This window comes from Novosphingobium sp., from assembly GCF_024642085.1.
Taxonomy (GTDB): domain Bacteria; phylum Pseudomonadota; class Alphaproteobacteria; order Sphingomonadales; family Sphingomonadaceae; genus Novosphingobium.
In genome coordinates this window covers 1-56,458 of sequence record NZ_JAHEBV010000004.1, presented here as the reverse complement: position 1 = coordinate 56,458, position 56,458 = coordinate 1, and the positions used below count along the sequence as shown (strand labels likewise).

Genomic DNA, 56,458 nt, shown 5'->3' with positions numbered 1-56,458 from the left:
ACGCACCGATTGCGATCGTTTTACCTGTTTCATCACTGCCGCCTACCGGTTGAATCATATTTTTGGGTGGCGCCCAATCCGGAATGTCGGCCGTGAAATCAGCGACTAACAATGAGCCGCCTTGACCGATTACGAAGCGCGATGAGGCGCTTCCAGCGGTCCGGCTCGAGCGATCACAATCCACGAAATTGCCGCCTGCGGGAAGCGTCTGGCGCTGTGCCTGAACAACGTGAGTGCCGGGAACGACGCCTTCGAAGTGATACCGTCCCTCAAGGTCAGTGATTGCGAAAGTCCCGTCCTCTAGCATAACTCTCACCCCGGGGATGCCAACCCGGTCCCGGGTAACCGCGCAGATGCCGAGCGTGACGCGGCCGATGATCGTCAGCCTTGAGGCAATCGTATCACGCTGGATTTTAATCGAGTTTTCGGCAACCGCGTTTCCACCGAAAGGGTCAGTCGCGATCGCGCGATTGAGGGCTTGGCCTGCTGGCGCATCGGGCCGTACGGTCATCGCATACGTGACCTTGAGCGTAGCACCCGCAGCGATCGATCCCACGTCGATTGCCAGGCGGCGGCCGTCTGGCGCAATACTGACTCCATTATTCACTGCGCGGCCATCAACGCGGATCGAATCCGCGCGCAGGCGAAGCCATGGCGAGGGGAGGTCGACCAGTGAAACGCCGCGTTTGGCACGCGCGAGATCAGGATTGCGCAGCGTAATAGTATAGAAAATTGCGTCGCCAGGCTGCGCTAGGGCCTTCGACGCCGACTTGGTGATCGTGACTGATGTCGTTGGCCGGTCGACAGGGATGTCGATGCGCACGGGTTCCGGCGATACCAACGTCAACTGGCCGCCAAACGACGCGGCAGCAATGATCAGCGCGCCGCCATCCGGTCGCGTCAGACCGGATAGCCCAGATGGCTGAACCGCGGAAGGCGCAGTGTACGGTGCTGGCGGAACGACGACCAAGCGATACGATCCCAGCGGCGCCAATGGAAAGCGATACTCGCCGGGCTGCATGGGATAGACGTTGCCGGCAGCATCGCGGATCGCCTCGCCGGTAATCACTGTAGATGGCCAGGGAGTGATGCCATCGTCGGCGAAGACTGTCGCCGGGTTGCCGGTCGCCGCATCGACCAGGGTAACCGAAGCCCCGGATACAGGAGAGCCATCGGCGCTGTCGAACACGATGCCATAGGGATCGGCAAGGACCGCAACTACTGTTGCCACGAGTGGCGCAGAGCCGTTCTCGCCGCCAAGCGATACGGTGATGCTCTCTCCCGACGCGACGCTTAACTGGCAATCGAAAGACGTCGGGGCAGGGGGAATTGCACGGGTGCGGATTGCGCCGGTAAAAATGCCCGAGTTTGGCGCGGTCTCAAAGATTTCCAGGCTTTCGCGGTCTCCGCTGGGTGTCGAGATCGAGGCTGCCAGCTTGTCGATCGCTGCAGGATCGAGGTTGGCCAGCGGCGCAATCGCGCGGATGACCAGGACTTCACCGACCCTCAGCTGCGCCGTTGGAGTGGCTGGCACACCGATCCCGCCATCGGCAGAGCCGGGAAAGATTACGAGCGGCGCATTGCCGCAGAGCGATGCCCTGATCGGCAGATCCGCCGATGAACCCGGCACCGGGTGATACGTCTCAAGTGCGATCGGATTAATGATCGTCTCTACCGTAACAGTGTTCGAGGCAATCGTCCGGGCAACACCGGCGTCGACCCAATCGGCACGTGCGGTATTTGTGATTGTTTGCGCGGCAGCAGGCATGACGAACAGCAGCAGCGCCCAAAAGAGCGCTGCTGCCATTGCGTAGCAAGGATATAAATGCCGCATTGTGAGATTCAGGCGAAAGCCCGTTTTCCGTTTTGACCGCTTACTTGATCGTCGCTTGGAAGCGCAGCGTTCTCGTCTCGGTCGACGCAATACTCGTGAACGTGTTGCTGACAGTCGTTGTGCCGGCAGTGTAGTTCGCTGCATCGGTTCCCGCCGTACCGCCGGTTCCCGCGCACGTGTCGGGAGCGGTGAACGCACCGTTCAAATAGACGCTATTCGGCAGGTAAGTCATGGTCGCCGGGACCTGGTCGGTTACTGCGACAGTCGTTGCCGTCGAACCGCCCGATGCGTTGGTCACCACGATGCAATATTCGACCACTGCACCAGGGATTGCCCGCGGGCTTGCACTGCCCACAGGATCGCTGATCACGCGGCTGTACTTGTTTACGGACAAGCGGGCCGCAGTCACCTTGTAGTCACTGCGAGCGGCATGCTTGCCGTTATACTGCGCGTCATAGGTAAGGTAGGCAGCATCGGCAAATACGGTTTCCATCGTGTTCTTGCCGTTTGCGGCCGAATCTTGCGCGATGGCAGACCCACCCGATCCGGCAGTCGCCCCGGGGGCTCCTGTGATCGGCGCGCCGACAAGTGCGCCGCTTGCGGCGGTCGCGGTCAGAAGCACGGTGGCAATCGCGTTGTCAGCGGGCAGGCCGGTGCTGGGATCGGTCATGTTGGAAACGACATAGACCGTCGCCACATCACCCGAAGCCAGGCTTGCGATCGTCGAAACCGAAGCATCGCTACCCAGCTGGAAGCCCGGCGTGCCGTTGGTTTCGACATAAATACGGATGTTCGACGTATCGAACGAATCGTTCACCGCGCCATTGAAATTCGAAGCGCCACCGGTCTGGTTGGTCGCTGCGAGCAAGAAGTCGAGCGTCGCGTTGGAATTGTTGGTAACCGTGAAAGTGGTTACGGCATTCGTCTGGCCCGGCGTGACGGCAACAGGTGCAGCATCCGTCGTGGCCACGGTCACGTTTACCTTGCGGTCGACCTTGAAGGTGTCGGTAGCCTGGACCTGCGTCTGGGCGACACCGCCAACCTGATAGTTCACGCTTACGGTGTTGGTTATGTCGGTGTTTGCGGCGGTCCCAACGGGGGCAGCAATTGCGATCATCGGTGCGGTCATCAACGCCAGTGCGCTGGTTCCCGCCACCAGTCTTTTGATGCGAGTCATTGGATTTATCCTTGCGATTTAGACCCTTGGGTGCGCCTGGATCCTAAAGGCGTTCTTGTACCTCGAAAGACTATCGAACAGAGGCGAAGTAGGTGACGGAGCCGGATGCACCAGGCGCAATGGAAGCAACTGTCCAGCGAACCTGTTCGACATCCGCAACGGTCGCGGCGCGCGTTCCACCTTCCGGTATCGCGACGGTACGCGATGCCAGTTTTCCGAACGACTTGCCGCCATCAACGGACACTTCGAAATTTCCGACTTCGGTAAGCACCACGGCTTTAGGAAGCGGATTAGTAATCACGAAGTTCTGGACCGCTTGTCCGGACCCGTTGCGATAGCTGGTCGTGAACTTGAGACGGTCGCCCGGGACGACCTGGGTGGGTTCCGCGTAGGTTTCCACGCGCTTTCCACCCTGTTCGGCGATACGCACGACCTTCACGTCACCCTTCAGTTCGATTGGCTCCTGAGCAAACGCGGGCGCACTTGCGAGAGCCAGACTGCAGGCTAAAGAAAAGATATGAAATCGAACCAATAACATCATCAAAATCCTAGATTAATTTACCTTGACATCAAAAGTTACTGTGCGGGTTGCACCAGCTGATGTGGTGCCCAGCGTAACGACAACACCCGCCGCAGAGGCAACGCCCGCATCGCTATCAGCGAGGTCGGTAAGCGGAGTACTGTCGAGCGTGAGGGAGTTAGCGACATAGGTCGTCGACGCCGGGATCGCGTCGCTGATCTTCAAATTGTTGATTGAACCGCTGCCGGTGGCATTGGCCACGATCTGGAACCTGATCCGGGCGCCGGGGACTGGCTGTGATCCACCGAATGGGTCGCTGACCGTCGCTGTCTTGACCAGACTTACCGAGACGGCACTTGAAATCAGCGATCCTCTCGCCGCGTCGTCCGCTCCGCTATTGCCGACAACGGCTGCACCGCCGCCTTCGCCCGCTCCTGGGAACACTGTGCCTGGTGCGCCAGTGCCGGTCACCGCTTGTGCCAGGAGGTTGACCTGGCTGGTCGACCCGTCGGCCGCGCCCGGCGAACTCACAAGCACGAAGACAGTAAGGGGAGTATCGGGATTAATCAGCGGCGAATTACCGCCGTTGGCTACCAAGGTATCTATACCGGCGTCATAGACGCCGTTGTTGTTGGTATCGATCGCAAGCGAATCGACCGTCGAATTGAATCCGTTGCCAGCAACGGCCGGATCGGCAGTGAGGACAAATGCTTCTGGCCCGTTTCCGGTGTTTGTCACCGTGAACGACAGCACTGCGGAACCCGAGATTGTGATCGCGCTTGCATCCTTCGAGGCGACCGCAACGTCCAGCAGTTCGTCGACGCGGATGGTGACGGTGTTCGAATTGATCGACTGCGTGGGACCGCCCGTATCGAAGCTGGCTGTCGCGGTGTTCTCTATGAGCGTCCCTGCCGGAACACTCGCAGCATATGCCGCAGACGAAGCAAAAATAAGAGAGGCGACGGTTCCGTTAAGCGCGACGCGGATGGCTGACGAGTTTTTCATGCTGCCGCGATTAAACGAAATTGGTTAATCATAATGTAAAGCGGCAATGAATGCGCGCATCAGGGGATTTACTGGTCTGTGCTTGGCAAAGGGCTGCTCGCGGCAAAGCAATGTGTAGCTTGGGACGTAAACGCCTGCGGCGATTCCGCTGGCCTGCCAACGCGGCTTCAACCCGTTGTCGCACTCTATTTCGGCCTTCTGCTCCTGCCCGGCGCATATGGGGCAAGCGCGGGGCTCAGAAACATCGAAAATGGTTCTTTCTGCTCCAAACGAGCTTCTTGATTTATCGTTATTTCAAGTTCTTAGTTCAGAACCCTGAGAGTGTAGGTGCGAAGCGCAACGACTTTTCGTAAACCACGATGCTTATCCCAAGACCGTGAGGATATTTCAAGAAGCATGGAACGCAGCCAGAGCTCGTAATGCAGTTGCGAGACTGAAAAGTTCGGATTCTTAGCCCGACTGCTTAACTTCCCGGGAGATCCAGGGCCGATATAGCTGGCGGACAGGGTGGGATTCGAACCCACGGTGAGCTTGCACCCACGGCGGTTTTCAAGACCGCTGCCTTAAACCACTCGGCCACCTGTCCGCTGATCGCGCCCGCTAGCGCGTGATATTGCAATTGTCACGCCTTAAGCGGTTTTCAAGCCGCTCTGGCTGTGCGAAACCTGTTCGTGATGAAGCCGTTACGAATATTCCGTTTGTCGATCCCGGCACTTGCTGTTCTTGCTGCATTTTCTGCGCCCAGCGTTCCAGCCATCGCGCAGGCGCAGATCTCCCAGGATCAGAGCTTCGAAGGCTATCTGCAGCTGCTAGGCGCCAAGGCGCGTAGCGAGGGCGTTAGCGAAGCAACGATTGTGCGGATGACCGCCGGCCTGACCGTCAACCCGCGGGTTGTCGCGCTTGATCAGTCACAGCCAGGATCGACGCCCGGAAGTCCACCGGCATTTTGGCCCTATTACCGCGACCATGTCGATGCCGCGCGGATATCAGGTGGCCGTCGCACCCTGGCTGCCAATTATGACCGGTTACCGCAAATAGAAGCGCAATACGGCGTACCCGGCAAGATCGTGGTGGCGATCTGGGGGCATGAGACCAACTACGGCAGCTACAAAGGAGATTTCGACCTTGCTCGCTCGCTTGCTACGCTTGCCTATGAGGGACGAAGGCGCGATCTTTTTGCCAGCGAGTTCATTGCTCTCCTGAAAATGGTCGACCGCGGGGTGCCCCGCGAACGGCTTTACGGCAGCTGGGCCGGCGCGTTCGGCAATCCGCAGTTTCTGCCGTCTGTGTACCTTCGCTTGGCGCGCGATGGGGACGGCGATGGCGACGCCGATATCTGGAATGACCGCGCCGATACTCTAGCCTCGATTGCAAACTATTTTCGCGATGCCGGCTGGCGGCGTGGCGAGCCGTGGGGGGTGAAGGCCTATGTCCCGGCATCCTTCGATCGCAGCTCGGTGGTGGCGAAACTTGATTCGCCGACCTGCCCCCGCGTCCATATCCGGCATTCGGCCTGGAAAACGGTCAGCGAATGGCGTGTTTTGGGGGTGACGGCGCAGGCGCCGCTTGCTGATTCCACGATGGCTACGCTGTTCGAACCCGATGGTCCGGGCAACGGAGCGTTTTTGTTAACCGGGAATTACAGGGTTATCCTCCAATATAACTGCTCGAACTACTACGCGCTTTCCGTGGGGTTGCTTGCAGATGAAATTGCCCGTTAACCGAACCTGGCCGCTTGCGGCTGTTGCCTTGCTGACTGCCTGCGGTGGCAGCGCGTCTGTAAAGGACGTGCCTGCGCCAGCGGCAAATGGCCCGGCCGCAGACTATCCGATGGTGCTGGGCGCGCCGTTCACTGTCGATGGAACCACCTATACCCCGGTCGATACGATGAACTTCGATACGGTCGGCTTCGCCAGCAGCGGCAGCGATGGCGGCTCTTCGGTGTCAGCCGCCCACCGCACCTTACCGTTGCCCAGCTATGTCGAGGTCACCTCGCTCAGCACCGGCAAGACAATCCTGGTCCGGGTGGAACGCCGCGGGCCAATGTTCGGTTCGTCGATCATCGAGCTGTCACCTGGGGCGATCGCCCAAATTGGCTTTGCCGGAGCTAGCAACATGCCGGTGCGCGTGCGCCGTGTAAATCCGCCCGAAATCGAACGTGCTTTGCTGCGAACCGGGCAAATTGCTCCGCCCCGCATGGACACGCCAAAATCGTTGCTGGCCGTCCTGCAGCGCAAGCTGGATTTGCAGATGGGCATCCCTGCCAAACCAGTGCTGGCCGATACTGTCCCGGACGGCGCAGCAAGCCCAGCTCCGGTCAACAACTCACAGGTTCAAACCCAGCCTGTGTCACAGCCAGTGGCTATGAAGCCAGTGTCGAAGCCCGCTGGCATCAAAGCGGAACCGCCGACAAAGCCTCCGGTTTCGTCGCCGGTTAAACCGGCGACAAGCAGACTTGTAACGGGAAGCTGGTTTGTTCAGATTGGCACCTTCGCTAGTAAGGCCAATGCGGATGCTGCGGCGAAAAAGGCTGGCGCATTGGTATCCGCATCCGGAAAATTGTGGCGCGTAAGAATGGGGCCGTTCGGCGATGCGGACAAGGCCCGCCCAGCGCTGGCGAAGGCCAAGTCTGCCGGTTATAGCGACGCCCGTATTCAGCGCGCCGACTGACGCCCAGGCGTCCCGGCGCTTCATTTGCCGGGGAATGCCTTGTTGTTGAATCGTTCGCTGCTGCTGCTGGCTGCCGTCCTGCCAATTGCGGTCCTGAAAGCTGATGCGCCTGGCGGGTACCCCGGACCGCTGCCGCGCTCGGTGGCTCAAGCACCGATTGCGCTACTGTACGATCTATCCAGCGGCCGCACGCTCTATGCCCACAACGGTGACGCGCGGTTCCTTCCCGCATCCATTACCAAGGCAATGACCTTGCTCGTCGCCTTTGACAGGATCAAGGCAGGAACCTTAAAAGAAGACACTGTTTTTACCGTAACTCCGCAGACTGCGCGGCAATGGTCGGGCAAAGGAACCACGCTGTTCCTGCAGCAGAACGAACAGATCACCGTTGCGCAGCTCCTGGCCGGGATCGCGACCGCATCGGCAAATGACGCAGCCGTGGTGCTGGCCGAAAGTGCCTCGGGCAGCGTACCTGCCTGGACTGATGCAATGAACGATCGCGCGCGGCAACTTGGCATGAATGACAGCCATTTCGCCACGCCAAACGGCTTTCCCGATGGCCGGGCCACGTATGTGACGGCCAACGACCTTGTGAAGCTGGCTCGCGCACTGATCAATGATCATCCAGCCATGTATAAACGGTACATCAACCGGGCGGAAATTGATTGGAAAGGACAACGCCTGACCAGTCACAATCCATTTGTCGGCCAGGTTGCCGGAGGCGACGGGATCAAGACCGGCCATACCTTCGAGGCAGGCTTCAATTTTTTGGGTTCCGTCCAGCGCGACGGCAGAAGGCTTGTGGTGGTGGTGGGCGGGGTCTGGACCGCGCCTGAAAGAGCCCAAGCTTCACGCGATCTGGCGGAATGGGGATTTGCCGAATGGGAAGGCCGGCTCTGGTTGCGGCCAGAACGGACAGTCGGCCATGTCCGCGTCCAGCAGGGCACCATTCGCGCTTTGCCGGTAGCGGTGCCAACATCCTACTTGATGACCGTTCCGCGCGGTGCGACCGGGCGCGCAAGCGGGGAAATTGTCTATGCGGGACCGCTGGTCGCTCCTATTCCCAAGGGCGCAAAGGTGGGCGAACTTCGCGTATCAGTTGACGGATCGCTCCCTTATTCCCTGCCGCTTGTCGCCACCGAACAGGTCAAACGCGCCGGGCCGTTAGACAGGGTGGTCAACGGACTGCTAGGCCTTGGGCGATGACGTGCGGACGATTCATTGCACTGGAAGGCGGGGAGGGGGCGGGCAAATCGACCCAGGCCCGGCTTCTTGCACAAGCACTGACCCGCCGCGGCGTTGCAAGCCGCATCACTCGCGAACCAGGCGGTACTGCCGGCGCCGAAGCCATCCGGGCGTTGCTGCTGGGCAGCGAAGGTGAGGGATGGCACGCGCGCGCCGAAGCGCTGCTGTTTGCCGCTGCCCGCAGCGATCATGTCGAGCGCCTGATCCGTCCTGCGCTTGCTGCGGGAGAGTGGGTGATTTGTGACCGCTTTGTCGACTCAAGCCGAGCTTACCAGGGTGGTGCGGGAGGGCTGTCGGACGATGACGTAATGCAACTGCACCGTATCGGCAGCGAAGGGTTGTTGCCCGATCTGACCTTGTTGTTTGAAATCGATCCCGCAAAAGCAAGCCAGCGTCTGATTGCACGCGATGGCGGATCGTCAGACCGGATTGGCGGCCGCGGTGCCGCGTACCATGCAGGGGTTGCAGCCGCATTTGCGCGCTTTGCCGCTGCCGAACCGCAGCGTTTCGCGCGCATCGACGCAAACGGCGATCAAGATACAGTCGCCGCGGATGTCCTTGCTGCGCTCGTGCCACTGTTAAGCGCTGGATGACCAAGCTGACAGGCCATGACGACGCCTGGCGGGCGTGGGACGAGGCCATGGGCTCTAACCGGATGCACCATGCCTGGATTCTCGCCGGCCTGAAAGGGATCGGCAAGGGGACGTTCGCGCGTGCCGCTGCGGAGCGGCTGGTAACCGAAGCGGAACTTCCCCAGCCAGGCTGGGAGAATCATCCCGATATCATCGTGCTCGATCATCTTCCCGCAAACGACACTGAGGAAGAAAAGCGGGCCGAGGGGAAACCCTGGCAAAGAAAACGCAACATAACAATCGATCAGGTGCGGCGAATGCAGTCGCGTCTGATCACGCGGCCAACCCTGGGCGCTCGCCGGGTAGTGATCATCGATCCGGCTGACGATATGGAAAAAGGCGCGGTCAATGCGCTGCTAAAAAGCCTGGAGGAGCCTCCGGTCGGCACATATTTTCTGCTCGTCACACACCGTCCGGGGCGTCTTTTGCCAACCATTAGATCCCGTTGCCGCATGATGCGTTTCGCCGCCTTGGCGGCCCGTGACATCGATGCCGTTCTGCGCAGTGAAATTCCATCCGCAGATCTGCCGACCCGCAATGCTGCAATCGCTGCGGCAGAGGGATCGCCCGGCGCGGCGCTCGCTTATGTCGAGCACGACCTTGGCGCAATGCACGGCATTATGCAGCGGCTGGTCGCGGAGGGTGACGAGCAGCTGGCCTTGCGCGGAGCCTTGGCGGAAGCAATCGGATCCCGTCCAGACCGCGAGCGCCTACAGGCGGCAATCGATCTTGCCCGGGCGGTGATTGGCGCTGAATTAGGCGGCAGCGACATTGCCAGGCAGCAACATGTGATCGATGCGCATACCGAGCTTGTCCGGCTGGGCAGCCAGGCGACAACTTACAACTTCGACCCCGGTCTGCTGGTGTTGGAGATTGGCGCCTTGCTGGCTTCGCTTGCCATGCCTAGAGAGACGATCTGACCATTACATAGAAAGATCCGACGCCAGCCATGGGCGATCCGTACTATATCACCACTGCGATTTCCTATCCCAACGGCAAGCCGCATATCGGCCACGCCTATGAAGCGGTTGCGGGCGATGCCATTGCCCGCTTTCAGCGCCAGATGGGCCGCGATGTGCGTTTCGTCACCGGCACGGACGAGCACGGCCTTAAAATGGTCCAGACAGCGCGAACGCAAGGACGCGACGTTCAGGGTCTGTGCGATGAAATGTCATCGTATTTCAAAAAGATGTGCGATCAATTGAACATTTCATATGATCGCTTTGTCCGTACAACCGAACCGACCCATCATTTGGCCAGCGTGGCAATCTGGGAAGCCATGAAAGCTAGCGGCGATCTCTATCTTGATCGATACGAGGGCTGGTATTCCATACGGGACGAAGCGTTCTACGAAGACAAGGAAATCACTGCCGGTGAAGACGGGCAAAAGCTTTCCCCGCAAGGCACGCCGGTCGAATGGACCGTAGAGGAAAGCTGGTTCTTCAAGCTGTCAAAATATGCTGAACCTTTGCTCCAACACTATCAAAACGCACCAGATTTCATCCGGCCAGACACTCGCCGAAACGAAGTGATCCGCTTTGTCGAAAGCGGTCTGCGTGATCTGAGTGTTTCGCGCACAAGTTTTGACTGGGGGGTAAAGGTCCCTGGTTCGCCCGATCATGTCATGTATGTCTGGGTCGATGCATTGACGGCCTATATGAGCGCACTTGGTTATCCGGACCAGCAAGGCGACTTTGGCCGTTATTGGCCCGCCGATTTGCATCTCATCGGCAAGGACATAGTGCGCTTCCATACCGTCTACTGGCCCGCTTTTCTTATGTCTGCAGGGTTGCCTTTGCCGGGTCAGGTGTTTGGTCACGGCTTTCTGTTGGCCCGTGGCGGCGAGAAGATGTCCAAATCGGCCGGAAATGTGGTGGATCCGCTTGCGTTAGCTGACCGGTACGGCGTCGACCCGCTGCGCTATTTCTTTCTGCGCGAAATCAGCTTTGGGCAGGACGGTACCTGGAGCGAAGAGGCAATTGTGACGCGGTGCAACGCCGAACTCGCAAACAGTTTCGGCAACTTGGCTCAGCGATCTTTATCGATGATATTCAAGAATCTGGATGGTGAACTTACACCGTTCAGCATGTCTGAACCCGACGATCAGCTGCTCGCAATCGTTCGCGAAGCAACCGTGAGCGAACTGCCCAAAGCCTTTGCTGCGCTCGATTTCTCGAATGGAATAGAGGCATGGTTGCGGGCCGTATTTGCTTGTAATCAATATGTCGATGAACAAGCACCATGGGCCCTGCGCAAGTCTGATCCCGACAGGATGCGTGTTGTGTTGTTGACTTTGTTCATGGCGGTCCGAGACCTTGCCATAGCGATCCGCCCGGTCGTGCCAGCGTCGGCTGACGCGTTGCTTGATCAGTTAGGTGTACCCGCTGCAGAGCGTGACTATGCAGCACTTGCCGATCCGGACTGGTATCAAAGGCTTGTTGCTGGCGGGTTTCGCGTTAGCCAGCCCGTTGGTGTGTTCCCGCGACTTGAACTGGCTGAAGAGCCTGCCTGATGCTGATAGATTCGCACTGTCACCTGGAATACAAGGGCCTGGTCGAAGATCAGCAAGGCGTGCTCAGCCGTGCCCGTGGAGCGGGAGTAGGTGGATTTCTGTCGATTTCGACGCGCAAGCGTGAATGGGAACAGGTGATTTCCACGGCCAGTCGCGAGACCGACGTATGGGCAAGCGTCGGAATCCATCCACACGAAGCGGATGAACACGCCGACCTGGGCGAAAGCGCGCTGCTTGCAGCAGCTGCTCATCCCAGGGTAATAGCCATTGGCGAAACCGGGCTGGATTACTATTACGATCACTCTGACCGACAGACGCAGCAGGCGTTATTCCGACGGCACATTGCGGCGGCACGCGCGGCGCAATTACCATTGATCGTTCACACACGCGATGCCGAAGACGATACGGCGGCAATCATGGCTGAAGAGATGGAGAAGGGCGCCTATCCAGCCTTGATCCACTGTTTCACTGCGTCGGCAGATTTTGCCCGCAAAATGCTTGAATTGGGTGTAACTATTTCGCTCTCCGGCATTGTAACATTCAAGAACGCCAGGGACTTGCAAGCAATTGCTGCACAAGTACCAGAGGACCGGCTTTTGGTTGAAACCGATGCACCGTTTCTCGCTCCCGTTCCCCATCGCGGCCGCGTGTGCGAGCCATCCTTTGTTGCTGATACCGCTCGGTTTGTTGCATCTTTGCGCGGCGTCGAGCCTGAAATACTTGCCGAACGTACGACCCACAATTTTGCGCGGTTGTTTACCAAGGCAAATCTGTGAAGTTGATCATGCTGGGCAGCGGGACATCCACGGGGGTCCCGCGTATTGGCAACGATTGGGGCCTGTGTGATCCTGATGAGCCAAGGAACCGTCGGACCCGCGTTTCTATCGCGCTTGAAAGCGATGCCGGCCAGCGCATCCTGGTAGACACTTCAACCGATCTCCGGCAGCAATTGCTTGCCACCGGTATTGACCGGTTTGACGCAGTATTCTGGACACACGACCATGCCGACCATTGTCACGGTATCGATGACCTTCGGCCGCTTCGCTATGGTCGGGGCGGGCCGATACCCGGCTTTGCGGCAAGCGAAACGGTAAGGCGTCTGCGCCAGCGTTTTGGCTATGTTTTTGCCGGGCAATTTGGATACCACACCATCGTAGAACTCGACACCCTGGACCGGCTGCGGATGTGTTCCGGATTTGGGGTTTCGACTTGCCAGATGCCCCACGGGCCAGCTCAAAGCACGGGTTACCTATTTGATTGTGACAATAAAACAATCGGTTATGCTACAGACTTTAGCGAAATTGTTCCGCAGATGGTTGACCTTTTCCGGAACGTGGATCTGCTTGTTGTCGATTGTCTGAGGCGCGAACCGCATCCTACTCATGCGCATCTGGGCATGGCGCTGGAACTGATCGAAGCCACCGGGGCTAAAGCCGCGGTTTTGACGCATCTCGACAAATCGATGGATTATGCGACCTTGGCCAGCGAAATCCCGCCGCACGTTTTGGTCGGTTATGATGGTATGGTGTTGTCGGCATGAATAGCGCTTTGGTCTTTGGACTTGTCGCTTGCCTTATGGTCCTTGCACTTAACTGGCGAGCGATGGCTTCTCATGGACTGGCTCGCGACCAGTTGGTCAAGGTGGCTCTTGTCTGGCTTGGTATCATCATCATCGTAACGGCCGGAGTTCGGCTGTTTGCCTCGTAATCTTGCTCTGAACCCTATTTCAATTTAACATAATATATATTATCATTCTGACATGTCCATTACAGACTTTTCCCCCCTTCGGCGCCTTTTGGCGATTATGGTGCGCCTGCGCGATCCGCAACTTGGCTGTGAATGGGACCGTGCGCAAAGCTTCGCCACGATCGCTCCTTACACGATCGAGGAAGCGTACGAAGTTGCCGACGCCATCGCGCGCGATGACATGGCGGCGCTAAAAGACGAGCTTGGCGATCTGCTGCTGCAAGTCGTGTTTCACGCCCGAATTGCTGAAGAAGCTGGCTTGTTCGATTTTGAAGACGTCGCCGCAGCCATCACTTCCAAGATGGAAGCCCGACACCCGCACATCTTCAGCCAAGACCACCATGAAAATCCTGATCGAAATCAGCGCTGGGAACAGATAAAGGCTGCGGAGCGCCATGCAAACGGTGCGACCGGCACGCTGGACGGCGTCGCCATTGCGTTGCCCGCCTTGATGCGCGCTGAAAAATTGCAGAAACGCGCCGCGCGTGTCGGTTTCGATTGGCCCGATACCGCTGGGCCAGTTGCCAAGCTGTTAGAAGAAATTACAGAATTGGCGGCGGCCGGAAACGATGCTGATCGCGCCGAGGAAGCGGGAGATTTGCTATTCGCTGCGGTCAATGTGTCCCGCGCTTACGGCATTGCACCAGAAGACGCTCTGCGCGCTGCAAACGCGAAGTTCGAAAGGCGTTTTCGCGCAATGGAGTTGCTGGCTAAATCACAAGGGAACGAGTTTGGCTCGCTCAATCTCGACCACCAAGAGACCTTGTGGAATGACGTCAAGGCGTCAGAGCCTGGCAAATCGTCCTAATTCGCGCGGATCAAGCCGGACAGACAGACGGCGTAGCGGCCCGCGTTCATCGTCGCCAGCGTCGTCTTCTGCAACGACCTCCCCATGGGAATGCAGCCAGGCCAGGCGTTGCCCGTCGCTTGCAGGAAGCACAAAACTGTGCAGCCGGGCTCCTTGGGTCAGCAGCTTGCTGACCGTGTTCAAAAGTGTGTCGCAGCCCGCGCCGGTCAAGGCCGAAAGCGGCACAATCACGTCATCGGGATGAGCCTCGATTTGCTCACGCAGTTCGACTGCGCGCTCGTCGTTAAGCAAATCCCACTTGTTCCACGCCTCGACTATGGGAATGCGCGGAGTTTCCGCCTCGTCATCCAGCAAGCCAAGATCGGACAGAATGGCCAGAACTTCGGCTTTCTGTGCCTGGCTATCAGCATTGGCAATATCACGAACGTGGACGATGACGTCGGCTGCGGTGACTTCTTCCAGCGTCGCCCGGAACGCTGCGACCAGCTGGGTCGGCAAGTCCGAGATAAACCCGACGGTGTCGGACAGAATTGCCTTGTCTACGCCAGGCAAACGGATTCGGCGCATAGTCGGATCGAGAGTGGCGAAGAGCAGGTCTTCGGCCATGACCCCTGCCCCGGTCAGGTAATTGAACAGTGTTGATTTGCCGGCATTGGTGTAACCGACCAAAGCAATTACGGGCCACGGCGCCTTCTCGCGCCGGCTGCGATGCAGGCCGCGCGTCCGGCGCACTTGCTCAAGCTCACGGCGCAGACGAGCCATACGGTCGCGTATCATGCGGCGGTCGGCCTCGATCTGCGTTTCGCCAGGTCCGCCGAGAAAGCCGAAGCCGCCCCGCTGGCGTTCGAGGTGGGTCCACGAGCGCACCAGCCGTCCGGCCTGGTAATCCAGGTGCGCAAGCTCAACCTGCAATCGCCCTTCGGCGGTAGCGGCCCGTTCCCCAAAGATTTCAAGAATGAGGCCGGTTCGGTCTATCACCTTTCGCTTCAGTTTGTCTTCAAGGTTGCGCTGCTGGATTGCGCTCAGCGAACCATCGACAATCACCAGTTCTGCATCGCCCTGGTTGCAGGCGACATCAATGTTCTGGATCTGCCCATCCCCGAACAGCGTCGCAGCGCGAGCTTCGCGGATCGGGATCGCCAGTGCGTCCACCACCACCAAGCCGATGGCAAGCGCCAGCCCCCTGGCCTCATCAAGCCGCGCGGCGGTATCTATCAAAGCCGAACCGCGCGTCCTGAACTCGGGATAGACTACAAGAGCACGCGCCCCGCGGGCAACGTCTTCGCGGTTATCGTCAAGAAAGCTCAGGCGTCCTCGCTTTCCTCGCCCTCCCAGCCGTCGCCGGTCAGATCGACCGGACCGAGGGGCTGGATGGTCGAAACAGCGTGCTTGTAGGCAAGCTGCACATAGCCTTCGCGTTCCAGTAGCATGCAGAACAGGTCATAGGCAGCGACCCTGCCCTGCAACATGACGCCGTTGACCAGGAACATGGTCACCTGGACACCGGAGGACCGGACACTTGACAGGAAGACGTCCTGCAGGAGCCGCACCTTGCGCGATCCTTCCGCGCCGCCGCCGAACTGGCGCACATCAATGGGCTGGCCCGGCATGATCGTCGATACTGCATGCTTGTAGACCAGCTGGGACTGACCATCACGGCGCAGCAAGATGGAAAAATTGTCGAACCACGTGACGATGCCTTGCAGCTTGACGCCTTTCACCAGAAACATGGTCACTGGTGTTTTGTTCTTGCGCAGCAAGTTGAGGAACTGGTCCTGAAGGTTCTGGCCCTTTGCCGGTACCGGCGGTGCATCGTCCAAGGGCGTTTCAAGCTCGGCTTGAGGTTCTTCTTTTTCAGCGCGCGGACGCGCGGTGAGCGTACGGGATGTCATCAATCGGACTCCTTGTTTTTGACGGCCGCTGATGCGGTCCGCATTCTGGCTCCACCACGGTGAGTGGAAACCGGTTCAACTTGGGACGATCTTACTGCCTTTCGGCGGTCAGGTAAATCGCCTCATTTTGGAAAAGCGATCACGCCTCTTCCAGGTCTGCTTCTTCACCCTCCTTGCCGCCCACCATGCCCAGCAGTTTGAGTTTGCGATGCAAAGCCGATCGCTCCATCCCGATAAACGAAGCGGTGCGCGATATGTTGCCCGAAAACCGACGGATCTGGACACGCAGGTACTCACGTTCAAAGTTTTCGCGGGCTTCACGCAGTGGCACGCCCATCAGCGATGGCATTCCGGTATCGGTGCCGATACGCCCATTGATGACTTCTGCCGGAAGCATATCGGTCACGATTCGTCCCAGTTTATCGCGCGGGGTCAGAATTATGGTGCGTTCCACCACATTGCGCAGCTGGCGCACGTTGCCCGGCCATTCATAGCTCTGCAGGGCCGCCATGGCCTCCATAGCAACCTCAGGCGGTGCGACTCCCTGATCCGCAGCGAACCTGGCGAAAAAATGATCGGCTAAAGACGGGATATCATCGCGTCGTTCAGCAAGCGACGGGATCGTCACCGGAACCACGTTGAGCCGATAAAACAGATCTTCCCGAAACTTTCCCTCGATAATTTCCTTTTCAAGGTTGCGTGCGGTTGATGACACCACTCGCACGTCCACCCGGATCTGGCGATGACCGCCGACACGGACAAAAGCCTGTTCGGTCAGGACCCGGAGGATCCGCGCCTGGGTCGACAGAGGCATATCGGCGACTTCGTCAAGATAAAGCGTCCCGCCGTCAGCCATTTCGAGCAATCCGGCCCTCACCAGCTTGCCCCCCTGCTCTTCCCCGAACAGTTCCTGCTCAAACCGTTCGGGCGTGATCCGGGCAGAGTTTACCGTGACAAAGGCGCTTTCGGCCCGCGGGCTCCAACTGTGGAGCAACCGGGCGGCCACTTCCTTGCCGGCGCCGGCAGGGCCAGTGATAAGCAACCGGCTGCCTGTGTTGGCGACCCGCTTCAACGTTGCGCGCACGGCATTGATGGCCGAGCTATTGCCGGTAAACTCGTCCGATGTGACAAACCCTTCGCGGAGCCGGGCATTTTCGCGGCGAAGCCGCTCGGTCTCGGTGGCGCGGGCCACCAAAAGGAGCAGCCGCTCCGCCTCGAACGGTTTCTCGATAAAATCCATTGCCCCACGCGCGATGGCCGATACGGCCGTGTCGATGTTGCCGTGGCCGGAAAAAATGATCACTGGCAGCTCGGGCTCGCGCTGCTTTATTGCGTCAAGCACTTCGAGACCGTCCATCGGGCTGCCGTGAAGCCACACATCAAGAAGGACCAGGCTGGGGCGCCGTTCATCGATCATCGCCAGCGCACTGGTGCTGTCACCGGCAGTCCGGCATTCATAGCCTTCATCGCTCAGTACGCCGGCGACCAGTTCGCGGATGTCGCGTTCATCGTCAACGATCAGGATATCGAGGGCCATTGCATTTCCTCTGTCAGGGTCATTCGGCAGCTTCGGATTTCGTCTGGTTGGACAATGGATCGCGCGCAAAGCGAAGGGTTACGACTGTTCCGTCAACCGGTCCGGGCGCGAAGGTCATCTCGCCTGCGTGTTCCTCGACAATCTTGTTGACGATCGCAAGTCCAAGGCCAGTCCCCTTTTCCCGGGTCGTTACATAGGGCTCGACAATGCGCTCACGATCTTGCGGAAGGCCGATTCCATTATCGGCAATCGAGATTGTGACATCTTCCGGAGTGCCGGTCAGGACTACGGCAATCTGCCCCCGGTAATCCGTATCTTCGGTTTTTTCGCGGGCTTCGACCGCTTCTACCGCGTTCTTGAGCACATTGGTCATCGCCTGGCCGAACTGATGGCGATCGCACGCGATGATCCCGATTGCCGGGTCTGCGCTGAAATGAAAGTTGATGTCGGGCCGCGCCACTTCCTGCAGGAACAAGGACTGCCGCGCCAGATCGACAGGATCTTCGCCGCGGAATACCGGTTTGGGGAGACGGGCAAAGCTGGAAAACTCGTCCACCATGCGTCGCAGATCGCCGACCTGGCGGATGATTGTGCCAGTCAGTTCCTCGAACAGCTCGGCATCGGCCGTGACCAGTTTGGTATAGCGCCGTTTCAGCCGTTCGGTGGCAAGCTGTATCGGGGTAAGCGGGTTCTTGATTTCGTGCGCGATGCGGCGTGCCACGTCCGACCAAGCGGCCTGGCGCTGGTCAAGCAGCTGCCGGGTGATGTCTTCGAATGTGATGACGTAACCGCTCGGCTCGCGGGTTGATTTGACCGCCAGGGTGAGAAGTTCGGTGCCGCGGGAATACTGCACCACCCCGCCCTGGCGGCCGCTTTCGGCCAGTCCGGCAAGTTGCGGCGCAATCTCGGCCAGCTTTTCGCCGATCGGATTGTCCGTGTCCTTGCCCAGCAGCAACTTTTGCGCAGAACCGTTGACCAGCAGAATGGTCCCTTCGGGGTCGGTCGAAATGACCCCCGCTGTTACCGAATCAAGGACTGCCTCGATAAACGCGCGCCTATCATCAAGCTGCTGATTGGCACCCACCAGATCCTGGGTCTGGTATTCCAGTTGCTGGGTCATCCGGTTGAACGCACGGTTGAGCAGGCCGATTTCGTCCGCCCCGGTACGCCCTTCGACCCGCATCGAGAAATTGCCCGAGCCGACCTGTCTGGCCGCATCGACAAGATCATACAGCGGCTTAACCTGGCGGTCGGCAAAGCGCAGCGCAAACCACACTGAAAGGCCCACCAGCGCCAGACTGGCGATGAAGAGCAGAATGTTGAACCGCAGCTGCTGGATTCGCGCCCGCTTCGTTAGCTGATCATAGGCTTTGACGATGTTTGACGCCTGTCCCGAGGAAAGCAGGTCCGATTTGCGCGAAGTGTAGAGGTAGGTTGCCGCGCGCCGATCAATCGGAGTCACCGCCTGAATCGAATTGGCGCTGGAACTGATGACGATGGCTTCGCCCTTGTCGATCTGGCCGATCGCCTCGTCCGATATTTCGGTAAGCGGCGCTTCGCCGCGGGTGAAGGCAACTTTGTGCAGGGTGCCATCGTTGCCTTTTTGCAGAATTGTCGATTCGCTGATCTTGCGGTTCAGCACCTGAAACAGATACGCTTCCTGAAACTTGGCGCTGGCGATTGGCGTAATGGCCAGCTCATCGCGAAGGTCGGCCGCCATGGCCAGGCTTTCGTATTCCATGTCGCGGTGAATCTGTTCAGAATAGCCGCGTGCCAGCTTGTTGGCATTTTCCAGCATTCCGCGTGAACTGTCTGAAAACCAGAACTCGACCCCCGACTGGAACAGGAACGAGGCAAACACCACGACCAGCAAGGTGGGGACCGCCGATATCATCGAGAAGAAAAAGACCAGGCGCACGTGCATCCCGCCGCCGCCGGCAAGTTCTTCCGATCGCTTGAGCGCCAGATATCGCCCGATCAGCACCACGATCGTCATTGCCGGCACCAGCGTTCCAACCAGCAGAACTGCAGTCAGATTCGACGGAACGAGCTGACCACTCTCTGACTGGGCAAACAGTGCGTACCAGGAGACAACCGTCATGGTCAGGAATGCGGCGATGGCCGCTGCAAACATGATGATGAAGAAATTGGCCCGCCGGGCACCAATCTGAACCCGCCGCCACCAGCGCGGCCACGCTTGATTGCCAGAAGTGTTGCGCAAAAACTGCATCGTTGCCCGGTTACAACACCCCTGTTGCACCGATGCAAGGTATTTCCGACGAGTGGCGGCTATCCGGGACGAACGACCTGGAGCGGGTCTAAATTGAGTTCGTGCAAACGTTTACGCAGCGTATTCCGATTGATGCCCAGCAGCTGCGCCGCACGCAGCTGATTACCGCCGGTCCGCCGCAGTACTGAGATGAACAACGGCCGTTCAAAAGCCGCTAGCGCCGCATCGTAGAGCGTTCCGGCTGGCGGATCAGCATCGGCCAGCCAACCGCTTACCGCGCTTTCCAGATCAGCAGCCCCGCGCCCGTCATCGCTTTTCGGCATGCCCGACAACAAGGCTGTTATCGCTGCGGCATCAATCACATTTTCACGCGCCAACAAGGCCAGGCGGTAGATGAAATTGCGCAATTCGCGCACGTTTCCGCGCCAGGGTTGCCGGGCAAGCGATGCGGCAGCATCGTCCGACAGGCTGTGGCGGGGAAGCCCCTCGCTCGCAGCCGCTGCCAGGAAGTGACGCGCCAGTGCGGCAATATCGTCGGCGCGGTCGCGCAAGGGAGGTAGCATGATCGGAACGACATTAAGCCGGTAGAACAGGTCTTCGCGAAACGTCCCGGCGGAAATCATCGGTTCCAGCTCGCGGTTAGTGGCCGCGACGATCCGCACGTCGACTGCGATTTCCTCGCGCCCGCCGACCCGGCGAATAGTTCCCGATTGCAGCGCCCGCAGCAAACGGGTCTGTGCCTGCATCGGCATGTCGCCGATCTCATCCAGAAACAGCGTGCCGCCCTGTGCCTGTTCAAACTTGCCGGCATGGCGCACCACGGCGCCAGTGAACGCACCCTTTTCGTGACCGAACAATTCGCTTTCGATAAGTTCGCCGGGAATTGCAGCAGTATTCACCGCAACGAACGGTCCGGTCTTGCGCTGGCCAAGCTGGTGGATAGCCTCGGCCACAAGTTCCTTGCCGGTGCCGCTTTCGCCAAGGATCAGGACGGTCAGATCATTGCGCAAGACGCGGGTGATCATGCGATAAACTGCCTGCATGGGTGCACTGCGGCCGACCAGCGGCAGCCCTTGGACCTGAGCCTCTTCTTCAGCCTTTGCGCGTCCGGAACTTGATCCCACAGCCTGCCTGACCGTTCGAGCCAGCTCGTCAATGTCAAAAGGCTTGGGAAAATATTCAAAGGCGCCCGTATCACTGGCACGCACCGCAGTATCCAGCGTGTTCTGGGCCGAAAGGATGATGATCGGCATGGCCGGAGCAAGCTGGCGGACTGTACCGATCGTCTCGATCCCGTCGCCGTCGGTCAGTATTACGTCGGTTACCAGCGCGGCAAAAGACTGATCGCCCAGCAGCCGGTCGCGTTCGGCGATACTGTCGCAGTGGGTTACGGCAAAGCCTTCTGCCTCCAGCGCGGCGGTTATGACGATCGCAATCGAGGCGTCGTCTTCGACCAGCAGCACGCTCATGCAGCTTGCTCTGTGTTAATTCGGCGCGGGCTTTCCGCCATCGGCAGATGGACACGAAAATGCGTGACGCCGCCAGCTTCATCGCGGTCGTGGCTGATACGGCCGTTCATGTCACGGATCAGGCGCCGCACCAGGGCAAGACCCAGGCCCTGCCCGCTTTTCTTGGTGGTAACGAACGGTTCGAATACGTGATCGCGAAGATCGGGATCGATACCTGGGCCGTTGTCGCTGACCCGTAATTCGATTGGCAGGCGGACCGGGCGGCCATCAGCGCTGGGGTGAAGCTGAAGTCCGCTGGCAAACCGCGTGCGAATAGCGATGGCCGGTCGTTCGCGCTCACGGCAAGCATCTCCGGCGTTGGCCATAAGGTTAAGCAAGACCTGGACCAGTGCATCGGCGTTGCCCAGAACCAGCGGCAGTGACGGATCAAACTCTTCGACAATTTGCGGTGCATTTCCTCCAGCTTCGATTACCGCTCGGGCGCGGCGGACGGCTTCATGAAGGTTGCACGGCGCCAATTCTGGCGCGGTTTGGCGGGAAAGGGTCTGCATCTGGTCGATCAGTTTGGCAATCCGGTCCACCTCTTCGGCGATCAAGGTGGTCAGGGTCCGGTCCGAGCCGTCAAGTTTTCGCCCCAGCAACTGCGCAGCCCCGCGGATTCCGGCCAGCGGATTCTTGATCTCGTGCGCGAGGATAGCAGGAGCACGCAAAACGCCCTCCTCCCCTCGCGCGGAATCGCTGCGGATTGCTTCGGCTCCGCCAATGTCGAGCAACGTCAGCACCTGCCATCCTGCCCGGTCGACCAGCGGGGCTGCGATCACATCGATGCGGCGCGTTCCTTGCCCGGAGACCATGACATCGGTGCCGCGCGCTGAAATGTTCGCGTCGGGATCGACCAGGCGGTCAGCCAGCAGAGGTTCGGCAAAGGTGATCACGTCACCAAGCCGGCGGCCCAGCAAGCGCCGCAGACTTTGGCCGAGGAATTGCTCCGCAGCGGGATTCGCCGTGTTTATGACTCCGCCCGGCGCCACCAGGATAACGGCAAGCGGCAGACTGGAAAGCTGGCGCTGCGCATCCATGGGTCAGGCGGCCTGCCGCTCGATTGCCGGTTCGTAAAACGCGCGCAAATGATCCATCACCACCCGAGGATCATCGACGAAATTGACCATGTTGCGGAAGGTGGCTGATCCATGAAGTCCGCGCGTGTACCAGCCAAGGTGCTTTCGGGCCATCTTCACTCCGGTATCTTCGCCGTAGAGATCCAGCATCCACTGGTAATGTTCAAGCACCAGGTCTAGCTGATCTTTCAACGCCGGATCAGCAACTTGCTGGCCAGTCCTTAGCCATTGCATTATCTGAGCAAGCAGCCACGGCCGGCCATAGGCGCCGCGCCCGATCATCACTCCGTCGGCGCCCGATTGCGACAACGCCCGGGCGGTATCCTCGATCCCGCAGATGTCTCCATTTACGATGACCGGGATCGAAACTGCCTGTTTGACCCGGCGGACAAAGCCCCAATCGGCGCTGCCTTTGTACATCTGATTACGCGTCCGGCCGTGAACCGTGATCATCTGCGCGCCGATGTCCTGCGCGATGCGGGCCAGTTCCGGAGCATTCAGGCTGTCATGACACCAGCCCATCCGCATTTTCACCGTGACCGGTACCTTGACCGCTTTGACCGTTGCCTCAATCAGGCTGGCTGCCAGCTTTACATCCCGCATCAGCGCCGATCCGGCATCGCCGTTGACGACCTTGCGTACCGGGCAGCCCATGTTGATATCGATGATCGCAGCGCCGCGATCCTCCACCAGGCGAGCTGCATCCGCCATTTGAGCAGGTTCGCAGCCGACCAGCTGCATCGACACCGGTTCTTCGGCCGGGTCCCATGCTGCTTTTTGCAACGATTGACGCGTTTCGCGGATCGCGGCCGGGCTGGCGATCATCTCGGTCACATTGAGACCTGAACCGAACCGGCGCACCATGCGGCGGAACGGCAGATCGGTCACCCCGGTCATCGGTGCCAGGATTACCGGGCAGTCGATAGCGACGGGGCCGACCATAATCGGATCAAGCCGGGGCGGTGAAGGAAGCGGGATCATGGGTAAGTGTGCCTAAAAATTAGGCAGCACATAGGCAATTGCTCCGCGCCCGGCAAGCGCTTACCGGCATGGTAATGGACCAACGCTCTCCGCCCCAGCGAACTGCCGCGATAGTTGTAGCTGCAGGACAAGGTTTGCGCGCCGGTCAGGCGTTACCCAAGCAGTTCGCTTTATGGCGCGGAAAACCGCTCGTGCGTCATTCGGTTGAGCGGCTGGCTGCGGCAGGATGCTCACCAATTGTGGTTGCGATTCCGGCAGGTGCAAATGGCATTGCGCAGCGCGCGCTAGCCGGTATCGATAACCTTCGGTTGGTGACCGGCGGCGTGACCAGGCAGCAATCGGTACGCATCGCGCTGGAATTGCTGGCTGATACGCCGCCTGACCGGGTCCTGATTCACGATGCTGCTCGCCCGTTGCTGCCGCCTCAGGTTGTAAGCCGGCTCGAAGCTGCGCTTTTTGACAAGCCTGGCGCAATTCCTGTTTTGCCCGTCGTTGACAGTCTGGCTTACGCCGATGGCGATGCTATGGGCGCCCCTGCCCGGCGCGAAAACCTGCGCCGCGTGCAAACACCGCAGGCTTTCCGCTTTGCCGAGATACTGGCCGCGCACCGCAACTGGACTGGCGAGCCTGCTGCAGGCGACGATGCGCAGGTCGCGCAGGCAGCCGGCCTTGCTGTTGCCATCGTCGCAGGAGACGAAGCATTGCACAAAGTGACCTATGCCCGCGACTTTGCATCGATCGCCCCGGTCAGAATGGGCACGGGATTTGACGTGCACCGCCTGGCCGGGGGCGAAGAATTGTGGCTGTGCGGCGTCAAGATCGAACATACGCAGGGCCTTGCCGGACACAGCGATGCAGATGTGGGCATTCACGCGCTGGTCGATGCCATTCTGGGCGCGCTCGGCCTTGGCGATATTGGCAGCCATTTCCCGCCCAGCGATCCGCAGTGGCGGGGCGCATCGTCCGATCGCTTTCTGACCCACGCGGTAAAACTTGCGGCTGACGCCGGGTATCGGATCGGAAATGTCGATCTGACCCTGATTTGCGAGGCACCAAAGATCGGACCGCACCGGCAGGCCATGCGCGAGCGGCTGGCCGAATTGCTGCAAACCGGCGTCGATGCCGTAAGCGTCAAGGCCACTACCACCGAACGACTGGGCTTTGCCGGACGCGGCGAAGGCATTGCCGCGCAGGCCGCTGCCGTGCTTATTGCGCAATGATCGCTGGATTTAGCTGTGCAATCACACCAAGGCGCGCGGCACGATTCGCATACTTAAGGGAAACCATAGCGTGAACCTTCTGCCTGATGACCTGGTTATCCTTGCCGAGCGCGTCGTACGCGAAAACCGCGCTGCGAACCGCACCATCGCTCTTGCCGAAAGCTGCACCGGCGGTCTTGTTGCTGCGGCACTGACCGAGATTCCCGGATCATCAGCCGTGCTTGATCGCAGCATCGTTGCCTATTCCAACACCGCAAAGCACGAATTGCTGGGCGTTCCCATTGATGTGATGGAAACCTTCGGCGCGGTGTCGATCGCCTGTGCCTGGGCCATGGCGCAGGGCGTGCTGCACCGGACAGGCGCAAGTGTCTCGGTTGCGATCAGCGGCATCGCCGGTCCTGACGGCGGAACCGCGCAGAAGCCCGTGGGCACCGTAGTTTTCGCAAGGGCAATCAAGGGTGAGGCAGAAGAAGATGCCTTGGCCGAAGAGCGGCGCCTGGATGGTTCCAGCCGTGCAGCCGTGCGGCATCAGGCCGCGCTGGTCGCGCTCGAACTGCTGCTGCCGTAAAGCGCCTGCGCGCGGGCTTCGAACGCGTTGACCATCCTGCGGAATGCCCGGTCGAAATATTGCCCGGCAAGCGCTTCGAAAACGGCGTTGCGGAACGTGAAATCCACGCAAAACTCAACCTCGCATCCGCCGCTTTCAAGCGCGCGGAACTGCCACACATTATCGAGATCGCGCATCGGTCCGTCGATATAGATCACTTCGATCCGGCCGGGACGTTCCTTGATCACCCGCGACGTGAACCGTTCGCGCAGCGCGTTGAACCCCACCAGCATGTCCGCCACCATTTCGGTTTCGCTGTCGGACCGCACACGGGTTGCAACGACCCAGGGCAGGAACTCGGCATAGCGGCCGACATCGGCCACCAGGTCGAACATCTGCTCGGCCGACCACGCAAGACGGCGGACTTCGTTGATCCCGGGCATCAGCTGCGCGCGGCAGCCTTGGCGAGCTGCGCCTCGCGCGCCAAGCGCATGGCCCGGAAATCATCGCCCGCGTGATAGCTTGACCGGGTCAATGGACTGGCTGCGACCTGAAGGAAACCTTTGGCCCGCGCAATCGCGCCATAGGCGCTGAAGGCCTGCGGGGTTACAAAATCGATCACTGCCGTGTGCCGGGGCGTTGGCTGCAAATACTGTCCCATCGTCAGGAAATCGATTCCGGCGCTGCGCATGTCGTCCATCACCTGATGAACTTCGAGGCGCTGTTCACCCAGGCCCAGCATGATCCCTGACTTGGTGAAGATCAGCGGATTGTGGCGCTTTACCTCTTCCAGCAGGCGCAGCGATGCATAGTAGCGCGCGCCAGGACGGATCGTGGGGTAAAGCCGCGGGACCGTTTCAAGATTGTGGTTATAGACATCCGGCCCGGCCGCGACGATGGCCTCAACCGCTTCGCGCATCTTGCCGCGAAAATCAGGGGTCAGTATCTCGATCGTGGTTGTCGGCGTATTACGGCGCAACGCCTCTATCACCTTGACGAATTGCCCTGCACCGCCATCGGGCAGGTCATCACGGTCTACCGATGTGATGACGATATGTTCCAGCCCAAGCTTGGCCGCAGCCACGGCGACGTTTTCGGGCTCAAGCGGATCGACGATCCGCGGCATTCCTGTCTTGACGTTGCAAAACGCACAGGCCCGGGTGCAGACATCGCCCAGGATCATGACTGTGGCATGCTTCTTGGTCCAGCATTCGCCGATGTTGGGGCAAGCCGCTTCTTCGCACACGGTGTTGAGTTTGAGGTCGCGCATCAATTGGCGCGTTTCTCCATAACCCTTGCTGGTCGGCGCCTTGACCCGGATCCAGTCCGGCTTTCGCTGACGTTCGCTTTTCGGAGCTGAGGACAGGTCGTTCATGGCTAGGCCCTCTAAGACTTTGCGGCGTGCCTTGCCAGCGTGAAAATAGAACGGCAATAAGCGCGGCATGGCTGACAACAATGCACCCGTCCTTGATCGTCTGGTAGATGGTTACCGCCGGTTCCGAACAAATGGCTGGGTTCCCAACCGGGAAAGGTGGGCGAGCCTTAACGAAGGGCAATCGCCCGAAGTCATGGTGATCGCCTGTTCGGACAGCCGCGTTGATCCGGCCCAGATCTTTGACGTCAATCCCGGCGAGATCTTCGTAGTCCGCAATGTGGCCGCCATGGTGCCGCCGTTCGAGACGACCCCGGGCCATCACGGCGTGTCAGCCGCGCTTGAGTTTGCGGTGCAAGTGCTGAAGGTCAAAGAAATCGTGGTCATGGGCCACGGGCTGTGCGGGGGCTGCAAGGCGGCCCTGACGCGCGAGCTTCATGGAACCGAGCCTGGCGAAGGCGGCTTCATCGCCGACTGGATTGCGCTGCTTGACGACGCACGCGAACCGGTAGTTGCGTTGCACGGCACCGAAGGACGCGAGGCTGAGCGCGCTATGGAATTGGCCGGTGTCAAGGTCAGCCTGGCCAATCTGCGGACTTTCCCATGCGTGCGGCGCAAAGAGCGCGATGGCGAATTGCGGCTACGCGGTGCATTTTTTGCCATTTCCGACGGCGTGCTGCACGTCCTGGATGAAGCGACCGGCGATTTTTCGCCTGCCGTCTGACGGCGACACGCGAAGGGCGGCGATTGCTCGCCGCCCTTGCCCGTTTTCACTTGCTATCAGTTACTTTGCGGCAGGTGCAGGCGCGGCCTTGCTGGTCGCATAGGCGGACCAAAGCTGTGCCATTGGCTTGCGCGGCCCCTGGATCTTGGCGAAAGTCGCCAGGGCAGCGGCAGACTGGCCCATATCGGCCTGGGCAATGCCAAGGCGGGTCAGTGCGCGTGCAGTATCGACGCCAGGCTTCGTCAGTGCCAGCTCGAACAGTTCGGCTGCCTTGGCCGGCTGATCGTAGCTGAGGTATGCGTCGGCTGCAGCCATGACAACGGTTGCAGTTGCCGATCCGCCACGTGCGTCCCGCTCAAGGGTCGGAAGCGAGGCCTTGTCGGCCGCGAGCCGGCCCATCGCTATGGACTTCGCTTCGTTAACGGTCTGATCGCCCGCGGTAAGCTTGCCTGACGCAAGTCCGGCATTGAGCACCTTCATCACTTCACCGGGCGAGCGGCGGGGATCGGCGGCCTGGATATATTCGATGTAATCGCGCCCTTCCATGTAGCTCTTGGTGCGGTCCATCAGGCGCAGCAGATCAATCATATCCTGCGAGGGATAGCGGGCCAGATCGCGCAGCACGGCAATGGACAACGCCCAGTTCTGTGTCGTGGGATAATTCGCCACCAGTTGCGAGCCAAAGGCAGCGGCTTTGTCAGCCAACTTGGCGTTGTAAGCCACAACCTCACCGCGGCGCAGCCAGTCTTCCGGAGCTGCGGTGCCCTTCTTGGCAATGGCGGCTTCAAGAATGGTCAGGCCTTCGGCGGCCTTGTTGTCGTTGAAATAGGCTTCTGCCAGCATGCCTTCGACATCGTTCTTGGTGTAACCACCGGCCGCCGCCGCCTGCAAAGCGGTACGCGCAGCGGCATAATCGCGCATGTCATAGGCCAGGGCACCCACAAAGAAGTTGAACTCTGCCGCCTGTTCTGCCGAAAGCTTCCCGCTTTCGACCGAAGCGGCAAGGCCGGTGCGCTGCAGACCCTTGTCTTCGGCAAGCTTGCCCAGCGCAAAGGCCATCTGCCCGTAAACATACTTGTCATCCGGCGTAGTGCCTGCCGCGCGCAGTTGTTCCAGCTGGCCTTTTTCAGCGGTCAGCAAATTGCCGACTGCCGCGACAGCTGCGTCGTAATTGGTGCGGGCGGCTGCACGGGCGGCCTTGCCGCTGGCGGAATTGAGCGTGTTGGCCGCAGTGGCGACATTGGCCTTGGCCTGAACCACGTCAGCACGCTTGCCGGCATTGTCGAGTGCTGCCTTCATCGGCGCATAAATGGCCATCACCGGCTTGCTTGGCGTGATCTTGGCAGATCCCTGTGCGGCGGCCGGCTTTTCCTTGGCCAGTGCGGGGCTGGCGGCGGCGCCAGCCAAGCCCAGAGCGAAAACGACGCCCAGGGCCGAGCGGGTGAAAAACGAGCTGCGGATCATGACTGTGTCTCCTACGCGGCCACGCGGAAGGGCCCATTCCCCATCCTCTCGCGACCAAAACCTTATCTATAACCAAATGGCGGGGATTCGCCCGTTTGGCAACAGTGGGCGCACTAGAGCCAAGGGGGTGAACGCCATTTGAATAGTGTCGGGCCGGTTTGTTCAGAATTGCCGCGTGAAGTGTGGAAAACGCGCCCGAAACGATGCTGTTACGGGCCACTGCGCTGGCTATCGCAGCCCCCTTGGCCTAGTGCCACACAAACACAGCCCTTCCCGCAAACAACCGGCGAATCTTCCGCGTGAGCGACGACAACGAAAACATCGATTCCAACGGCTCGGGCCCGATCGGTCCGTCAGGCGATTTCCCGCGCGTCGACATCGTCGATGAGATGAAGACCAGCTACCTCGATTACGCGATGAGCGTGATCGTGGCGCGCGCTCTGCCGGATGTCCGCGACGGCTTGAAACCGGTCCACCGCCGCATTCTCTTTGCCGCACAGGAAGGCGGCATGGTTGCTGGCCGTCCCTATCGCAAGAGTGCGAAGATCGTCGGCGACGTGATGGGTAATTACCACCCCCATGGTGACAGCGCGATCTATCTGGCGCTGGTGCGCATGGCGCAGGATTGGTCGATGCGGGTGCCGCTGGTCGACGGCCAGGGCAACTTCGGTTCTATGGATCCCGATGCCCCGGCCTCGATGCGCTATACCGAAGCCCGGCTGGCCAAGGTCGCCAACGCTCTGCTCGACGATCTCGACAAGGATACGGTCGACTTTCAGGAGAACTATGACGGTTCGCGTCAGGAGCCGAGCGTCCTGCCGGCCCGCTTCCCCAACCTCCTGGTAAACGGAGCAGGCGGGATCGCGGTCGGCATGGCGACCAATATCCCGCCACACAACCTTGGCGAAGTGATCGACGGTTGCCTGGCCTATATGGACAAACCGGCGATCACCTCGGAAGAGCTGATCGAATACATCCCCGGTCCCGATTTTCCGACCGCCCCTTTGATCCTGGGCACCGCCGGCGCGCGCTCGACTTATCTAACGGGGCGCGGTTCGATTATCATGCGCAGCCGCTATGAAATCGAAGAAGGCCGCGGAGATCGCCGTTCCATAGTCCTGACGTCGATCCCCTACCAGGTCGGCAAAAGCGCGCTGGTCGAAAAAATCGCCGAAGCTGCCAAGGAAAAGCGGATCGAAGGTGTCTCTGACATCCGCGATGAATCAAGCCGGCTTGGCGTGCGCGTCGTGATCGACCTCAAACGCGATGCCACGCCCGAAGTCGTTCTCAACCAGTTGTGGCGCAATTCGCCGGCGCAATCGAACTTCCCGGCGAATATGCTGGCCATCCGCGGCGGGCGCCCCGAAGTCCTGACCCTGCGCGATTTCATCTCAGCGTTCATAACGTTCCGCGAAGAGGTAATTACCCGCCGGACCAAGTTCGAACTGAACAAAGCGCGCGACCGGGCCCACATCTTGCTGGGTTTGGTGGTCGCGGTCACCAACCTGGACGAGGTGGTGAAGATCATTCGCGGCGCACCCAACCCGCCCGCCGCGCGTGAGGCACTGTTGAAGCGCGAATGGCCGATTGGCGAAATTGCCCAATACATTCGGCTGGTCGAAGCGATAGAACCCGATGCCGAGCAGGCGGGCGGAACCTATCGCCTGTCCGAAGTGCAGGTGAAGGCGATCCTCGACCTGCGGCTCCATCGCCTCACTGCCCTGGGCCGCGACGAAATCGGCGACGAGCTGAAAGAGCTGGCAACAGCGATTGCGGAATACCTTTCGATCCTGGGTGACCGGGTGAAGCTGTACGGCGTGATGCGCGGGGAACTGACAGCGATCCGCGAAGCCTATGCCACCCCGCGAATGTCCGAGATCACGGCGGCAGCGGACGGGATTGACGATGAGGACCTGATCGAACGCGACGATATGGTCGTAACGGTCACGCTGGACGGCTATATCAAGCGCACCCCGTTATCGACCTTCCGGGCGCAAAACCGCGGCGGCAAGGGCCGCGCGGGGATGGCGACCAAGGATGAGGACGTGGTGACAACCATGTTCGTCACCAGCACTCACAACCCGGTGCTGTTCTTCTCGACCGCCGGCAAGGTTTACCGGCTCAAGGTGTGGAAGCTGCCCGAAGGCGGACCGGCTACTCGCGGCCGGCCGATCGTCAATCTCCTGCCCGCACTGGACAAGGATGAAACGATCCGGACCGTGCTGCCGCTTCCCGAGGACGAAGCCGAATGGGGCAACCTGTCGGTGGTATTTGCCACAGCCAAGGGCAACGTGCGGCGCAATAGCATGGAACTTTTCACCAACGTCCCCAGCAACGGCAAGTTCGCCATGCGCTTTGACGAAGACAGCGCCGACCGGCTGATCGGCGTGGCTCTGCTGGAACCCAGCGACGACGTGCTGCTGGCGACACGCAGCGGGAAGGCGATCCGTTTTGCCGGCGATGATGTGCGCGCCTTCCAAAGCCGCACCTCTACCGGGGTGCGGGGCATGACGCTGAAGGGCGATGACGAGGTGATTAGCCTGTCCATCCTCCACCGTGTCGGAACCAGCAGCGAAGAGCGGGAGGATTACGTCCGCTTTGCCCCGTGGAAGGGCGAAAAGGAAGGCGAGCCAAACCTTAGCGCCGATCGTATGGCGGAACTGGCCGAGCGCGAGGAGTTCATTCTGACCGTCTGCGCCAACGGCTATGGCAAGATGAGCTCGGCCTACGAATACCGGCGCACCGGACGCGGTGGTCAGGGCATCACCAATATCGACAACATCGGCCGCAACGGGCCGGTCGTTGCCAGTTTCCGGGCAACGCGCGCGGACCAGCTCATGCTGGTGACCGACCAGGCCAAGCTGATCCGGCTGCCGCTTGCCACGATGCGGGTGATCGGGCGAAACAGCGCCGGGGTTCGGCTGTTCAATGTCGCCGACCAGGAACACGTGGTCAGCGCGGTTCATCTTCCCGACGATGGCGGTGACGAAGTTGAAAGCGACGATATGGCCGCCGATCCGGTCGTTATGCCGGAAGAAGGACCTGGCGAAAGCTGATGGGGCTACGGGTTGAACCATCGGGACAGGCGTGCGGCGCACGCATTACCGGTGTCGACCTGTCAGCCCCGCTTGACCCTGTCACAGTCGCGGCGCTGCGCCGGGTCTGGCTGGACCACCACGTGCTGGCTTTCCCGGATCAGGCAATGGACGACGACGCGCTGGAGCGGTTCACCCTGGCCCTAGGCGGTTTCGGTGAAGACCCGTTCTTTGCACCGGTTCCCGGGCGTCAACACATCGCCGCCATCCGCCGCGAAGCTGACGAGCAGACCCCGCTGTTCGCCGAAAACTGGCATGCCGACTGGTCGTTTCAGGCCCGTCCACCGGCGGGAACCTGCCTGCTGGCCATCGACATTCCGCCGCAAGGCGGAGACACTCTGTTTGCCAACCAGCACGCTGCATGGGAAGCGCTTTGCCCCGCAGAACAGGCCCGTTACGATCACCTAGTAGCCATTCATTCGGCCCGCTTACCCTATGGTCCGGACGGAACCTACGGCGCCCGCGACAAAGGCCGCAGCATGGACATCCGGCCCGGCGAATCCGCCTTGGCAGTGCAGAGCCATCCGCTGGTGCCCGCCCATCCCGAAACCGGACGGCGCGGGTTCTATTCGACCCTGGGCTACATCGTGGGCATCGAAGACATGAGCGATGCTGACGCAATTGATCTGCTGGCAGAACTGCAGACCTGGCAGGGCGATGAACGTTTCGTCTATCGCCACGTCTGGGAACCGGACATGCTGGTGATGTGGGACAACCGATCGGTGCTGCACAAGGCCAGCGGGGGCTACGAAGGCTACCGCCGCGAATTGCACCGGACAACGATTGCCGCCTGGAACGGCTGATCCCGATCAGGGCTTGCGATAGGATCGTACGGCAATCAGCGACGTGATTATCAATATGCCGCCCATGACCAGCGTCGCCATGGTGAACCCGGTTTCCCCTTCTTCGAACAGCGCAGCCTTGAAGTTCATGCCGAAAATGCCGGCAAGCGCGCCAATGATACCTATCCCGATGGTGAAAAAAGTAAGCGTGCGCAGCAGCCGGTTGGTATCCTGGGCAACGCGCGTGGCATAAAGCTCGAAACTGGCCACAACCGTCTCGCGAACTCTGGCGACTTCGTCTTCCAGCCGTTCGTAGCCTGCCTGCAGGTGAGCAAAGTGAATCTTGTCTTCAACGGCCAGATCGGGAAGAAAATCGGGCCTCGTCAGGGTGTGAATGATCGCACGATAAGCGTCGACCAGTTCTCGCAGCCGGGACGCTTGCCGCCGCAGCACCGCCATTACCCGCAGGGTGTTGCGGCTTTCCCGGCCGGTCAGGATACGTTCCTCCATCCGGTCAATCTCGCGATTGATTGAACCGATACGCTCATGCACCCGGCCAAAATGGTGAGCAATCAAAGCTGCGCCCAAAGTGGAACCGGAAAGTTTGCCTTTCATCGTTTCTCCGACATCATGCTTGATGAGGTCGGTGAAATCGATCGCCTCGCCTTCCCCGGCCGAACAGAGCCAGTCCTGCCCAACCACCAGGGACAGCAGGCTTGTCGTCTCAGCGCTTGAAGTGCTCAACACGGGAAGAGCAACGCAGTAGTATGCGTCGTGAACGCGGACTCCGGCTTCCTTGAGCCGGCATCCCTCTACCGCACCTTCGATCGACTTGGGCAAGGCTAGACCGGCGATCTCTTGGGGGGTGCCGTTGATCCACAGCAAGCTGTCGGCAGTCAACCTGACTTTGGCCAGATCCTTTGGTTCCAGTTTTCGATCGTGACCCTTGGCATTGTAGAACTGGATCTGCATGGCAAGGAGTTCCGGGTGAGGACGGTGCTACAATGCACGAGGTTGCAGGTTTGTTGCAGAGCCGCGCTGACGCAGTTCGCCGATTACCCCGGTGCAAATCAGGAACTGCCCGAAATAATACAGCGGCCAGATCATCAAGCCGGGCAAAACGCTGGTTGCCAGAAGTCCCATGCGCGCGAAGATCAGCAGGTCGCTGGCCGCGAACATCACCGCGCCGAGCCCGACCGTGTATCGTGAAAAACTGCTTGTCCAGGCCGTGGCAGCCATGCCTGCCAGTGCGACGCTGTACCCAGCAACGGCCCAGGCCAACGATCGGTCGGCTGGCAAGGACCAGGCAATTAGCGGAATTGCGACAAGCATGGTGAACGCGAGTGCGTGCTGCGATGGGGTTTTCGCGACACGGCGATGGCGCAAGTAAAGCGCAATCGCGATAAGATGGCCGATCAGAAATGCCGCTGCGCCGGCCTCTAGCGAGATTTCAATCAGGGCATCGCCCAGCGCCCCGCAGGCCATGACGGCGGCGATCTGCCGCGAATCCGTGCCGCGATGCCGCACCAGCGCATAGACCGCGAGCAGAGCCACCCCTGCGCTTTTCCATATAATCAGGAACAGGCCTGGAACCGCGCTACCCTGGACGAAGAAGTAGCTGATTGCGGCGATCAAGCTGGCGACCAGCCACGGGCGTTTTTCGATCAAAGCGCGTTCGGGCATGCTGTTTCTTCCCCTGCCACTCTGCTTGGCGTTGGATTCTCGTGCAGGCAAGGCTAGTCGCTTCCAATATGACATATGACGTGCACATAATTGGCGGCGGGCTCGCCGGATCGGAGGCAGCCTGGCAGCTTGCGCGGCGCGGCGTGCGTGTCCGCCTGTCGGAGATGCGCGGCGGCGGAGACACGAGCCCGGCCCACCAGGGTACCGGCCTTGCCGAACTGGTCTGCTCGAACAGTTTTCGCTCAGACGATAGCGACAGAAACGCGGTTGGCCTGCTCCATCACGAAATGCGCGAGCTCGATTCGCTGATCATGGGCGCCGCGTCGGTGGCCGCGGTGCCGGCTGGTTCGGCATTGGCGGTGGACCGGGATGTATTCTCGGCCGAGGTCGAACAGCGCCTTGCCGCCCTGCCTACGCTGGATGTTGTGCGCGAGCGGATCGACACGCTGCCTGCTGCCGGGCTGACAATTGTGGCCACCGGCCCCCTTACCGCCGCAGCCCTTGCGCAAAGCATCGGCAATGCCACCGGCGCAGAAAGCCTGGCATTTTTCGATGCGATCGCGCCCATTGTCTACCGCGACACAGTTGACATGGACGTGTGCTGGATGGCGAGCCGCTGGGATAAGGGGGAGACCAAGGACTATATCAACTGTCCGATGACCCGCGCCCAGTACGTTGCCTTTCGTGAAGGGTTGCTGGCGGGCGAAAAGACCGAATTTCGCGAATGGGAAGCCAATACGCCCTATTTCGATGGCTGCATGCCGATCGAAGTGATGGCCGAGCGCGGCGAGGATACCTTGCGGTTCGGACCGATGAAACCGGTTGGCCTCGACAATCCGCATCAGGCGACAGCTGAGTTTCCCAACGGGCGCTGGGCCTATGCCGTAGTGCAGCTGCGGCAGGACAACAAACTGGGCACGCTGTGGAACATGGTGGGTTTTCAGACCAAGCTGAAACATGCCGAGCAAGTGCGCTTGTTCCGCACTATCCCGGGGCTCGAACAAGCCGAGTTTGCCCGACTGGGCGGCCTGCACCGCAACACGTTTCTCAATTCCCCGCAATTGCTTGACCGGCAGCTGCGACTTAAATCAGCACCGCATATCCGTTTTGCCGGGCAGATGACCGGATGCGAGGGCTATGTCGAAAGCGCGGCTGTCGGCCTGATGGCCGGTATTATGGCTGCGGCTGAACTGCGCGGCAATGATTGGACAGCCCCGCCCCGCACGACGGCGCTCGGCGCACTGCTGGCGCATATCACCGGTGATGCCGAGGCAGACAGTTATCAGCCTATGAACGTCAACTTCGGGCTCTTTCCTCCGGTCGATCCTTCGGTCAAGAAGAAGGTTCGCAAAGAAGCCTATACGCAGCGCGCAAAAAGCGATCTGGTCTTCTGGAAATCCGCGATCACCGCCTGATCTGCATCAGCATTTGCAGGCCGGCCGTTTGCCGGCTTTGGGCTTGGTCGTGGCAAACTCAACCCGGGTCAGCTGCTGATCGCCATTGGCATCGGCTTTCTTGAACTTGTTAGACGTCGCCACTGCCCACTCTTCAAAGCTGAGCAGGTTGTTGTGATCGGTATCGAGCTTGCGAAATGCCGCAACGCGAGCGGCCAGGGCTTCGTTCCGGGCAATCAGGTTGTCGCGGTTGCGATCAAGGCGGTTAAAGCGTTTTTCTTCGCGGCTGGCCTCGCTCACCGCAGGAAGGTTGGCACCGCGCAAACCGTCGCCCTCTTCGTCTGGGATGTCGTCCACCGGGGCAGACGGATCCGCGCTTTGTTCTGTAAGTGGCATCGGGAGCGGAGGAGCGGCCGCTTCAGTCGCCGCGCGGCCCTGCCACCAGAACAGTCCCGATGCCGCAAGCAGCAAAGCCGAAACGGCGCCAAGGGCAATGCGATTCATTGTTGAGCGATTCCCGTCAGTTGTTCAGAAACTGACCATAGCCTAGAAGCCAAGCAAGCCAACCCTAACTGCGACAAGAAACGAGACCGGCCCCTCGCCTCCACCTTTCGATCGCACGGCGCGCCGCGCCATCGCGTGCAAAACCGCCAGCGGACGCATGGATCGCGGCAGGCCCGGGCGGGACCAGTCCGCATCGCGGGCCATAGCCAGGGCCGCCATGCCGGGCGGACCGGGCAGGCGTGCCAAATCTGCCAGTGCCCAGCTGCGCGCTGCGCTCAACACAGCGTCATGCCGGACATTTCCGGCAAGAGCCGCAAAGCATTCGGCACGCGCCTGCGCCAGACTGGAAACAGCCGCTTGATCAGCGCTATCTGTTGCAAGAAGGACCGTTTCCCACCCATCGACGAGATTTCTCAATGCCTGCCGGTCGACAGGAGCGGAAAAAATCGTTTGCAGCAACGGTTCACCCGGCACTGGCGCCGGGTCGGCCAGCCGCTCGCGCCACCATGCCAGCCGGATCTGCCCTAACACCGGCTCACGGGCATTTGCCACGATCTTTGCCAGCCGCACATCGAGACCCAGGCTGGCAAGCAGCGCTTTGCGGATAGGGGCACTTGCGTAAGCCAAGGCCAGACGCTGCTCGACAGGCAAGGTCTCGATGATCGCCGGATCGCTCATTCGCGCTCCTTAATGGGAGAACGCGGCCTGGCAAATAATTGCGCAATAAACCCTTATTAACCTTGATCCTTCAAGGACGGAAAACCGTGACTGCTTATGAGCGTCATGTTTGATGGCCATTTTTTCATCGGGGGCAAGATGCTGAACAGTTTCAAGCGGACTATGCGCCGCCTCGCCAAACAGTCCAGCGGCAATGCTGCCTTGTTGGTTGCAGCGGGCCTTCCCGCGCTTATTGGCGCGGCCGGTCTCGGCGTCGATACCGCGCAGTGGTATATGTGGAAGCGCGAAATGCAATATGCAGCCGATCAGGCAGCGCTTGCGGGCGCCTGGGCCAAAGTCGGCGGCACAACCGGTGATGGCTATGCCACCCGCGCCAGGCAGGAACTGGCGGCCAACCTGTCTCAGGTCACCTTTTCGAACACACCGACTGTGACGCTGGCAAAGTGGGCAGACAGTATAAACGACAACAGCGTCGTAGTAAGCTTCAGCGCCACCAAGCGCCTGCCCTTCAGCGCTTTTCTGACCGACAAGGCGGTTACTGTCAGCGCCCGGTCGCAAGCGACATTTTCACAAGGACGGTCCTTTACCAGCTGCTTGATCGCCGTCGATCCCGATACGCGCGGGGCCATCGTCATCGGTGGTAACGCCTACGTTGTAGCCGGTTGCGGCGCCGCTGCGCTTTCGACTCACGAAGATTCGGTGATCAAGAACGGCGGCGCTGTGTTCGAGGTGGGCTGGATCGTCTCTGAAGGCGGTATCGATGATGACTTCAACGACGGTCACACCGAAATCTATGAACACCAGAGCAATCTTAGCGATCCGTTCGCCAATCTGACACCGCCGACCAACGATACGCCGCGAACGCTTACCTGCTCAAACGGCGGAGTGAAGTACGTGGCGCAGGTGGCCACGAACTGGAAGCAGTACACGCAGGCAATGACCAGCACCAATGGAAACTCTTGGAAAACCAGTGGCGGGGAAGTGTTCCGTTCGCAGGGCGACCAGACCAAAGAGGTCACCTATTCAACTGCAGTAACGGTTGGCCAAGAGGTCGCCAGCACCCGCTCGGTGACTGAAGGCGTATCGGTTCCGGTCACTTCGGGTAACAAGACCACTTACACCCGAAGCGATGTAGTCCTTTACGAAACAGGTGTAGTCCAATCGTTTGAGAACAAGACCGTACCCGCAGGTGCCTATCCCAAGCCCGGAACCTACAGCGATTTTACCATCAGCTGCAATACGACGATGGACAGAGGCGTCTACGTGATCAACGGCGGCATGCTGGCGATCAACGCGCAAGACGCGCTGATCGGAAACGGGGTGATGTTCGTGCTGAAAAATGGCGCTGGGATTCGCATCAATGGCGGATCGAACGTCATGCTGCGCGCGATGAGCTATGACGAGATGGTCGATCCCGCTGGCGGCAACATGACTGCCAGCCAAGCTACAAACCTTAAAGATATGCTGATTTTTGAGGATCGAAACTCCTCCGGCGACAACAACGATAAGATCAACGGCAATTCGGGCATGGTTATGGACGGTACCGTCTACGTGCCGAAAAGCACACTGACCTTTGCCGGCACGACCGATGTTGTGACGCGCTGCTTCGTTCTGGCTGCCGGGCGTATCGTTATCGAAGGCACGGCCCGCATGACCCGTTTTTGTCCGACCGACGTCATCAACACGGTCAGTGTTGGCGGCACGGGCAATACCGTAAAGCTGGTGGCATGATGCGCGGACTGGTTCGCCTTCTTCGCGATACCGCGGGCGCGGTAGTGATCGAAACTGCGATCGTCGCACCGGCACTGGTGCTGATGAGTGTGGGGACCTTGCAGGTCAGCCAGGTAGTCGCCCGCCAGCACGAATTGCAGGCCGGCGCGGACGAAGCGATGGGCATTGCCCTGGCCGGATGGACGGACAACGATACCCAGGTAGCTGCCATGAAAACGGTGCTCAAAAGGTCAACCAACGTAACCGACGCCAACATCACTATCACCCGGATGTACCGCTGCGGGACCGACACGTCCTATGTGACGGACAAGACAACCTGCGGCACAAACAAGCTGATCGCGACGTTTCTAAGAATGAAGCTGAAAGACACCTACACCCCGGTCTGGACGCAGCTTGGCGTGGGCCAGCCAATCAACCTGGCTGTGACGCGTATGGTGCAGGTGTCATGATCGCGCGCAGGCTTCGCAAACTCGTCAAGGGCCAGGACGGCGCTGCGGCACTTGAATTCGCTCTGGTTGCCCCGTTGCTGATCACGATGGTTCTTGGCGTTTTCCAAGCCGGTATCTGGATGGGTACCTATAATTCCATGCGCTCCGTTGCCAATGAAACGGGACGATGGACGACTGTCGAATACCAGAAGGGCTATCGAAAAACGAACATTGAAATAGCGGTTGAAGCGCAGCGCAGGGCAACCACCGCCCCATACAGCCTGGCCAGCGACGGTGTAACGACGTTTGTTTCGGACGCGTCGACCCAGTCAATTGCCAATGTGACCGAAAAGTCGCTCAAGATCGTTTATGACATGCCCAATGTCATGCAATTTGCCGGTATGGGCAATTTCAAGATCAGCTATACGCGCCCGTTGTTCGTTAAAACGTCGATCTGATCACCAAACCCGGATTTCCGCCAATTTTGCGAAGTCTTTAAACGGCGGTTAACCCTGCCCGTTGGCGATACCGTTACAAGCTTGGGCTATTGCACGATGTGAAATCCTGACGGGAAGGATCGCATTGTTGCCTCATCATCTACCATCGCAGATTGCTGACAGGGCCAGCCCGGGCGTGCTTGCACGTCTGGCGCAGGACCAGTCGGGCAACACGCTGGCGTTGATTGCAGCATCGGTCTTTCCGCTCCTGGTGATGATCGGTGGCGGGGTCGACATGGGGCGGACCTACCTCACCCAGACACGCTTGCAGCAGGCCTGCGATTCCGGCGTTCTGGCTGCGCGCAAGAAGCTGGGCAGCGGCGTGCCGGCATCCATGCCGGCCGATACCGAGGCTGCCGGCAACAAGTTTTTCAATCTCAATTTCGGCATTGGCGCATTTGGCACGGTCAACCGCAACTTTGCGATGACGTTGCAAAGCGACATGGCGATAAGCGCCCTGGCCAGCGTCGATGTGCGGACCACGATCATGCAGGTGTTCGGTTTCAAGAGCGTTGCGGTGAAGGTTTCATGCACCGCACGTCTGAACTTCACGAACACCGATATCATGATGGTCCTCGATACTACCGGATCGATGGCCGATACCAACTCGGGCGATCCGGCGCCAAAGATCGACATACTGCGCCAGACCGTAAAATCGTTTTACGACCAGCTTGAAAAGAGCAAGCCAAGCGGCACACGGATCAGGTACGGATTCCTGCCCTATTCCACCAACGTCAACGTTGGCGGGTTGCTGCGATCGGACTGGATGGTTGATTCATGGACCTATCAAACGCGAAAATCTGCGCCGATGGGCAGCGGTTCGCTGACGTGGAGCGAAACCTACGTCAGCGGCCTGCGCGAAGACTTACCCAAATCATTAGGTACATCCTGTCCTGCCAACACGGCGGTTTATACCACCATTTCGGGCGGCTATAACAGCGACGGAACCGGTGCGGGGCGTCAGCGGATCGACGGCATCGAATACAACTGCACAACGGCAAGCGACGGCAAGGTCACCATCAATGGTGTCAAATTTACCGCCTATGTCCGTGATTGGAAAGTCACCAGCGACAACACTGCCTGGCTGTATCAACCTATCAAGTTTGACGTCACGTGGACCAAGGGTGCTGGTTCGGCGCCGCTGAAAATCGGCGCGTCCAGCTCGATCCCGGCCGATGGCGAACCATTGAATGTTCAGCCGCTATGGTCCGATTTCCAAGGCTGTGTGGAAGAACGTGATACCTACGAAATCGATGATTACAGCAAGGTCGATTTTACCAAGGCGCTCGATCTGGACCTTGATCTGGTGCCAACGGCAGCGGACGACAGGACCCGCTGGCGGCCCATGGTGGCTGGATGGGTGTTCGATCGCGGGATGTGGTGGGACGGCTCGGGCAGTTGGATAGTCAACCCGGTGAAAGAACGCTGGGATTATCTGATGCCCTACTGGGCAGGTCTGTCAGTATGCCCTGCTCCGGCCCGCAAGCTCGACACGATCAGTTCTGCCACGCTTGACAGCTACTTGAAGTCGTTGACACCTGATGGGAGCACCTATCACGACATCGGGATGATCTGGGGCGGGCGGATGATTTCGCCGACCGGCCTGTTTGCCACCGAAAATGCCGATGTCGGAGGCGTTCCGACTAACCGGAACGTGATATTCCTGACGGACGGGCAAACCTCTCCGCTTGACTATTCTTACTCGACCTACGGTGTCGAGCCGCTTGATCGCCGGCGCTGGGATCCCGCTTCGCCCAAGGGCGGCCTGTCGTTGAAGCAAGTCGTTGAAAAGCGCTTTGCCGTCGCGTGCGCGGAAGTGAAGAAAAAGAATGTCACTATCTGGGTGATCAGTTTCGGCGTGACGCTTAATCCGGTCATGCAGGATTGCGCAGGGCCAGGTCACGCGTTCGAAGCCAAGAACGCTTCGGCTTTATCCGACACATTCAGCAAGATCGCGCAGCAGATGGGTGACTTGAGGATTTCGAAATGATCACCCGCCTGCGCGCTTTGCACGGCGACCAGGAAGGGGTGACGATTGTCGAGTTCGCCCTGATCGCGCCGGCATTGATGGTGCTTTTGCTGGGCATCTTCGATCTGGGATACAACATGTATACCAATCAGATGGTGCAAGGAGCCATTCAGCGCGCCGCCCGCGCATCGACCATCGAGGGCGCTGCAAGCAACAAGGCTGGCCTGGACGGGATTGTGACAAACGAGGTCCATGCGGTCGCTGGGAATGCGGTGCTGACTTTCGAGCGCAAATCCTACGCCAGCTTTTCACGGGTTGGCCGGCCCGAGGACTATACCGATGCCAACGCCAACAGCGTCTGTGACAATGGCGAGCCGTTTGAAGATGCCAATGGCAACGGTCTGTGGGATACTGATCCCGGGTCAGCCGGTTTTGGCGGGGCGCGCGACGCCGTTCTTTATACAGTGACCGTGAAATACCCCCGCCTTGTTCCGATCGGCGCCTTTCTACCTGGCCAGAACAAGGACTTCACATTGAAGTCGAGCACCGTCCTGCGCAACCAGCCTTATGGCGCGCAAGGATCATCGGCGGCCGCACCGCCGGTGTTGAATTGCAAATGATCCACTTTCGTTTCTTGAGCGCGCTTTGCCGCGACTTAGGCGGCGTGGCCATGACCGAGTTCGCGCTTGGTGCGCCGGTGCTTATGCTGGCAGGTCTCTACGGTGTCGAGCAAGCCAATTTCGTGCTGGTGAACATGAAGATAAACCAGTTGGCGACACATCTGGCGGACAATGCATCGCGTATTGGCGACACATCGCAGCTCAAAAACCGCAAGATCTATGAAAGCGATATCAACGACGTAATCATCGGTGCGCAGCTGCAGGCCGGTAAATCGATCGACGTATACAACCATGGCCGAATTTTCATCAGCAGCCTTGAGTTCGACAGCGCCACGAACAAGCAATATATTCACTGGCAGCGTTGCAGGGGCGCAAAGGCAGTAACGTCCGGCTACGGCAATGAAGGCGACAAGATATCCGGAATGGGACCCAAAAGCGGCGAAGTAACAGCCGATCCGGGAGACGCCGTGATATTTGTTGAAGTGCGTTATACCTATCAGCCGTTGATCGCGGGTTCGATCATCAGCAACAAGGACATAAAGGCCATTGCCGCGTTCAATGTCCGCGACAGCCGCGACCTGACCCAGATCTACCAGCGCAATGCCGCCAAGCCGGACCCGGTGCAGGACTGCAAGGTCTACAATGGCGAGGTCAAGATCAGTTCGTCAGGTGTCGTCAGCTGATCACGCTCAGCGATAACAGACTTTGCGAACGGTTTCGGCGATGCGCGCGGCATTGATTATTGCAGATTTTTCGAGATTGGCAGCATAAGGCAGCGGCACGTCTTCATCGCAGACACGCAGGACGGGCGCGTCAAGATGGTCAAAGCCATCTTCCATGCAGATCGCCACGATTTCCGAGGCGATTGAACAGGTTGGCCAGCCTTCTTCGGCAATGACCAGACGGTTGGTTTTGGCCAGCGAACGCAGCACAGCCTCCTTGTCGAGCGGGCGCAGCGTGCGCAGGTCGATCACTTCAGCGTCGATCCCCTCACCCGCCAGCGTTTCAGCCGCCTCCAGAGCAAGACCGACGCCAATCGAATAGCTTACAATTGTAACATCGCTGCCCGGCCGCATGATCCGCGCCTTCCCGATCGGAAGGACATGATCATCAAGTTCCGGCAATTCAAAGCTGCGGCCGTAAATCAGTTCGTTTTCGAGGAATACCACCGGATCTTCGCTGCGGATTGCTGCTTTCATCAGGCCTTTGGCATCAGACGCATCGTAGGGCGCGATCACGATCAGCCCTGGAACGCTGGCGTACCAGGGGCCGTAATTCTGACTGTGCTGCGCGCCCACCCGGCTGGCAGCGCCATTGGGGCCGCGAAATACGACCGGGCAACGCATCTGGCCGCCGGACATGTAATTGGTCTTGGCCGCCGAATTGATGATGTGATCGATTGCCTGCATGGCAAAGTTAAACGTCATGAACTCGACAATCGGGCGCAGTCCGCCCATTGCCGCACCGGTACCGATCCCGGCAAAGCCGTATTCGGTGATCGGCGTGTCGATCACCCGCTTGGGCCCGAATTCGTCCAACAGGCCCTGGGTGACCTTGTACGCGCCCTGGTATTCGGCCACTTCCTCGCCCATTACGAAGACGCGGTCGTCGCGGCGCATTTCCTCGGCCATCGCGTCGCGCAGCGCTTCGCGAACGGTCGACATTTTCATGTTCGTTCCGGTGGGCAAAGCCGGATCGCTTGCGCGCGGCTTTGCCGGCGGCGGCGCGGCAACCGTTGGTTCTTCGGCTTTGGATTGAGCGGCCGTAGCCGCCGGTGCAGATTTGGCAGGAGTATCCGCGGCGTCATCGCTTTCTCCAGCGATTGTCGCGATTACGGTGCCAACCTTGACCCCTTCGGATCCTTCGGGAACCAGGATCGCACCAATGGTGCCTTCATCTACGGCCTCGAACTCCATCGTCGCCTTGTCGGTCTCGATCTCTGCCAGAATGTCGCCGGAACGGACGGCATCGCCTTCCTTGACCAGCCACTTGGCCAATGTGCCCTCTTCCATTGTCGGGGACAGCGCGGGCATCTTCAGTTCGATTGCCATCAGTAGCTCTCCACCAGAATGTCGGTGTAGAGTTCAGACAAATCCGGCTCTGGTGAACTTTCAGCAAAATCAGCTGCTTCGTTGACCTTGCTGCGAATTTGCTTGTCAATTTCCTTGATCGTATTTTCGCTTACGCCGCGCTTGAGCAGTTCGGCCTTGGCCGCATCAATCGGGTCGTGCTTGTCGCGCATTTCCTGCACTTCCTCGCGCGTGCGGTACTTGGCAGGATCGGACATCGAATGCCCGCGGTAACGGTAGGTCTTGAGTTCCATCAGCACCGGCCCCTTGCCGGCGCGGACATGGGCCAGCGCCACTTCGGCGGCTGCGCGCACTTCCAGAACGTCCATCCCATTGACGTCCATACCGGGAATGCGGAACGCTGTGCCGCGGCGGTAAAAATGGGTTTCGGCCGATCCCCGTTTGACCGCGGTGCCCATTGCATAGCCGTTGTTCTCGACGACAAAAACGATGGGCAGGTTCCACAGTGCGGCCATGTTGAAGGCCTCGTAAACCTGACCCTGGTTGGATGCCCCATCGCCGAAATAGGCCATGCACAGGCCGCCATCCTCGCGGTACTTGTGGGCAAAGGCCAGCCCTGCCCCCAAGGGCACCTGCGCGCCTACGATGCCGTGCCCGCCGTAAAACTTGTGATCGACGCTGAACATGTGCATCGATCCGCCTTTGCCCTTGGAAATTCCTGCGCCGCGGCCAGTCAGTTCAGCCATGATCACCTTGGGATCGATGCCATAAGCCAGCATGTGCCCATGATCGCGGTACCCGGTGATTACGCTATCCTTTTCGGTGTCCAGCGCGCTTTGCAGGCCAACAGCGACCGCTTCCTGGCCGATGTAGAGGTGGCAGAATCCGCCGATCAGACCAAGGCCATAGAGCTGGCCGGCCTTTTCCTCAAATCGGCGGATCAGAACCATCTGTTCGTAAAACCGCAACAGGTCTTCGTCCGATGCCTCAAACCGCGATTTGGCCAGGTAGGCATCCTGCAGGCTGCGCAGGGTAAACGCGGAATCGTCAGCTGCCGCGGCGGCAGGTTTACGGGCAGACGGCGGTTTGGCCAAAGTCGGAATCCCCTGGGGCAAAATTGGAAGGCCCGCCTATAGGGCGAAGCTTCCGTAAGGGAAACACTCCCATACGTATTTTGTGGCGGTCAGCAACAGACAGTGCGCCGGGCGTCTAGTGGAGCAGCATCACCATTTCATCTGGATGCACGACGTTAAGATTGCGCCGTACCAGCTCACCGGCGATGTCGGGATCAACATTGTTCGGATTGAGCAAAGCCACTCTGTTGCGCAGTTCTTCGCGCTGATCGGTCAGGACCAGCAGTTCCTTCTGGCGTTCGTCCAGCAAGCGGCTGTTTTCACTCCACGCAAGCACGCCGGACGGTCCAGCAAGGGCCAATCCGCCCATAATAAGCAGACAGCACAGCGCGATAGCCTGCGTGGTCTGTTCTTTCGCCAATTTCATTTTGCTGGTCTGGCCCCTCATGATTCCCAAGAATCATAAATGATTCAGCGATTCAAGCAGAAAACGTCGAAATGAAATAAAAGATACGCCCGGGCCATTACGTTTCGGGCGCGATGCGGCGGCGAAACCGTACCTTGCCAACGCTGTATCGCCTGTCCCGGTCACGATGCGGTTATCGCAGGCCGGTACTTTAAGCTGTTGAAGGTGGTGCGCCCGACGGGATTCGAACCCATGGCCCCCAGATTAGGAATCTGGTGCTCTATCCTGCTGAGCTACGGGCGCCCGCGCTTCCCCTAGGATAGCACCGGGCTGCTGGCAATCAGTTGAGTTCGTCAGGCGGCGCGACCGGAAATGGCAGCGGCATGATCGCGATGCCTTCCTCGATCAGCGCCTGTGCATCGTCCGGCGTGGCTTGCCCGTGGATAGTTGCCTGTTCCTTTTCGCCGTAGTGCATGGCGCGGGACTGTTCGGCAAAGGTTTCGCCGACCCAGGTCGATTGCTTAAGCGCTTCGGCCTGTAACGCGGCCAGCTTGGCAATGACGTGCTTCACTTGCGCCGGAACAGGACCAGCCACAGCTGCGGGCGCGGCATTGTCGGGTGTTAGGGCGGGTAGCACGGCAATGGCTTGATTGCCCTTTCGCCCCACGGCAGGGGCCATCGGCGCCTTTATGATGGCTGCGCTGCCGCATTCAGGGCAGCACAGCAGTCCCGCGGCCTCTTGCTGGTCGAACGCGGTTGAGGTCGCGAACCAGCCTTCAAAGCGGTGGCCGCCATCTTCGCAATGCAGATCAAACACAATCATGATGCGGTTACCCCCGGCATGGGCCGCTTGTTGGCAAGGCTGGGCAACTGGCTGCGGATCGCTGTGATCCGTGCGCTGTCCACTTCTGCAAAGCCAAGGCCTGCCGGACTGTCACCCATATCAAGCAGAATGTCGCCCCATGGATCAACAACAAGGCTGTGCCCATAGGTGTCGCGCCCGTCGGCGTGGTGGCCTGTCTGGGCAGCAGCGACGACATAGGCGCTGGCCTCAATTGCGCGGGCACGCTGAAGCACGTGCCAATGGGCCTTGCCTGTAGGCACAGTAAAGGCAGCGGGAATGGCAATAAGATCGCACCGGGCCCTGCCCAGCGCTTCAAACAGCGCGGGAAAGCGCAGGTCGTAACATACCGCAATGCCAAGCCTGCCCAGCGGGGTCTGCACGGTAACAACCTGCTCACCTGGCGCGTAAGCTGACGATTCGCGCCAGGATTCGCCCGTTGCCAAATCGACATCGAACATGTGGATCTTGTCATAGCGCGCAGCGATTGCCCCGGCTCCGTCGATCACGAAGCTGCGGTTCGCCCACCGGCCGTCCTGCCGCTTCACTGGCAGACTGCCCAGTGCAACCCAGATGCCGGCATCAGCGGCACAATTGCGGACTGCCGCAAGAACCGGGCTATCATCTTCGGGAACGATGTTCTTGGCGGCGCGGCTGCGGTCGCGGTCAACCAATCCCGACATTTCGGGAGTAAACAGCATCGATGCGCCGCCCATTGCTGCAGCCCCGATTGCACCGACCAGGGCTTCGGCATTGGCTGCCGGATCGATGCCCGACGTCATCTGGAATACGGCGGCGCGGCCCATGGTCATGCCGCCAGCAGAGCGTCCAGCTTGCCCGCTCGGTCAAGTGCGTGGATATCGTCGCAGCCGCCGATCACCTGGCCGCCGATCAGGATCTGCGGGACCGTCGCCGCGCCAGGGACGCGCTGCAGCATTTCGGCCTTTTTTGGTCCGCCCAGCGTCACGTCATGTTCCTCATAGGTCGCGCCTTTTCCGTCGAGCAGCGCCTTGGCGCGCACGCAATAGGGGCAGCCCCACTTGGTATAGATCTCGACTTTTGGTCCGGCCATATGATGCTCCTTGAAAGGGTCGTTGTTCACCCCTTGAAACAGGGCGGCGCTACCATATCTCGTGATCGGTGTCATGGCCCGCAAGGGGATGACACTGACGAAGCGCCGGTACCGGGCTTCGCCATCTGATGAAATTGCTCAAACAGAGGATTTTGCCATGAACCGTTTCGATTTTACCCCCTACCGCCGCACGATGGTCGGGTTTGACCGCCTGTTCGACCTTCTGGAAAACCAGAACCGCATGAACAGCGGTGATAACTATCCCCCGTTCAATATCGAGCGGCGCGGCGAAGATGCCTATCGCATCACCCTGGCAGTTGCCGGGTTCAAGCCCGCCGATATCGATATTACCGCCCAGGAAAACCTGCTGGTCGTCCAGGGCAAGAAGGCTGATGACGCATCAAGCGCGCAATTTCTGCACGTAGGCATTGCCCAGCGCGGGTTCGAACGCCGCTTTGAACTGGCTGATTATGTCCGGGTCGAAGATGCAAACCTGGAAGACGGTCTGCTGACCGTCGATCTGGTGCGCGAAGTGCCCGAAGCGATGAAGCCCAAGAAAATCGCGGTCGGCACGCAAAAGACCCTGTCTGTCGTCAAGGACGCAGACAAAGGCAGCGCCGCCGCCTGATTGCCATACAGCCCAGACAAAATGGGGGTGAGGTTCTTGCGAACCTCACCCCCGCGATGGCTGACCATCGCCTCGCCGCAGTCCTGATCGTCCGGGTCGCAGAAGACGATCAGATCACGGCAAGTCTCAAACTTTGGTCGCGGATTAATCCGGCTCGCGATCACGCACTGGTCCAGGCCGGCATCTGCGCCGATACCCTATAAAGCAAATCTGGTTAAAACCTGCCCTCACCCCCGCGCCGGCGCACTCCCCATGCGATTCGACCGGGAGGCGCATGGCTATGGGATGCGTCCAGTCCGTTCAACCGAAATAGCGCTACCATTCCAGGTGACTGCGCCATACCACTGAATACTAACGAAACTTAGTGTACAAAAGTGGTCAAACAAGACGCGCCTGCGCCAACGCTGCGGCGATGAACCCGGCGAACAGCGGATGCGGATCAAACGGTCTGCTTTTCAGTTCGGGATGAAATTGTACGCCGACAAACCAGGGGTGGTCGGGACGCTCTACTATTTCGGGCAAGAGGCCGTCGGGCGACATGCCGGAAAACACCAGTCCGCCAGCTTCCAGCGCCTCGCGGTAGGCCACATTGACTTCATAGCGATGACGATGACGTTCCGAAATCGTCGTGGCCCCGCCATAGATCGCCGAAACGTGGCTGTTTCCGGCAAGCCTGGCTTCATAGGCGCCCAGGCGCATGGTTCCGCCAAGATCGGTATCGGCACCGCGCTTTTGCAAGCCTTCGGCGCTCATCCATTCGGTAATGATGCCCACCACAGGCTCGCTGGTTTCGCCGAACTCGGTCGAGCCGGCATGCGTGATACCGGCCGTATTGCGCGCGCCTTCGATGCAGGCCATCTGCATTCCAAGACATATTCCAAAGAAAGGAACCTTGCGTTCACGCGCGAAACGGACCGATGCGATCTTGCCCTCGCTGCCGCGCACGCCAAAGCCGCCGGGGACCAGAATGCCGTCCATCGGTTCAAGCCGGGCGACAATTTCGCTATCGTCAGCTTCGAACAGCTCGGCGTCGATCCACTTGATGTTGACCTTGACCCGGTTGGCCATGCCGCCGTGGGTCAGCGCTTCGTTGAGGCTTTTATAAGCATCGGGCAGGCCGACATACTTGCCGACAACCCCGATCGTCACTTCGCCTTCGGGGTTATGGAACCGATCGACGATATCGTCCCACCGCGACAGATCCGGAACGGCCGAATTGTCGAGCCCGAAATGATGGAGTACTTCGGCATCCAGCCCTTCGGCATGGTATTGCAAAGGCACGGCATAGATGCTGCTGGCGTCCAGTGCGGGGATCACCGCTTCTTTGCGCACGTTGCAGAACAGCGCAATTTTGGCACGCTCATTGTCGGGAAGCGGATGTTCGCAGCGGCACAGCAGGATGTCGGGCTGGATACCCAGGCTGGTCAGTTCACGCACCGAGTGCTGAGTGGGCTTTGTTTTGAGCTCACCCGCCGCGGAAACATAAGGCACCAGCGTGACATGCACCGAGCAGGTGCGATCGCGTCCCAGTTCGTTACGCAGCTGGCGCAGCGCCTCGATAAACGGCAGGCCTTCGATATCGCCTACAGTGCCGCCGATCTCGCACAGGACAAAATCGTGGTCTTCGGTCAGATCCTTGGCGAAATCCTTGATTGCGTCGGTGACGTGCGGAATCACCTGGACGGTCGCGCCCAGATAGTCCCCGCGGCGTTCCTTGGCGATGATGTCGCGGTAAACGCGGCCCGATGTGATGTTATCGGCCTGGCGCGCCGAAACGCCGGTAAAACGTTCGTAATGACCCAGGTCGAGATCGGTTTCCGCCCCATCGTCAGTCACATAGACTTCGCCGTGCTGATACGGGCTCATCGTGCCGGGATCGACATTCAGATAGGGATCGAACTTGCGGATCCGCACCTTGTAGCCGCGCGCCTGAAGCAGCGCGGCAAGGCTTGCCGCCATGAGACCTTTGCCAAGCGAGGAGACCACGCCGCCGGTAATAAAAATGAACCGCGCCATGGGAGTCGCGCCTTAGTGCTGAAGTGGGGGTCAGGGCAAGGGGCGCTTGACGCAATCCACAGACGATCACGTCAAACCGCAACCCCGCCGCGACCGGCGGGGCAGCACCCGGCCAATAATTCTTGACTTAGTTCTTGGCCGGGATCGCGAATGGATCGGCAGGCGCCGCGGCTGACGAGGCAGGAGCGGCCGGTGCTGCCGACGGTGCTCCCTGGGCCGCACCCGCCAGCGGATCGGCCGGAACAGGGTTTTGCGCAGGTGCAGTCAACGGCACGGTCCGCCGCAGGCTGTCATCGATGGTCCGGGTTGATCCGGTCCGGACGGCAAGCGCGGCCAGCACGATCGACAGCACGACGAATGTCGAGGCCAGGACAGTGGTCGCACGGGTGAGGAAATCGGCCGCGCCGCGCGCCGACATCAGACCCGCCGGGCTGCCGCCAACGCCAAGGCCGCCGCCTTCAGACTTTTGCATCAGGATAACCCCGACCAGCAGAGCGGCCACGATCGCCTGGACGACCATCAGGAAAAGGAAAAGAGAGGACATGAGTGTTCCGAAAACCGGGAATGTTGAGGCGCATCTAGGCGCGCGAGCGCCGCGGCGCAAGGTGCTGGAGTTCAGTCAGCCGCAGGACCTGCTGCGGCGACGATGGCAAGGAAGCTTTCCGCCGTCAGGCTGGCCCCGCCAACCAGGGCACCGCCAACTTCGGGCGTTGCCAGCAGTTCCGCTGCATTGCTGGCATTGACCGAACCACCATAGAGAATGCGCACATTGGCGCCCTCGTCCCCGTAGATTGCAATCAGTTTTGCGCGCAGCACGGCGTGCATGGCCGCCACTTCTGAAGGTGCTGCGACGCGTCCGGTGCCAATCGCCCAGACCGGCTCATAGGCCACAGTCAACCGGGGGACGAGCCCGTCACCCCGCGGCAACGAGGCTTCGAGTTGCGCCCCGACTACCATCTCAGCGTCACCGGCATCACGCTGCGCTTCGCTTTCCCCAACGCAGATAATGACCTCAAGCCCTGCGTCCAGTGCCGCCTCGGCCTTGGCGCGGACCGCCGCGTCACTCTCTGCGTGCATGGCCCGGCGCTCTGAATGGCCGACAATGACAAAACCCGCCCCGGCATCCTTGACCATCGCTGCGGATACGTCGCCCGTAAACGCACCAGCCGTCTGCGTGTGGCAATCCTGACCGCCCACGGTCAATTCCTGGACCGCTTCGACCATTGCGGAAATCAGCGTGAACGGCGGGGCAATGCCGACGCGCACCCCCGGATGACGGGCGGCTCCGCGGTCAATCGCGCGCGCTTCGGGCAACTGGGCCCGCGTTCCGTTCATCTTCCAATTGCCGACGATGTAGGGCCGCTGGGGCATGTTCAAACCTCAAATTGCAATAGCATCGCGGGGTTTGTTGTCCCGACCGGGCTTCCCGCAGGGACGAATCTCGCCGCGCTGCTAGGCGAGCGTGCCCGCCTTTGTCAAAGCCATTGCGGCAACGCGTGGTGCGGTACCCGCCGATGCAGGACAAGCAAAGCTGGCCCATTGCGAAGCGTGCAATAGCTGCGTAAAGCCCCGCCGCAGGCGCTGCAAGCAGGCACGCAATCCAATTGGCGACAGGTTCATGCTCCAGTTTTTCCGCAGTTTCTTTTCGTCCAAGTTCGGCATTTTTGTCACGCTTGGCTTTGTTGGCCTGATTGCCTTGGCCTTTGCCGGCGGCGATGTCCTGAACTCGGGCAATATCGGCGGTTTTGGCGGTTCAGATCGTGTGGCCAGTGTTGGCAAAGAGCGGGTCAGCGCCAGGGATCTGGAGCGTGCGGCAACCAATTCGGTAGAGGAATTGCGCCAGCAGCAGCCGGGCATGACGGTCAAGACTTTTGTCGAACAAGGCGGGCTGACCCAATTGCTCGATAATCTGGTCGATCTGGCGGCCGTACGTGCATTCGGCGAAAAGCACGGCGTCATTATCAGCGACCGTTTGATCGACAGTGAAATCGCCAAGATTCCCGCTGCACAGGGACCGGACGGCAAGTTCAGCGATACTGCGTACCGCTCATTCCTTGCCCAGCGCGGCATTACCGATGATCAGGTTCGCAGCCAGATCACCGAGGCCATGATGGCGCGCCAACTGCTGACCCCCGCTGAACTGGGAAACACACCAAACCGTGAGGCAATCGGCCGCTATGCCGGCATCCTGACGGAAAAACGGATCGGCGAGATTGCCACCCTGCCCTCGGCCGTATTCGCCCCGAAGACCGCGCCAAGCGAGGCTGAGATTTCCGCATGGTACGCTGCCCACAAGGCCGACTATGTTCTGCCGGAACGCCGGATCGTGCGTTACGCCACATTCTCCGATGCTGCGGTCAAGGATACACCGCCGCCCACGGACGCAGAGGTTGCGGCGCTGTATGAAAAGAACAAGGCGCAGTTCGCAGCCGCCGAAGAACGCCGCGTTACCCAGCTGGTGCTGCCCACCGAAGCGGCTGCCAAGGCCATCATCGCCGAGGCTGCAGGCGGAAAGTCGTTAGAGGCTGTTGCATCGCGCAAGGGCCTGGCTGCGGCAAGTCTGGGTGTGCTCACGCGTGAGGCGCTTTCATCACAAACCTCGCAAGCCATCGCGGATGCAGCCTTTGCAGCGCCAAGCGGCAAGACCGTCGGGCCGTTCAAGGCACCGCTTGGCTGGACCCTGCTGCGCATCGACGGGATCGAAAACAAGCCCGGCCGGTCGCTGGCCCAGGTCCGCGGCGATCTTTCCCAGCAGCTGGCGGTTGCGAAACGCCGTACCGCACTGACCGATTTTTCCGCCAAAATCGAAGATCAGTTCGACAAGGGTTCCTCTCTCAGCGATGTTGCCAAGGAACTGGGCCTGGCCCTGTCGTCGACCCCGCCGTTGCTGGCCGATGGCAGCGTGTTCGGCAAGGCCGGAACCCGGTCTCCTCCGCAACTGGCCAAGGTTATCGCCGCGGCTTTTGCGATGGAAGGCGAAAACCAGCCGCAGCTGGCAGAGGTTGATCCTGGCAAAACCTTCATCGTCTTCGATGTCGGCGGCATTGCCCCTGCGGCCGCCCCGCCGATCGCCGAAATCCGGCAGGTCTTGATCAATGATGTGCAACTGTCCAAGGGCGCTGCCGCTGCCAAGGTTGTCGCCCAGAAAATCGAAGACAAGGTTCGCAGCGGCGGCGATCTGGCCAGTCTGGTTGCTGGACTTGGTCTGAACCTGCCGCCGGTGCAGAAGGTCGACATGGCCCGCCAGCAGTTCCAGGCCATGGGCCAGCAAACGCCGCCGCCGCTTGCGCTGCTGTTCCAGATGGCCAAAGGCAAGGTCAAGCTGCTGGGCGCGCCGCGCGCGCGCGGTTGGTATGTCATCCAGTTAAAGGACGCGATCCCCGGCCAGGTCGCCGCCAATGATCCCCGGCTGGGCGAACTGGCCGGCTCGATTGCGCAGCTGCAAAGCAGCGAAATGACGCAGCAGTTGCGTGCGGCCATGCGCGACGATGTGGGCGTCAAGCGCAATGAAAAGGCGCTTGCCGCGGTGCGCAACCGCTTGGCCGGTACCGGCAATTAAGGCGGGACGGTAAGTGCAAACCGCAGGGCTGGAGAACCACGAAGCGGCGTGTGAGGCGCTGGCAACTGGACAAAGCTCGCTCGTCTGGCGGCGACTGATCGCGGACAGCGAAACCCCGGTTGGCGCGGCCGCCAAACTGATGGTTGAAGGGCGCGGCGATTTCCTGCTCGAATCGGTTCAGGGCGGCGAAGTACGTGGGCGCTACTCCATGCTTGGTCTTGACCCCGATCTGGTCTTCCGCGCAACCGGCGCCCGGGCCGAGGTTAACGCCAGCTGGAGCCATGATCGCGAGGCGTTCGTTACTTTGCCTGGCAGCAGCGTTGACGAATTGCGCGCGCAGGTTGCCGCTTGCCGGATCGACATGCCCGCCGGTTTGCCCCCGGCACTAGCCTTTCTGGTGGGCTATTTCGCCTACGAAACCTACGGCCTGATCGAAGATCTTCCGCGTCCGTCAGCCAACCCGCTGGGACTGCCCGACATGCTGTTCGTGCGCCCCACATTGGTGCTGGTGTTCGACCGCCTTAGCGACGAATTGTTCTGCATCGCCCCGCTATGGCCGGATGGCGGCAAGCCGGACCAGGCGATTGAGCAAGCCGCAGAGCGGATCGATCTGGCATTGCGGCGGTTGACCAAACCGGCACAGCCAGCGATCGCGGATGTCACACTGCCAGAACCCCAGCTTACTGCGACAATGGCCAGCACCGACTTTGCCGCGATGGTCCATCGCGCCAAGGAATACATAGAAGCGGGCGATATCTTTCAGGTCGTGCTGGCACAGCGCTTCACCTGTCCCTTTACCCTGCCCCCGCTCGCGCTTTACAGGGCGCTGCGGCGGGTCAATCCTTCGCCCTTTCTCTATTTCCTCGACCTGCCCGGCTTCGCCCTTACCGGTTCCAGCCCGGAAATCCTGGTCCGGGTAAGAGACGGCGAAGTTACCATTCGCCCGATTGCCGGCACCCGTCCGCGCGGTGCATCGCCCGAGGAAGACCGCGTTAACGAGGCGAGCCTGCTTGCCGATCCCAAGGAACGCGCCGAACACCTGATGCTGCTCGATCTGGGGCGCAACGATGTCGGCCGCGTGGCCCGGGCAGGAACGGTCGAGGTCACCGAAAGCTACACGGTCGAACGCTACAGCCACGTCATGCACATTGTGTCGAACGTGGTCGGCCGGCTTGATACAGCGCAACACGATGCAATCGACGCCGTATTTGCAGGGTTCCCGGCCGGTACGGTCAGCGGCGCGCCCAAAGTCCGCGCCTGCCAGATTATTGCCGAGCTTGAGCCTGAGACCCGCGGTGCCTATGCCGGCGGGGTTGGCTATTTCGCACCCGATGGCAGCCTCGACAGCTGCATCGTGCTGCGCACCGGAGTGGTCAAGGACGGGATGCTTCATGTCCAGGCCGGGGCCGGGATTGTGGCTGACAGCGTAGCTGAATACGAACAGCGTGAGTGCGAGGCCAAGGCCGGCGCGCTGATCGCCGCAGCACGCGAAGCAGTGCGAGTGGCGTCCGAAGCTGGTTTCGGGCAGTAGGGCGGCATCATGATCCTGGTCATCGACAATTACGACAGCTTCACCTGGAACCTGGTCCATTACCTGATGGAACTGGGCGCCGACGTCGAAGTGGTGCGCAACGATGCCATGTCGGCCGGACAGGCCATTTCATCGGGAGCGGAGGGTTTTCTTATCTCGCCCGGGCCCTGCACCCCGAACGAGGCTGGCATCAGCCTGGATCTGGTGGGTGCAGCAGCCGATGCGGGCAAACCGCTGCTTGGCGTATGCCTGGGCCATCAGTCGATCGGTCAGTATTTCGGCGGCAAAGTTGTGCGCGGCGGGCTGATGCACGGCAAGGTATCGCCGGTCAGCCATGATGGCAGCGGACTGTTCAAGGGCTTGCCCACGCCCTTCACCGCCACGCGTTATCACTCGCTGATTGTTGAGGATATTCCAGACAGCCTGATTATCAATGCGACCAGCGACGATGGCCATATCATGGGTGTGCGCCACCGAAGCCTGCCGATCCACGGGGTGCAATTTCATCCAGAAAGCATCGCGACGGAACATGGCCACGCCATGCTCGCCAATTTTCTGGCTATTTGCGGCATTCCTACGCGCGAACCGGCATGACGGCCTCTCTGATAGATGCCGAAGCGCTGTTCGGTCAGATGCTCGATGGTGCGATGAGCAACGCCGAAATTGCCGAAACACTGGTGGCGATGGCCGACCGGGGTGAAAGCGCAGACGAAGTTGCCGGACTGGTTCGCGCAATGCGCGCCCGCATGGTCAGGCTCGAAGCGCCCGTCGGCTCCATCGACGTGTGTGGAACCGGCGGCGACGGGCAGCACAGCCTCAACATTTCAACCGCGGTCGCGCTGGTAGTTGCCGCTTGCGGCGTGCCGGTGGCAAAACATGGCAACCGCGCCGCTTCCAGCTTGTCAGGCGGGGCCGACACATTGGAAGCGCTGGGGCTCGACCTGGCCAGGGCAAGCAGCATGGCTGCCGAAACACTGCCCGATCTGGGGATAGCGTTCCTTTTCGCGCAGGCGCATCATCCCGCCCTTGCCCGCGTCGCACCGATCCGCAAGGAACTGGGCCGCCGCACGATCTTCAACCTGTGCGGACCGCTCGCTAACCCGGCCGGGGTATCTCGGCAGCTTGTCGGCGTCGCCAAGCCAGAGCTTATCGCCCTGTACCGTGATGCAATGGCCCTTCTGGGAACCGAGCGGGCGATGATCGTGTCCGGCGCCGAAG

54 protein-coding genes and 2 tRNA genes (1 of these 56 cut by a window edge) are annotated in these 56,458 nt (G+C 60.1%); 27 read left to right on the top strand and 29 right to left on the bottom strand.

The window, feature by feature from the left end; all coding sequences use genetic code 11:
- The 5 genes from Q0L62_RS02830 to Q0L62_RS02810 all read right to left on the bottom strand — a co-directional run.
- On the bottom strand, positions 1-1,807 hold the beginning of the coding sequence (locus tag Q0L62_RS02830; RefSeq protein ID WP_296676102.1) for a hypothetical protein. Its footprint begins 3,248 nt before the window's first position; 1,807 of the gene's 5,055 nt are visible here — the first part of the coding sequence; the start codon lies at positions 1,805-1,807; its stop codon lies off the left edge, out of view.
- A 67-nt stretch (positions 1,808-1,874) separates the two neighbouring features.
- A complete protein-coding gene (locus Q0L62_RS02825; protein ID WP_296676099.1) occupies positions 1,875-3,011 on the bottom strand; it encodes a hypothetical protein in 1,137 nt (378 codons plus the stop codon).
- Positions 3,012-3,081: 70 nt separating this feature from the next.
- Positions 3,082-3,552: a hypothetical protein gene (locus Q0L62_RS02820; RefSeq protein WP_296676096.1), complete on the bottom strand. Its 471-nt coding sequence runs from the start codon at positions 3,550-3,552 to the stop codon at positions 3,082-3,084.
- 12 nt (positions 3,553-3,564) lie between these two features.
- Entirely contained in the window at positions 3,565-4,536 is a 972-nt protein-coding gene (locus Q0L62_RS02815) for a hypothetical protein (RefSeq protein ID WP_296676093.1), read from the bottom strand.
- Between the two features lie 496 nt (positions 4,537-5,032).
- Positions 5,033-5,122, bottom strand: a tRNA-Ser gene (locus Q0L62_RS02810).
- 88 nt (positions 5,123-5,210) lie between these two features.
- Here Q0L62_RS02810 and Q0L62_RS02805 point away from each other — a divergent pair.
- The 9 genes from Q0L62_RS02805 (at position 5,211) to mazG (ending at position 14,149) form a co-directional block, all read left to right on the top strand.
- A complete protein-coding gene (locus Q0L62_RS02805) occupies positions 5,211-6,257 on the top strand; it encodes a lytic transglycosylase domain-containing protein (protein ID WP_296676090.1) in 1,047 nt (348 codons plus the stop codon).
- Positions 6,241-7,206, top strand: a complete 966-nt coding sequence (locus Q0L62_RS02800) for an SPOR domain-containing protein (RefSeq protein ID WP_296676088.1) — start codon at positions 6,241-6,243, stop codon at positions 7,204-7,206. Before Q0L62_RS02805 ends, Q0L62_RS02800 begins: the two co-directional genes overlap by 17 nt.
- 45 nt (positions 7,207-7,251) lie before the next feature.
- On the top strand, positions 7,252-8,412 hold the full coding sequence (locus Q0L62_RS02795; protein ID WP_296676086.1) for a D-alanyl-D-alanine carboxypeptidase family protein: 1,161 nt from the start codon (positions 7,252-7,254) through the stop codon (positions 8,410-8,412).
- Positions 8,409-9,044, top strand: a complete 636-nt coding sequence (tmk, locus tag Q0L62_RS02790) for a dTMP kinase (protein WP_296676083.1) — start codon at positions 8,409-8,411, stop codon at positions 9,042-9,044. The genes Q0L62_RS02795 and tmk overlap by 4 nt, the downstream gene beginning before the upstream one ends.
- Positions 9,041-10,003, top strand: coding sequence for an AAA family ATPase (locus tag Q0L62_RS02785; RefSeq protein ID WP_296676080.1), 963 nt, complete (start codon positions 9,041-9,043; stop codon positions 10,001-10,003). The genes tmk and Q0L62_RS02785 overlap by 4 nt, the downstream gene beginning before the upstream one ends.
- Before the next feature lie 29 nt (positions 10,004-10,032).
- Positions 10,033-11,595 carry a methionine--tRNA ligase gene (metG, locus tag Q0L62_RS02780; RefSeq protein ID WP_296676078.1) on the top strand — a complete coding sequence of 521 codons (1,563 nt, stop codon included), beginning with the start codon at positions 10,033-10,035 and terminating at the stop codon, positions 11,593-11,595.
- Positions 11,595-12,371, top strand: a complete 777-nt coding sequence (locus tag Q0L62_RS02775) for a TatD family hydrolase (protein ID WP_296676076.1) — start codon at positions 11,595-11,597, stop codon at positions 12,369-12,371. The genes metG and Q0L62_RS02775 overlap by 1 nt, the downstream gene beginning before the upstream one ends.
- Complete coding sequence (locus Q0L62_RS02770) at positions 12,368-13,135, top strand: MBL fold metallo-hydrolase (protein WP_296676074.1); 768 nt, start codon at positions 12,368-12,370, stop codon at positions 13,133-13,135. The genes Q0L62_RS02775 and Q0L62_RS02770 overlap by 4 nt, the downstream gene beginning before the upstream one ends.
- A gap of 219 nt (positions 13,136-13,354) precedes the next feature.
- Positions 13,355-14,149 carry a nucleoside triphosphate pyrophosphohydrolase gene (gene mazG, locus Q0L62_RS02765; protein WP_296676071.1) on the top strand — a complete coding sequence of 265 codons (795 nt, stop codon included), beginning with the start codon at positions 13,355-13,357 and terminating at the stop codon, positions 14,147-14,149.
- Here the strand turns inward: mazG and hflX are convergent.
- The 7 genes from hflX to dusB all read right to left on the bottom strand — a co-directional run bounded on the left by hflX (position 14,126) and on the right by dusB (position 23,376).
- Positions 14,126-15,457: a GTPase HflX gene (gene hflX, locus Q0L62_RS02760; RefSeq protein ID WP_296676321.1), complete on the bottom strand. Its 1,332-nt coding sequence runs from the start codon at positions 15,455-15,457 to the stop codon at positions 14,126-14,128. The genes mazG and hflX overlap by 24 nt on opposite strands.
- Positions 15,454-16,041 (bottom strand): RNA chaperone Hfq, encoded by a 588-nt coding sequence (gene hfq, locus Q0L62_RS02755; protein WP_296676069.1) that lies wholly within the window; start codon positions 16,039-16,041, stop codon positions 15,454-15,456. Before hfq ends, hflX begins: the two co-directional genes overlap by 4 nt.
- A 139-nt stretch (positions 16,042-16,180) precedes the next feature.
- Positions 16,181-17,578 (bottom strand): sigma-54 dependent transcriptional regulator, encoded by a 1,398-nt coding sequence (locus Q0L62_RS02750; RefSeq protein WP_296676067.1) that lies wholly within the window; start codon positions 17,576-17,578, stop codon positions 16,181-16,183.
- A 19-nt stretch (positions 17,579-17,597) separates the two neighbouring features.
- Positions 17,598-19,808, bottom strand: coding sequence for an ATP-binding protein (locus tag Q0L62_RS02745; RefSeq protein WP_296676065.1), 2,211 nt, complete (start codon positions 19,806-19,808; stop codon positions 17,598-17,600).
- A 59-nt stretch (positions 19,809-19,867) separates the two neighbouring features.
- Positions 19,868-21,277 carry a sigma-54 dependent transcriptional regulator gene (locus Q0L62_RS02740; RefSeq protein ID WP_296676063.1) on the bottom strand — a complete coding sequence of 470 codons (1,410 nt, stop codon included), beginning with the start codon at positions 21,275-21,277 and terminating at the stop codon, positions 19,868-19,870.
- On the bottom strand, positions 21,274-22,356 hold the full coding sequence (locus Q0L62_RS02735) for an ATP-binding protein (RefSeq protein ID WP_296676060.1): 1,083 nt from the start codon (positions 22,354-22,356) through the stop codon (positions 21,274-21,276). The genes Q0L62_RS02740 and Q0L62_RS02735 overlap by 4 nt, the downstream gene beginning before the upstream one ends.
- A 3-nt stretch (positions 22,357-22,359) precedes the next feature.
- Entirely contained in the window at positions 22,360-23,376 is a 1,017-nt protein-coding gene (gene dusB, locus Q0L62_RS02730) for a tRNA dihydrouridine synthase DusB (protein ID WP_296676056.1), read from the bottom strand.
- Positions 23,377-23,450: 74 nt separating this feature from the next.
- On the opposite strand from dusB, the gene Q0L62_RS02725 reads away from it, so the two are divergent.
- Both Q0L62_RS02725 and Q0L62_RS02720 read left to right on the top strand, forming a co-directional pair.
- A complete protein-coding gene (locus tag Q0L62_RS02725) occupies positions 23,451-24,596 on the top strand; it encodes a bifunctional 2-C-methyl-D-erythritol 4-phosphate cytidylyltransferase/2-C-methyl-D-erythritol 2,4-cyclodiphosphate synthase (RefSeq protein ID WP_296676053.1) in 1,146 nt (381 codons plus the stop codon).
- Between the two features lie 70 nt (positions 24,597-24,666).
- Entirely contained in the window at positions 24,667-25,164 is a 498-nt protein-coding gene (locus Q0L62_RS02720) for a CinA family protein (RefSeq protein ID WP_296676050.1), read from the top strand.
- Here Q0L62_RS02720 and Q0L62_RS02715 read toward each other — a convergent pair.
- On the bottom strand, positions 25,125-25,586 hold the full coding sequence (locus Q0L62_RS02715) for a type II toxin-antitoxin system RatA family toxin (protein WP_296676048.1): 462 nt from the start codon (positions 25,584-25,586) through the stop codon (positions 25,125-25,127). The two genes, Q0L62_RS02720 and Q0L62_RS02715, sit on opposite strands and share 40 nt — an antisense overlap.
- Positions 25,586-26,518, bottom strand: coding sequence for a lipoyl synthase (lipA, locus tag Q0L62_RS02710; RefSeq protein WP_296676046.1), 933 nt, complete (start codon positions 26,516-26,518; stop codon positions 25,586-25,588). The genes Q0L62_RS02715 and lipA overlap by 1 nt, the downstream gene beginning before the upstream one ends.
- A 67-nt stretch (positions 26,519-26,585) precedes the next feature.
- Here lipA and Q0L62_RS02705 point away from each other — a divergent pair, with 67 nt between their 5' ends.
- Positions 26,586-27,239, top strand: a complete 654-nt coding sequence (locus Q0L62_RS02705; RefSeq protein ID WP_296676043.1) for a carbonic anhydrase — start codon at positions 26,586-26,588, stop codon at positions 27,237-27,239.
- Between the two features lie 60 nt (positions 27,240-27,299).
- On the opposite strand, the gene Q0L62_RS02700 is transcribed toward Q0L62_RS02705, so the two are convergent.
- Positions 27,300-28,703, bottom strand: coding sequence for a hypothetical protein (locus Q0L62_RS02700; protein WP_296676040.1), 1,404 nt, complete (start codon positions 28,701-28,703; stop codon positions 27,300-27,302).
- A 320-nt stretch (positions 28,704-29,023) separates the two neighbouring features.
- Between Q0L62_RS02700 and gyrA the strand changes: the two genes are divergently transcribed.
- Together gyrA and Q0L62_RS02690 are read left to right on the top strand one after the other, a co-directional pair.
- On the top strand, positions 29,024-31,759 hold the full coding sequence (gyrA, locus tag Q0L62_RS02695; protein ID WP_296676319.1) for a DNA gyrase subunit A: 2,736 nt from the start codon (positions 29,024-29,026) through the stop codon (positions 31,757-31,759).
- The gene (locus Q0L62_RS02690; RefSeq protein WP_296676038.1) at positions 31,759-32,601 is read left to right on the top strand and encodes a TauD/TfdA family dioxygenase; all 843 of its coding nucleotides are present in this window, start codon (positions 31,759-31,761) and stop codon (positions 32,599-32,601) included. Before gyrA ends, Q0L62_RS02690 begins: the two co-directional genes overlap by 1 nt.
- A 6-nt stretch (positions 32,602-32,607) precedes the next feature.
- Here the strand turns inward: Q0L62_RS02690 and Q0L62_RS02685 are convergent, their stop codons facing one another.
- Both Q0L62_RS02685 and Q0L62_RS02680 read right to left on the bottom strand, forming a co-directional pair.
- The gene (locus tag Q0L62_RS02685; RefSeq protein WP_296676035.1) at positions 32,608-33,552 is read right to left on the bottom strand and encodes a CorA family divalent cation transporter; all 945 of its coding nucleotides are present in this window, start codon (positions 33,550-33,552) and stop codon (positions 32,608-32,610) included.
- A gap of 27 nt (positions 33,553-33,579) precedes the next feature.
- Positions 33,580-34,263 (bottom strand): lysoplasmalogenase, encoded by a 684-nt coding sequence (locus Q0L62_RS02680; RefSeq protein ID WP_296676033.1) that lies wholly within the window; start codon positions 34,261-34,263, stop codon positions 33,580-33,582.
- A gap of 68 nt (positions 34,264-34,331) precedes the next feature.
- On the opposite strand from Q0L62_RS02680, the gene trmFO reads away from it, so the two are divergent.
- Entirely contained in the window at positions 34,332-35,678 is a 1,347-nt protein-coding gene (gene trmFO / locus Q0L62_RS02675; protein ID WP_296676029.1) for a methylenetetrahydrofolate--tRNA-(uracil(54)-C(5))-methyltransferase (FADH(2)-oxidizing) TrmFO, read from the top strand.
- A gap of 6 nt (positions 35,679-35,684) precedes the next feature.
- On the opposite strand, the gene Q0L62_RS02670 is transcribed toward trmFO, so the two are convergent.
- Both Q0L62_RS02670 and Q0L62_RS02665 read right to left on the bottom strand, forming a co-directional pair.
- Entirely contained in the window at positions 35,685-36,161 is a 477-nt protein-coding gene (locus Q0L62_RS02670; protein ID WP_296676028.1) for a hypothetical protein, read from the bottom strand.
- Positions 36,162-36,203: 42 nt separating this feature from the next.
- On the bottom strand, positions 36,204-36,839 hold the full coding sequence (locus Q0L62_RS02665; RefSeq protein ID WP_296676025.1) for a hypothetical protein: 636 nt from the start codon (positions 36,837-36,839) through the stop codon (positions 36,204-36,206).
- 96 nt (positions 36,840-36,935) lie between these two features.
- On the opposite strand from Q0L62_RS02665, the gene Q0L62_RS02660 reads away from it, so the two are divergent.
- The 6 genes from Q0L62_RS02660 (at position 36,936) to Q0L62_RS02635 (ending at position 42,767) form a co-directional block, all read left to right on the top strand.
- On the top strand, positions 36,936-38,570 hold the full coding sequence (locus tag Q0L62_RS02660) for a pilus assembly protein TadG-related protein (protein WP_296676022.1): 1,635 nt from the start codon (positions 36,936-36,938) through the stop codon (positions 38,568-38,570).
- On the top strand, positions 38,570-39,019 hold the full coding sequence (locus tag Q0L62_RS02655; protein ID WP_296676021.1) for a TadE/TadG family type IV pilus assembly protein: 450 nt from the start codon (positions 38,570-38,572) through the stop codon (positions 39,017-39,019). The genes Q0L62_RS02660 and Q0L62_RS02655 overlap by 1 nt, the downstream gene beginning before the upstream one ends.
- A complete protein-coding gene (locus Q0L62_RS02650; RefSeq protein ID WP_296676019.1) occupies positions 39,016-39,456 on the top strand; it encodes a TadE family protein in 441 nt (146 codons plus the stop codon). Before Q0L62_RS02655 ends, Q0L62_RS02650 begins: the two co-directional genes overlap by 4 nt.
- 127 nt (positions 39,457-39,583) lie before the next feature.
- Complete coding sequence (locus tag Q0L62_RS02645) at positions 39,584-41,485, top strand: pilus assembly protein (protein WP_296676017.1); 1,902 nt, start codon at positions 39,584-39,586, stop codon at positions 41,483-41,485.
- The gene (locus Q0L62_RS02640; protein WP_296676014.1) at positions 41,482-42,084 is read left to right on the top strand and encodes a TadE/TadG family type IV pilus assembly protein; all 603 of its coding nucleotides are present in this window, start codon (positions 41,482-41,484) and stop codon (positions 42,082-42,084) included. Before Q0L62_RS02645 ends, Q0L62_RS02640 begins: the two co-directional genes overlap by 4 nt.
- Before the next feature lie 50 nt (positions 42,085-42,134).
- A complete protein-coding gene (locus tag Q0L62_RS02635; RefSeq protein WP_296676012.1) occupies positions 42,135-42,767 on the top strand; it encodes a pilus assembly protein TadE in 633 nt (210 codons plus the stop codon).
- A 6-nt stretch (positions 42,768-42,773) separates the two neighbouring features.
- Here the strand turns inward: Q0L62_RS02635 and Q0L62_RS02630 are convergent, their stop codons facing one another.
- From Q0L62_RS02630 to grxC, 7 genes are all read right to left on the bottom strand, one after another.
- On the bottom strand, positions 42,774-44,135 hold the full coding sequence (locus Q0L62_RS02630; RefSeq protein WP_296676011.1) for a pyruvate dehydrogenase complex E1 component subunit beta: 1,362 nt from the start codon (positions 44,133-44,135) through the stop codon (positions 42,774-42,776).
- Positions 44,135-45,208 carry a pyruvate dehydrogenase (acetyl-transferring) E1 component subunit alpha gene (gene pdhA, locus Q0L62_RS02625; protein ID WP_296676009.1) on the bottom strand — a complete coding sequence of 358 codons (1,074 nt, stop codon included), beginning with the start codon at positions 45,206-45,208 and terminating at the stop codon, positions 44,135-44,137. The genes Q0L62_RS02630 and pdhA overlap by 1 nt, the downstream gene beginning before the upstream one ends.
- A gap of 115 nt (positions 45,209-45,323) precedes the next feature.
- Entirely contained in the window at positions 45,324-45,635 is a 312-nt protein-coding gene (locus tag Q0L62_RS02620; protein ID WP_296676007.1) for a septum formation initiator family protein, read from the bottom strand.
- A gap of 184 nt (positions 45,636-45,819) precedes the next feature.
- A tRNA-Arg gene (locus tag Q0L62_RS02615) sits at positions 45,820-45,896 on the bottom strand.
- Between the two features lie 37 nt (positions 45,897-45,933).
- Complete coding sequence (locus Q0L62_RS02610; protein ID WP_296676005.1) at positions 45,934-46,416, bottom strand: DUF1178 family protein; 483 nt, start codon at positions 46,414-46,416, stop codon at positions 45,934-45,936.
- Positions 46,413-47,240 (bottom strand): carbon-nitrogen hydrolase family protein, encoded by an 828-nt coding sequence (locus Q0L62_RS02605; protein ID WP_296676316.1) that lies wholly within the window; start codon positions 47,238-47,240, stop codon positions 46,413-46,415. The genes Q0L62_RS02610 and Q0L62_RS02605 overlap by 4 nt, the downstream gene beginning before the upstream one ends.
- Positions 47,241-47,242: 2 nt before the next feature.
- A complete protein-coding gene (gene grxC / locus Q0L62_RS02600; RefSeq protein WP_296676004.1) occupies positions 47,243-47,506 on the bottom strand; it encodes a glutaredoxin 3 in 264 nt (87 codons plus the stop codon).
- Positions 47,507-47,663: 157 nt separating this feature from the next.
- Here grxC and Q0L62_RS02595 point away from each other — a divergent pair, with 157 nt between their 5' ends.
- Entirely contained in the window at positions 47,664-48,134 is a 471-nt protein-coding gene (locus Q0L62_RS02595) for an Hsp20 family protein (protein WP_296675995.1), read from the top strand.
- Between the two features lie 56 nt (positions 48,135-48,190).
- Positions 48,191-48,337, top strand: coding sequence for a hypothetical protein (locus Q0L62_RS02590; RefSeq protein WP_296675992.1), 147 nt, complete (start codon positions 48,191-48,193; stop codon positions 48,335-48,337).
- Between the two features lie 175 nt (positions 48,338-48,512).
- Here the strand turns inward: Q0L62_RS02590 and Q0L62_RS02585 are convergent, their stop codons facing one another.
- From Q0L62_RS02585 to tpiA, 3 genes are all read right to left on the bottom strand, one after another.
- Positions 48,513-50,150, bottom strand: coding sequence for a CTP synthase (locus Q0L62_RS02585; protein WP_296675990.1), 1,638 nt, complete (start codon positions 50,148-50,150; stop codon positions 48,513-48,515).
- Between the two features lie 127 nt (positions 50,151-50,277).
- The gene (gene secG, locus Q0L62_RS02580) at positions 50,278-50,694 is read right to left on the bottom strand and encodes a preprotein translocase subunit SecG (protein ID WP_296675988.1); all 417 of its coding nucleotides are present in this window, start codon (positions 50,692-50,694) and stop codon (positions 50,278-50,280) included.
- A 71-nt stretch (positions 50,695-50,765) separates the two neighbouring features.
- Complete coding sequence (gene tpiA, locus Q0L62_RS02575; RefSeq protein WP_296675985.1) at positions 50,766-51,521, bottom strand: triose-phosphate isomerase; 756 nt, start codon at positions 51,519-51,521, stop codon at positions 50,766-50,768.
- A 247-nt stretch (positions 51,522-51,768) separates the two neighbouring features.
- Here tpiA and Q0L62_RS02570 point away from each other — a divergent pair, with 247 nt between their 5' ends.
- The 4 genes from Q0L62_RS02570 to trpD all read left to right on the top strand — a co-directional run.
- Positions 51,769-53,709: a peptidylprolyl isomerase gene (locus tag Q0L62_RS02570; protein WP_296675982.1), complete on the top strand. Its 1,941-nt coding sequence runs from the start codon at positions 51,769-51,771 to the stop codon at positions 53,707-53,709.
- 13 nt (positions 53,710-53,722) lie between these two features.
- Positions 53,723-55,240, top strand: a complete 1,518-nt coding sequence (locus Q0L62_RS02565; RefSeq protein WP_296675979.1) for an anthranilate synthase component I family protein — start codon at positions 53,723-53,725, stop codon at positions 55,238-55,240.
- 9 nt (positions 55,241-55,249) lie between these two features.
- The gene (locus Q0L62_RS02560) at positions 55,250-55,834 is read left to right on the top strand and encodes an aminodeoxychorismate/anthranilate synthase component II (RefSeq protein WP_296675977.1); all 585 of its coding nucleotides are present in this window, start codon (positions 55,250-55,252) and stop codon (positions 55,832-55,834) included.
- The coding region (gene trpD, locus Q0L62_RS02555; protein ID WP_296675974.1) for an anthranilate phosphoribosyltransferase at positions 55,831-56,458 on the top strand (628 nt) is incomplete at its 3' end. The genes Q0L62_RS02560 and trpD, both read left to right, overlap by 4 nt.

Excerpts from the sequence above, each read along its gene's own strand:
- Q0L62_RS02825 (WP_296676099.1), bottom strand. The coding sequence starts at position 3,011 with ATGACTCGCATCAAAAGACTGGTGGCGGGAACCAGCGCACTGGCGTTG.
- Q0L62_RS02820 (WP_296676096.1), bottom strand. The coding sequence starts at position 3,552 with ATGATGTTATTGGTTCGATTTCATATCTTTTCTTTAGCCTGCAGTCTG.
- Q0L62_RS02815 (WP_296676093.1), bottom strand. The coding sequence starts at position 4,536 with ATGAAAAACTCGTCAGCCATCCGCGTCGCGCTTAACGGAACCGTCGCC.
- Q0L62_RS02805 (WP_296676090.1), top strand. The coding sequence starts at position 5,211 with ATGAAGCCGTTACGAATATTCCGTTTGTCGATCCCGGCACTTGCTGTT.
- Q0L62_RS02800 (WP_296676088.1), top strand. The coding sequence starts at position 6,241 with ATGAAATTGCCCGTTAACCGAACCTGGCCGCTTGCGGCTGTTGCCTTG.
- tmk (WP_296676083.1), top strand. The coding sequence starts at position 8,409 with ATGACGTGCGGACGATTCATTGCACTGGAAGGCGGGGAGGGGGCGGGC.
- Q0L62_RS02785 (WP_296676080.1), top strand. The coding sequence starts at position 9,041 with ATGACCAAGCTGACAGGCCATGACGACGCCTGGCGGGCGTGGGACGAG.
- metG (WP_296676078.1), top strand. The coding sequence starts at position 10,033 with ATGGGCGATCCGTACTATATCACCACTGCGATTTCCTATCCCAACGGC.
- Q0L62_RS02775 (WP_296676076.1), top strand. The coding sequence starts at position 11,595 with ATGCTGATAGATTCGCACTGTCACCTGGAATACAAGGGCCTGGTCGAA.
- mazG (WP_296676071.1), top strand. The coding sequence starts at position 13,355 with ATGTCCATTACAGACTTTTCCCCCCTTCGGCGCCTTTTGGCGATTATG.
- hfq (WP_296676069.1), bottom strand. The coding sequence starts at position 16,041 with ATGACATCCCGTACGCTCACCGCGCGTCCGCGCGCTGAAAAAGAAGAA.
- Q0L62_RS02750 (WP_296676067.1), bottom strand. The coding sequence starts at position 17,578 with ATGGCCCTCGATATCCTGATCGTTGACGATGAACGCGACATCCGCGAA.
- Q0L62_RS02745 (WP_296676065.1), bottom strand. The coding sequence starts at position 19,808 with ATGCAGTTTTTGCGCAACACTTCTGGCAATCAAGCGTGGCCGCGCTGG.
- Q0L62_RS02740 (WP_296676063.1), bottom strand. The coding sequence starts at position 21,277 with ATGAGCGTGCTGCTGGTCGAAGACGACGCCTCGATTGCGATCGTCATA.
- Q0L62_RS02735 (WP_296676060.1), bottom strand. The coding sequence starts at position 22,356 with ATGGATGCGCAGCGCCAGCTTTCCAGTCTGCCGCTTGCCGTTATCCTG.
- dusB (WP_296676056.1), bottom strand. The coding sequence starts at position 23,376 with ATGATCCCGCTTCCTTCACCGCCCCGGCTTGATCCGATTATGGTCGGC.
- Q0L62_RS02725 (WP_296676053.1), top strand. The coding sequence starts at position 23,451 with ATGGACCAACGCTCTCCGCCCCAGCGAACTGCCGCGATAGTTGTAGCT.
- Q0L62_RS02715 (WP_296676048.1), bottom strand. The coding sequence starts at position 25,586 with ATGCCCGGGATCAACGAAGTCCGCCGTCTTGCGTGGTCGGCCGAGCAG.
- lipA (WP_296676046.1), bottom strand. The coding sequence starts at position 26,518 with ATGAACGACCTGTCCTCAGCTCCGAAAAGCGAACGTCAGCGAAAGCCG.
- Q0L62_RS02705 (WP_296676043.1), top strand. The coding sequence starts at position 26,586 with ATGGCTGACAACAATGCACCCGTCCTTGATCGTCTGGTAGATGGTTAC.
- Q0L62_RS02700 (WP_296676040.1), bottom strand. The coding sequence starts at position 28,703 with ATGATCCGCAGCTCGTTTTTCACCCGCTCGGCCCTGGGCGTCGTTTTC.
- Q0L62_RS02690 (WP_296676038.1), top strand. The coding sequence starts at position 31,759 with ATGGGGCTACGGGTTGAACCATCGGGACAGGCGTGCGGCGCACGCATT.
- Q0L62_RS02685 (WP_296676035.1), bottom strand. The coding sequence starts at position 33,552 with ATGCAGATCCAGTTCTACAATGCCAAGGGTCACGATCGAAAACTGGAA.
- Q0L62_RS02680 (WP_296676033.1), bottom strand. The coding sequence starts at position 34,263 with ATGCCCGAACGCGCTTTGATCGAAAAACGCCCGTGGCTGGTCGCCAGC.
- trmFO (WP_296676029.1), top strand. The coding sequence starts at position 34,332 with ATGACATATGACGTGCACATAATTGGCGGCGGGCTCGCCGGATCGGAG.
- Q0L62_RS02670 (WP_296676028.1), bottom strand. The coding sequence starts at position 36,161 with ATGAATCGCATTGCCCTTGGCGCCGTTTCGGCTTTGCTGCTTGCGGCA.
- Q0L62_RS02665 (WP_296676025.1), bottom strand. The coding sequence starts at position 36,839 with ATGAGCGATCCGGCGATCATCGAGACCTTGCCTGTCGAGCAGCGTCTG.
- Q0L62_RS02660 (WP_296676022.1), top strand. The coding sequence starts at position 36,936 with ATGAGCGTCATGTTTGATGGCCATTTTTTCATCGGGGGCAAGATGCTG.
- Q0L62_RS02655 (WP_296676021.1), top strand. The coding sequence starts at position 38,570 with ATGCGCGGACTGGTTCGCCTTCTTCGCGATACCGCGGGCGCGGTAGTG.
- Q0L62_RS02650 (WP_296676019.1), top strand. The coding sequence starts at position 39,016 with ATGATCGCGCGCAGGCTTCGCAAACTCGTCAAGGGCCAGGACGGCGCT.
- Q0L62_RS02640 (WP_296676014.1), top strand. The coding sequence starts at position 41,482 with ATGATCACCCGCCTGCGCGCTTTGCACGGCGACCAGGAAGGGGTGACG.
- Q0L62_RS02635 (WP_296676012.1), top strand. The coding sequence starts at position 42,135 with ATGACCGAGTTCGCGCTTGGTGCGCCGGTGCTTATGCTGGCAGGTCTC.
- Q0L62_RS02630 (WP_296676011.1), bottom strand. The coding sequence starts at position 44,135 with ATGGCAATCGAACTGAAGATGCCCGCGCTGTCCCCGACAATGGAAGAG.
- Q0L62_RS02620 (WP_296676007.1), bottom strand. The coding sequence starts at position 45,635 with ATGAGGGGCCAGACCAGCAAAATGAAATTGGCGAAAGAACAGACCACG.
- Q0L62_RS02610 (WP_296676005.1), bottom strand. The coding sequence starts at position 46,416 with ATGATTGTGTTTGATCTGCATTGCGAAGATGGCGGCCACCGCTTTGAA.
- Q0L62_RS02605 (WP_296676316.1), bottom strand. The coding sequence starts at position 47,240 with ATGGGCCGCGCCGCCGTATTCCAGATGACGTCGGGCATCGATCCGGCA.
- grxC (WP_296676004.1), bottom strand. The coding sequence starts at position 47,506 with ATGGCCGGACCAAAAGTCGAGATCTATACCAAGTGGGGCTGCCCCTAT.
- Q0L62_RS02595 (WP_296675995.1), top strand. The coding sequence starts at position 47,664 with ATGAACCGTTTCGATTTTACCCCCTACCGCCGCACGATGGTCGGGTTT.
- Q0L62_RS02590 (WP_296675992.1), top strand. The coding sequence starts at position 48,191 with ATGGCTGACCATCGCCTCGCCGCAGTCCTGATCGTCCGGGTCGCAGAA.
- Q0L62_RS02585 (WP_296675990.1), bottom strand. The coding sequence starts at position 50,150 with ATGGCGCGGTTCATTTTTATTACCGGCGGCGTGGTCTCCTCGCTTGGC.
- secG (WP_296675988.1), bottom strand. The coding sequence starts at position 50,694 with ATGTCCTCTCTTTTCCTTTTCCTGATGGTCGTCCAGGCGATCGTGGCC.
- tpiA (WP_296675985.1), bottom strand. The coding sequence starts at position 51,521 with ATGCCCCAGCGGCCCTACATCGTCGGCAATTGGAAGATGAACGGAACG.
- Q0L62_RS02570 (WP_296675982.1), top strand. The coding sequence starts at position 51,769 with ATGCTCCAGTTTTTCCGCAGTTTCTTTTCGTCCAAGTTCGGCATTTTT.
- Q0L62_RS02560 (WP_296675977.1), top strand. The coding sequence starts at position 55,250 with ATGATCCTGGTCATCGACAATTACGACAGCTTCACCTGGAACCTGGTC.